The sequence below is a fragment of the Kribbella sp. NPDC048915 genome (assembly GCF_040649595.1).
Taxonomy (GTDB): Bacteria; Actinomycetota; Actinomycetes; order Propionibacteriales; family Kribbellaceae; genus Kribbella.
Genome location: NZ_JBEZFT010000010.1, coordinates 3,398 through 58,370 on the forward strand (window position 1 = coordinate 3,398; position 54,973 = coordinate 58,370).

Annotated in this window: 58 protein-coding genes, 1 tRNA gene, 1 pseudogene and 1 riboswitch (1 of these 61 only partly in view); of the genes and pseudogenes, 21 read left to right on the forward strand and 39 right to left on the reverse strand. The window is 68.8% G+C overall.

The window, feature by feature from the left end; translation table 11 throughout:
* Window positions 1-1,432: 1,432 nt before the first annotated feature.
* The 7 genes from AB0B82_RS07950 to AB0B82_RS07980 form a co-directional block, all read right to left on the reverse strand.
* Window positions 1,433-1,999, reverse strand: coding sequence for a hypothetical protein (locus AB0B82_RS07950; RefSeq protein ID WP_360163899.1), 567 nt, complete (start codon window positions 1,997-1,999; stop codon window positions 1,433-1,435).
* Window positions 1,996-2,520 carry a SigE family RNA polymerase sigma factor gene (locus AB0B82_RS07955; RefSeq protein WP_360163901.1) on the reverse strand — a complete coding sequence of 175 codons (525 nt, stop codon included), beginning with the start codon at window positions 2,518-2,520 and terminating at the stop codon, window positions 1,996-1,998. The genes AB0B82_RS07950 and AB0B82_RS07955 overlap by 4 nt, the downstream gene beginning before the upstream one ends.
* A 20-nt stretch (window positions 2,521-2,540) precedes the next feature.
* The gene (locus AB0B82_RS07960; RefSeq protein WP_360163903.1) at window positions 2,541-3,878 is read right to left on the reverse strand and encodes a GGDEF domain-containing protein; all 1,338 of its coding nucleotides are present in this window, start codon (window positions 3,876-3,878) and stop codon (window positions 2,541-2,543) included.
* Window positions 3,879-4,058: 180 nt separating this feature from the next.
* The gene (locus AB0B82_RS07965; protein WP_360163905.1) at window positions 4,059-5,597 is read right to left on the reverse strand and encodes a helicase HerA-like domain-containing protein; all 1,539 of its coding nucleotides are present in this window, start codon (window positions 5,595-5,597) and stop codon (window positions 4,059-4,061) included.
* 38 nt (window positions 5,598-5,635) lie between these two features.
* Window positions 5,636-7,153, reverse strand: a complete 1,518-nt coding sequence (locus AB0B82_RS07970) for a PH domain-containing protein (RefSeq protein WP_360163907.1) — start codon at window positions 7,151-7,153, stop codon at window positions 5,636-5,638.
* Window positions 7,150-7,632 carry a PH domain-containing protein gene (locus tag AB0B82_RS07975; RefSeq protein ID WP_360163909.1) on the reverse strand — a complete coding sequence of 161 codons (483 nt, stop codon included), beginning with the start codon at window positions 7,630-7,632 and terminating at the stop codon, window positions 7,150-7,152. The genes AB0B82_RS07970 and AB0B82_RS07975 overlap by 4 nt, the downstream gene beginning before the upstream one ends.
* 108 nt (window positions 7,633-7,740) lie before the next feature.
* Window positions 7,741-8,454, reverse strand: coding sequence for a L,D-transpeptidase family protein (locus AB0B82_RS07980; protein WP_360163911.1), 714 nt, complete (start codon window positions 8,452-8,454; stop codon window positions 7,741-7,743).
* A gap of 158 nt (window positions 8,455-8,612) precedes the next feature.
* Between AB0B82_RS07980 and AB0B82_RS07985 the strand changes: the two genes are divergently transcribed.
* Together AB0B82_RS07985 and AB0B82_RS07990 are read left to right on the forward strand one after the other, a co-directional pair.
* Window positions 8,613-8,906, forward strand: coding sequence for a type II toxin-antitoxin system VapB family antitoxin (locus AB0B82_RS07985; protein ID WP_133786633.1), 294 nt, complete (start codon window positions 8,613-8,615; stop codon window positions 8,904-8,906).
* Between the two features lie 31 nt (window positions 8,907-8,937).
* On the forward strand, window positions 8,938-9,501 hold the full coding sequence (locus AB0B82_RS07990; protein ID WP_360163913.1) for a LytR C-terminal domain-containing protein: 564 nt from the start codon (window positions 8,938-8,940) through the stop codon (window positions 9,499-9,501).
* A 28-nt stretch (window positions 9,502-9,529) separates the two neighbouring features.
* Here the strand turns inward: AB0B82_RS07990 and AB0B82_RS07995 are convergent, their stop codons facing one another.
* Complete coding sequence (locus tag AB0B82_RS07995) at window positions 9,530-9,829, reverse strand: hypothetical protein (RefSeq protein WP_360163914.1); 300 nt, start codon at window positions 9,827-9,829, stop codon at window positions 9,530-9,532.
* A 60-nt stretch (window positions 9,830-9,889) separates the two neighbouring features.
* Here AB0B82_RS07995 and AB0B82_RS08000 point away from each other — a divergent pair, with 60 nt between their 5' ends.
* Complete coding sequence (locus AB0B82_RS08000) at window positions 9,890-10,360, forward strand: MarR family transcriptional regulator (protein ID WP_360163916.1); 471 nt, start codon at window positions 9,890-9,892, stop codon at window positions 10,358-10,360.
* A 182-nt stretch (window positions 10,361-10,542) separates the two neighbouring features.
* Here AB0B82_RS08000 and AB0B82_RS08005 read toward each other — a convergent pair whose 3' ends face one another.
* The 5 genes from AB0B82_RS08005 to AB0B82_RS08025 form a co-directional block, all read right to left on the reverse strand.
* Complete coding sequence (locus AB0B82_RS08005; protein WP_360163918.1) at window positions 10,543-12,054, reverse strand: potassium/proton antiporter; 1,512 nt, start codon at window positions 12,052-12,054, stop codon at window positions 10,543-10,545.
* A gap of 210 nt (window positions 12,055-12,264) precedes the next feature.
* Window positions 12,265-12,355: transfer RNA gene (locus tag AB0B82_RS08010), tRNA-Ser, on the reverse strand.
* Between the two features lie 13 nt (window positions 12,356-12,368).
* Window positions 12,369-12,797, reverse strand: a complete 429-nt coding sequence (locus AB0B82_RS08015; protein ID WP_360164149.1) for a nucleoside deaminase — start codon at window positions 12,795-12,797, stop codon at window positions 12,369-12,371.
* 31 nt (window positions 12,798-12,828) lie between these two features.
* Window positions 12,829-13,302, reverse strand: a complete 474-nt coding sequence (locus tag AB0B82_RS08020) for a tRNA adenosine deaminase-associated protein (protein WP_360163920.1) — start codon at window positions 13,300-13,302, stop codon at window positions 12,829-12,831.
* 102 nt (window positions 13,303-13,404) lie between these two features.
* The gene (locus tag AB0B82_RS08025) at window positions 13,405-13,566 is read right to left on the reverse strand and encodes a hypothetical protein (RefSeq protein ID WP_360163922.1); all 162 of its coding nucleotides are present in this window, start codon (window positions 13,564-13,566) and stop codon (window positions 13,405-13,407) included.
* A gap of 118 nt (window positions 13,567-13,684) precedes the next feature.
* On the opposite strand from AB0B82_RS08025, the gene upp reads away from it, so the two are divergent.
* Window positions 13,685-14,326, forward strand: coding sequence for a uracil phosphoribosyltransferase (upp, locus tag AB0B82_RS08030; protein WP_360163924.1), 642 nt, complete (start codon window positions 13,685-13,687; stop codon window positions 14,324-14,326).
* 126 nt (window positions 14,327-14,452) lie between these two features.
* Here upp and AB0B82_RS08035 read toward each other — a convergent pair whose 3' ends face one another.
* The 3 genes from AB0B82_RS08035 to AB0B82_RS08045 all read right to left on the reverse strand — a co-directional run bounded on the left by AB0B82_RS08035 (window position 14,453) and on the right by AB0B82_RS08045 (window position 17,447).
* Entirely contained in the window at window positions 14,453-15,418 is a 966-nt protein-coding gene (locus tag AB0B82_RS08035; protein ID WP_360163926.1) for a hypothetical protein, read from the reverse strand.
* 79 nt (window positions 15,419-15,497) lie between these two features.
* Complete coding sequence (locus AB0B82_RS08040) at window positions 15,498-16,400, reverse strand: 1,4-dihydroxy-2-naphthoyl-CoA synthase (protein ID WP_360163928.1); 903 nt, start codon at window positions 16,398-16,400, stop codon at window positions 15,498-15,500.
* Window positions 16,401-16,427: 27 nt separating this feature from the next.
* Window positions 16,428-17,447, reverse strand: a complete 1,020-nt coding sequence (locus AB0B82_RS08045; RefSeq protein WP_360163930.1) for a LacI family DNA-binding transcriptional regulator — start codon at window positions 17,445-17,447, stop codon at window positions 16,428-16,430.
* 154 nt (window positions 17,448-17,601) lie between these two features.
* Here AB0B82_RS08045 and AB0B82_RS08050 point away from each other — a divergent pair, with 154 nt between their 5' ends.
* The 4 genes from AB0B82_RS08050 (at window position 17,602) to AB0B82_RS08065 (ending at window position 22,305) form a co-directional block, all read left to right on the forward strand.
* Complete coding sequence (locus AB0B82_RS08050) at window positions 17,602-19,533, forward strand: Xaa-Pro dipeptidyl-peptidase (RefSeq protein ID WP_360163932.1); 1,932 nt, start codon at window positions 17,602-17,604, stop codon at window positions 19,531-19,533.
* A 165-nt stretch (window positions 19,534-19,698) separates the two neighbouring features.
* A complete protein-coding gene (locus tag AB0B82_RS08055; RefSeq protein WP_360163934.1) occupies window positions 19,699-20,562 on the forward strand; it encodes a hypothetical protein in 864 nt (287 codons plus the stop codon).
* A 205-nt stretch (window positions 20,563-20,767) separates the two neighbouring features.
* Window positions 20,768-21,097: a PadR family transcriptional regulator gene (locus tag AB0B82_RS08060; RefSeq protein ID WP_360163936.1), complete on the forward strand. Its 330-nt coding sequence runs from the start codon at window positions 20,768-20,770 to the stop codon at window positions 21,095-21,097.
* Window positions 21,094-22,305: a hypothetical protein gene (locus AB0B82_RS08065; RefSeq protein WP_360163938.1), complete on the forward strand. Its 1,212-nt coding sequence runs from the start codon at window positions 21,094-21,096 to the stop codon at window positions 22,303-22,305. Before AB0B82_RS08060 ends, AB0B82_RS08065 begins: the two co-directional genes overlap by 4 nt.
* Window position 22,306: 1 nt before the next feature.
* On the opposite strand, the gene AB0B82_RS08070 is transcribed toward AB0B82_RS08065, so the two are convergent.
* The 9 genes and pseudogenes from AB0B82_RS08070 to AB0B82_RS08110 all read right to left on the reverse strand — a co-directional run bounded on the left by AB0B82_RS08070 (window position 22,307) and on the right by AB0B82_RS08110 (window position 30,559).
* A complete protein-coding gene (locus AB0B82_RS08070; RefSeq protein WP_360163940.1) occupies window positions 22,307-23,032 on the reverse strand; it encodes a GNAT family N-acetyltransferase in 726 nt (241 codons plus the stop codon).
* A 130-nt stretch (window positions 23,033-23,162) separates the two neighbouring features.
* Window positions 23,163-24,143, reverse strand: coding sequence for an adenylate/guanylate cyclase domain-containing protein (locus tag AB0B82_RS08075; protein WP_360163942.1), 981 nt, complete (start codon window positions 24,141-24,143; stop codon window positions 23,163-23,165).
* Window positions 24,133-24,531 (reverse strand): cyclic nucleotide-binding domain-containing protein, encoded by a 399-nt coding sequence (locus AB0B82_RS08080; RefSeq protein ID WP_360163944.1) that lies wholly within the window; start codon window positions 24,529-24,531, stop codon window positions 24,133-24,135. Before AB0B82_RS08080 ends, AB0B82_RS08075 begins: the two co-directional genes overlap by 11 nt.
* Window positions 24,532-24,555: 24 nt before the next feature.
* Complete coding sequence (locus AB0B82_RS08085; protein WP_360163946.1) at window positions 24,556-25,326, reverse strand: class I SAM-dependent methyltransferase; 771 nt, start codon at window positions 25,324-25,326, stop codon at window positions 24,556-24,558.
* Window positions 25,317-25,664, reverse strand: a complete 348-nt coding sequence (locus AB0B82_RS08090; protein ID WP_360163948.1) for a 3,4-dihydroxy-2-butanone-4-phosphate synthase — start codon at window positions 25,662-25,664, stop codon at window positions 25,317-25,319. The genes AB0B82_RS08085 and AB0B82_RS08090 overlap by 10 nt, the downstream gene beginning before the upstream one ends.
* A 91-nt stretch (window positions 25,665-25,755) precedes the next feature.
* Window positions 25,756-26,520: pseudogene (locus AB0B82_RS08095) on the reverse strand (3,4-dihydroxy-2-butanone 4-phosphate synthase); the annotation flags it as partial.
* A gap of 195 nt (window positions 26,521-26,715) precedes the next feature.
* A complete protein-coding gene (locus AB0B82_RS08100) occupies window positions 26,716-28,071 on the reverse strand; it encodes a threonine/serine exporter family protein (RefSeq protein WP_360163950.1) in 1,356 nt (451 codons plus the stop codon).
* The gene (locus AB0B82_RS08105) at window positions 28,061-29,038 is read right to left on the reverse strand and encodes a sugar-binding transcriptional regulator (RefSeq protein WP_360163952.1); all 978 of its coding nucleotides are present in this window, start codon (window positions 29,036-29,038) and stop codon (window positions 28,061-28,063) included. The genes AB0B82_RS08100 and AB0B82_RS08105 overlap by 11 nt, the downstream gene beginning before the upstream one ends.
* A gap of 42 nt (window positions 29,039-29,080) precedes the next feature.
* On the reverse strand, window positions 29,081-30,559 hold the full coding sequence (locus AB0B82_RS08110) for a DUF4038 domain-containing protein (protein ID WP_360163954.1): 1,479 nt from the start codon (window positions 30,557-30,559) through the stop codon (window positions 29,081-29,083).
* 47 nt (window positions 30,560-30,606) lie between these two features.
* Window positions 30,607-30,740: riboswitch (FMN riboswitch) on the forward strand.
* 93 nt (window positions 30,741-30,833) lie between these two features.
* On the opposite strand from AB0B82_RS08110, the gene ribB reads away from it, so the two are divergent.
* Window positions 30,834-31,460: a 3,4-dihydroxy-2-butanone-4-phosphate synthase gene (gene ribB, locus AB0B82_RS08115; protein ID WP_360163956.1), complete on the forward strand. Its 627-nt coding sequence runs from the start codon at window positions 30,834-30,836 to the stop codon at window positions 31,458-31,460.
* Here ribB and AB0B82_RS08120 read toward each other — a convergent pair.
* The 7 genes from AB0B82_RS08120 to AB0B82_RS08150 are packed head-to-tail and all read right to left on the reverse strand — an operon-like array spanning window position 31,444 to window position 38,382.
* The gene (locus AB0B82_RS08120; protein ID WP_360163958.1) at window positions 31,444-32,430 is read right to left on the reverse strand and encodes a transketolase C-terminal domain-containing protein; all 987 of its coding nucleotides are present in this window, start codon (window positions 32,428-32,430) and stop codon (window positions 31,444-31,446) included. The two genes, ribB and AB0B82_RS08120, sit on opposite strands and share 17 nt — an antisense overlap.
* Window positions 32,427-33,338, reverse strand: coding sequence for a transketolase (locus AB0B82_RS08125; protein WP_360163960.1), 912 nt, complete (start codon window positions 33,336-33,338; stop codon window positions 32,427-32,429). Before AB0B82_RS08125 ends, AB0B82_RS08120 begins: the two co-directional genes overlap by 4 nt.
* Window positions 33,335-34,330 carry a TIM barrel protein gene (locus AB0B82_RS08130; protein ID WP_360163962.1) on the reverse strand — a complete coding sequence of 332 codons (996 nt, stop codon included), beginning with the start codon at window positions 34,328-34,330 and terminating at the stop codon, window positions 33,335-33,337. Before AB0B82_RS08130 ends, AB0B82_RS08125 begins: the two co-directional genes overlap by 4 nt.
* Before the next feature lie 36 nt (window positions 34,331-34,366).
* On the reverse strand, window positions 34,367-35,263 hold the full coding sequence (locus tag AB0B82_RS08135) for a carbohydrate ABC transporter permease (RefSeq protein WP_360163964.1): 897 nt from the start codon (window positions 35,261-35,263) through the stop codon (window positions 34,367-34,369).
* Window positions 35,260-36,189: a sugar ABC transporter permease gene (locus AB0B82_RS08140; protein WP_360163965.1), complete on the reverse strand. Its 930-nt coding sequence runs from the start codon at window positions 36,187-36,189 to the stop codon at window positions 35,260-35,262. Before AB0B82_RS08140 ends, AB0B82_RS08135 begins: the two co-directional genes overlap by 4 nt.
* A gap of 4 nt (window positions 36,190-36,193) precedes the next feature.
* Window positions 36,194-37,492 (reverse strand): extracellular solute-binding protein, encoded by a 1,299-nt coding sequence (locus AB0B82_RS08145; protein ID WP_360163967.1) that lies wholly within the window; start codon window positions 37,490-37,492, stop codon window positions 36,194-36,196.
* On the reverse strand, window positions 37,489-38,382 hold the full coding sequence (locus tag AB0B82_RS08150; protein ID WP_360163969.1) for a nucleoside hydrolase: 894 nt from the start codon (window positions 38,380-38,382) through the stop codon (window positions 37,489-37,491). The genes AB0B82_RS08145 and AB0B82_RS08150 overlap by 4 nt, the downstream gene beginning before the upstream one ends.
* A gap of 125 nt (window positions 38,383-38,507) precedes the next feature.
* Between AB0B82_RS08150 and AB0B82_RS08155 the strand changes: the two genes are divergently transcribed.
* Window positions 38,508-39,902: an FGGY family carbohydrate kinase gene (locus tag AB0B82_RS08155; RefSeq protein WP_360163971.1), complete on the forward strand. Its 1,395-nt coding sequence runs from the start codon at window positions 38,508-38,510 to the stop codon at window positions 39,900-39,902.
* 515 nt (window positions 39,903-40,417) lie between these two features.
* On the opposite strand, the gene AB0B82_RS08160 is transcribed toward AB0B82_RS08155, so the two are convergent.
* A complete protein-coding gene (locus AB0B82_RS08160) occupies window positions 40,418-40,546 on the reverse strand; it encodes a hypothetical protein (RefSeq protein ID WP_360163973.1) in 129 nt (42 codons plus the stop codon).
* Between the two features lie 17 nt (window positions 40,547-40,563).
* On the opposite strand from AB0B82_RS08160, the gene AB0B82_RS08165 reads away from it, so the two are divergent.
* The 5 genes from AB0B82_RS08165 (at window position 40,564) to AB0B82_RS08185 (ending at window position 46,010) form a co-directional block, all read left to right on the forward strand.
* On the forward strand, window positions 40,564-41,724 hold the full coding sequence (locus AB0B82_RS08165) for a Gfo/Idh/MocA family oxidoreductase (RefSeq protein WP_360163975.1): 1,161 nt from the start codon (window positions 40,564-40,566) through the stop codon (window positions 41,722-41,724).
* Complete coding sequence (locus AB0B82_RS08170) at window positions 41,724-42,878, forward strand: dihydrodipicolinate synthase family protein (RefSeq protein WP_360163977.1); 1,155 nt, start codon at window positions 41,724-41,726, stop codon at window positions 42,876-42,878. Before AB0B82_RS08165 ends, AB0B82_RS08170 begins: the two co-directional genes overlap by 1 nt.
* Window positions 42,875-43,699: a sugar phosphate isomerase/epimerase gene (locus tag AB0B82_RS08175; RefSeq protein ID WP_360163979.1), complete on the forward strand. Its 825-nt coding sequence runs from the start codon at window positions 42,875-42,877 to the stop codon at window positions 43,697-43,699. Before AB0B82_RS08170 ends, AB0B82_RS08175 begins: the two co-directional genes overlap by 4 nt.
* Before the next feature lie 16 nt (window positions 43,700-43,715).
* A complete protein-coding gene (locus tag AB0B82_RS08180) occupies window positions 43,716-44,471 on the forward strand; it encodes a sugar phosphate isomerase/epimerase (RefSeq protein ID WP_360163981.1) in 756 nt (251 codons plus the stop codon).
* Window positions 44,472-44,570: 99 nt separating this feature from the next.
* The gene (locus AB0B82_RS08185; RefSeq protein ID WP_360163983.1) at window positions 44,571-46,010 is read left to right on the forward strand and encodes a diguanylate cyclase; all 1,440 of its coding nucleotides are present in this window, start codon (window positions 44,571-44,573) and stop codon (window positions 46,008-46,010) included.
* A gap of 3 nt (window positions 46,011-46,013) precedes the next feature.
* Here the strand turns inward: AB0B82_RS08185 and AB0B82_RS08190 are convergent, their stop codons facing one another.
* From AB0B82_RS08190 to AB0B82_RS08205, 4 genes are read right to left on the reverse strand one after another with little or no spacing between them, the layout of a single operon-like run.
* Window positions 46,014-46,496, reverse strand: a complete 483-nt coding sequence (locus AB0B82_RS08190) for a GNAT family N-acetyltransferase (RefSeq protein WP_360163985.1) — start codon at window positions 46,494-46,496, stop codon at window positions 46,014-46,016.
* Window positions 46,497-46,527: 31 nt separating this feature from the next.
* Entirely contained in the window at window positions 46,528-46,749 is a 222-nt protein-coding gene (locus tag AB0B82_RS08195; protein WP_360163987.1) for a hypothetical protein, read from the reverse strand.
* A gap of 47 nt (window positions 46,750-46,796) precedes the next feature.
* The gene (locus AB0B82_RS08200; RefSeq protein ID WP_360163989.1) at window positions 46,797-47,606 is read right to left on the reverse strand and encodes a polysaccharide lyase family protein; all 810 of its coding nucleotides are present in this window, start codon (window positions 47,604-47,606) and stop codon (window positions 46,797-46,799) included.
* Window positions 47,603-49,153 carry an alkaline phosphatase D family protein gene (locus AB0B82_RS08205; protein WP_360163990.1) on the reverse strand — a complete coding sequence of 517 codons (1,551 nt, stop codon included), beginning with the start codon at window positions 49,151-49,153 and terminating at the stop codon, window positions 47,603-47,605. Before AB0B82_RS08205 ends, AB0B82_RS08200 begins: the two co-directional genes overlap by 4 nt.
* 141 nt (window positions 49,154-49,294) lie before the next feature.
* Between AB0B82_RS08205 and AB0B82_RS08210 the strand changes: the two genes are divergently transcribed.
* Complete coding sequence (locus AB0B82_RS08210; RefSeq protein ID WP_360163992.1) at window positions 49,295-50,170, forward strand: aldo/keto reductase; 876 nt, start codon at window positions 49,295-49,297, stop codon at window positions 50,168-50,170.
* Window positions 50,171-50,222: 52 nt separating this feature from the next.
* Here AB0B82_RS08210 and AB0B82_RS08215 read toward each other — a convergent pair whose 3' ends face one another.
* On the reverse strand, window positions 50,223-50,708 hold the full coding sequence (locus tag AB0B82_RS08215) for a hypothetical protein (protein WP_360163994.1): 486 nt from the start codon (window positions 50,706-50,708) through the stop codon (window positions 50,223-50,225).
* 144 nt (window positions 50,709-50,852) lie between these two features.
* Between AB0B82_RS08215 and AB0B82_RS08220 the strand changes: the two genes are divergently transcribed.
* The 3 genes from AB0B82_RS08220 (at window position 50,853) to AB0B82_RS08230 (ending at window position 53,030) form a co-directional block, all read left to right on the forward strand.
* Window positions 50,853-51,212, forward strand: a complete 360-nt coding sequence (locus AB0B82_RS08220) for a tetratricopeptide repeat protein (RefSeq protein ID WP_360163996.1) — start codon at window positions 50,853-50,855, stop codon at window positions 51,210-51,212.
* 85 nt (window positions 51,213-51,297) lie between these two features.
* Window positions 51,298-52,431 (forward strand): LLM class flavin-dependent oxidoreductase, encoded by a 1,134-nt coding sequence (locus AB0B82_RS08225; protein ID WP_360163998.1) that lies wholly within the window; start codon window positions 51,298-51,300, stop codon window positions 52,429-52,431.
* Window positions 52,428-53,030 (forward strand): FMN reductase, encoded by a 603-nt coding sequence (locus tag AB0B82_RS08230; RefSeq protein ID WP_360164000.1) that lies wholly within the window; start codon window positions 52,428-52,430, stop codon window positions 53,028-53,030. The genes AB0B82_RS08225 and AB0B82_RS08230 overlap by 4 nt, the downstream gene beginning before the upstream one ends.
* Here the strand turns inward: AB0B82_RS08230 and AB0B82_RS08235 are convergent.
* Window positions 53,020-53,793, reverse strand: a complete 774-nt coding sequence (locus tag AB0B82_RS08235; RefSeq protein ID WP_360164002.1) for a TetR/AcrR family transcriptional regulator — start codon at window positions 53,791-53,793, stop codon at window positions 53,020-53,022. The genes AB0B82_RS08230 and AB0B82_RS08235 overlap by 11 nt on opposite strands.
* Before the next feature lie 97 nt (window positions 53,794-53,890).
* On the opposite strand from AB0B82_RS08235, the gene AB0B82_RS08240 reads away from it, so the two are divergent.
* Both AB0B82_RS08240 and AB0B82_RS08245 read left to right on the forward strand, forming a co-directional pair.
* Window positions 53,891-54,838 (forward strand): ATP-binding cassette domain-containing protein, encoded by a 948-nt coding sequence (locus AB0B82_RS08240; protein ID WP_360164004.1) that lies wholly within the window; start codon window positions 53,891-53,893, stop codon window positions 54,836-54,838.
* Window positions 54,835-54,973: the beginning of an ABC transporter permease gene (locus AB0B82_RS08245; protein WP_360164006.1), read on the forward strand. It continues 656 nt past the right edge of the window; the window shows 139 of its 795 coding nt (coding positions 1-139); it begins with the start codon at window positions 54,835-54,837; its stop codon lies off the right edge, out of view. Before AB0B82_RS08240 ends, AB0B82_RS08245 begins: the two co-directional genes overlap by 4 nt.

Below are 54,973 nucleotides of genomic sequence, written 5' to 3' on the forward strand. Positions count from 1 at the left end.
GGGTGCGGTGGTGCGGGGTGCGGTGGTGCGGGGTGCGGTGGTGCGGGGTGCGGTGGTGCGGGGTGCGGTGGTGCGGGGTGCGGTGGTGCGGGGTGCGGTGGTGCGGGGTGGCCGTAGGAGTTACTGGATTTCCGCCGCACGATGGGTTCACCCACGGTGTTGTGGGTTCCGCACCCTTCACATGGGTCAGGAACCCACAACACGGTGGGTCAACCCACCGTGCGGGGACGTGCGCGGTCCGCGACCACCCAGCCGGGAGCGTGCGCCCGCCCTCAGATCATGCACCCCGTCCTGGGACCGTGCACCTCCGCTCGGGACCTTGCACACCCAGCCGGGACCTTGCACACCCAGCCGGGACCTTGCACACCCAACCGGGACCATGCACACCCAACCGGGACCATGCACACCCAGCCGGGACCATGCACACCCAGCCGGGACCTTGCACACCCAGCCGGGACCTTGCACACCCAACCGGGACCTTGCACACCCAGCCGGGACCTTGCACACCCAGCCGGGACCTTGGACAAGCAATAACCTGTCCACACCTACTACAACCTGTGCAAGGCTCTGTCTGTTCAAGCCTCCGTCTTCAGCCCGCACGACGACCGGCGCAGCCAACCTCGTACGCGCGGACATCCGCTCGTGTTGGGGGTTCTCTGTCGGTGTACAGGCAGAGAACCCCGATTCGCGCGAATCACCCATCGTGTTGGCACGGGGTACGCCGGGACGAACCGGCGCACCCGGGGCGGCCGGCAGACCGGGGCGGGGTGGGCTGCGGCCGGAGTGGGGGTACGCCGGGGTGGGGGCGGCCCGGGTGGGACGGCAGCCCGGGTGGGAGGGCTGGCCGGGGTGGGTGAGGTCGGGTGGGTTACTGGCCGGCGGGGAACTCTGTGGGGACCTGAGTTGGTTCTGCGCTCGGGTATGCGGTCGCCGTGGGGGACACGGTCTGCCCCGGCTCCGACGGGATGGCGGTCGGCACGGCGGAGGGGGTCCGCGCCTCGGAGGGAGTCGCGGTCGGCGGCAGGGAGGGGGTTGCGGACGGCTTGGCCACGCGCCGTACGGTGCTCGGTACCGCACTCGGTACCGCACTCGGTACCGCGCTGGGAGTGGCGATCGGGCTGCGCCTGGTCGCCTGGGACACGGTGGCCTCGGGAGTTGGAGAGGCCGCCTCTCGCGCTACCTGCGACGGCGTGGCTGCCGTCGGACCACCCGTCACACCGGCGTCACCGCTGGAACCGTTGCTGCGCGCAACCGCCGTACCGGCGACCGCGACGCCGATCACGGCGACGGCTGCCAGCCCACCAACAAGCCAGCGGGTCAGCTGTCGTGTTCGGCGTACCTCGTTCATTGTTGCCCTCCGCACCTTTGTGGTTTTCGGTCGGGCTGAAGGACGCGGGGCGTCGCGAGAAGGTTCTGTCCGGACTTCGTTCCGTCACTGTTGGGTCGGAGTCGGCGGGGCCGACGGCGTCGGGGGCTGCGGTGTCAGGGGCTGCGGCGGAGTACTTTCCGGCACCGATCGGTCCACCGAGGACGGCACGCTGGGAATCGACGTACTCGGCAGGCTCAAACTCTGCGTGCTCTTGCTCACCGTCTTGCTCACCGTCTTGCTCACCGCCCCGGTCGGCAACACCGTCCGGTGCGCGGTCGGCACCGTGGTCGGAGCCACCCCGGTGGGAAGCAGCGTCGGCACCGCCGATGGAGTCGGCGCCACCGTCGGCGCCACCGTCGGCGGCGACACCGACGACCCGGTGGACCCAGTCGACCCGGGCCCGGCCGGCTGGGGGACCTCGGCCGGACCCCGTCCGTTCCCCAGGACCCCGGCCACCAGCGCCACCGCCGCCGCGACCCCGGCCGAAGCAGCAAAGGCCGCGCCGGCCCGGGCTCGGACTCGCCGGCGGCGGGCGCCGGCGATTACCGCGGCAGGGTCGACGGGGGCGATGGTGTGGTCCGGCGTCAGCGCCGAGCGCAGTTCGTCCTCGACCAGTCCGTTGTCGTTCATGCTCGCTCCCCCACACCGCTCAGCTCGGGCGCGGCCCGAAGCTTGTCCAGGGCGCGCGCATTCGCACTCTTCACCGTGCCGACGGCGACCCCCAGCACCGCCGCCGTCTCCCGTTCGGTGAGGTCCTCGACGTACCGCAGTACGACGACCGCTCGCTCGCGCCGGCTCAACGTGGCGAGCGCGGCCCCGATCGCGACTCGACGCTGGACCGCGCCGCTCTGGTCGGCTTCCGCCTCGAGCAGCAGGTCCAGTTCGACGGCGTCCCCGCTCGGCCGTTCACGCCAGGGACGACGCCGTACCCAGGACAGGTGCTGGTTGACGACCGCCTGCCGTACGTACGCGAACGGATCGGCCATCTCGATCCGGTCCCAGCGCAGGTACGCCTTCTCCAGCGCGGTCTGGACGAGGTCCTCCGCGAGACCGGCGTCACCGCACAACATCCGCGCGAAATGCACCAGCCGCGCGGACCTGGCCAGCACGAATGCGGTGAAGTCGTCGTCACGACTCCCCGTGGCCGCCATCTGCGCTCCGTCCTGCCGTCTCACCGCACAGGACGCTGAGCGGGCGTCAAAGGTTCTGTCCGGTCCGAGAATTGCGTCGAAGTGGTCAGCCGAGGCAGCGGCAGGGTGTCGGCGGCCAGCCGGACGCGGTTGCGGCCGGCGGCCTTCGCGGCGTACATCGCGCGGTCGGCGCGCTGCAGCAGGTCGTCGACGGTCGCGCCGTCCGCCGGGTATACCGCGACGCCGATGCTGACGGTCAGGCGGAAGGTGTCCGGATCGAGGTCGGGATCGTCGAGGACGCCGGCACACATCGCCGCCAGCGGGCTGTTCGCGACTGCGTTGCGCAGCCGGTCGGCGGTCACCGTCGCCTCGTCGAGGCCGGTGTCGGGCAGCGCGATCACGAACTCCTCGCCGCCGAACCGGCCGATCACGTCCTTGGCCCGGATCGCGCTGCGCAGGATCGTCGCGACCGCGCGCAGGGCCTCGTCGCCGACCAGGTGCCCGTGCCGGTCGTTGACCTGCTTGAAGTGGTCGATGTCGATCAGCAGCACCGCCATCGGCTCGTGCTGGTTCCGCGCGGTGCGCAGCATCTGCTCGGTCCGCCGCCGCCACCAGTCGACCCTGGTCAGGCTGGTCTTCGGATCGGTCTGCGCCTCGGTCTCGAGCTGGCCGAGCAGCAGTGCGCGCTGCGCGGTCAGCGTGATCGGGATCGCGACGAACGCGAACCACGGACTGATCAGACAGGCCGCCGCGAGCAGGCAGCCGAACGTCGCGGCGGTCGCGTCGGTGCACAGGTCGTCCAGTCCGCCGATCGTCTCGCGCCGGTCGCTTCCGGGGATGATGAGCGAGATCGCGAGCCCGCACAGCAGCGTGTCGGTGACCACGTACGCGATCGCGCCGGCGGCCATCGACACGACCAGGCCGAGCCCTCCGTCGGTCAGCTCGCGGGCCGACTCGTAGACGGCGTGCGCGGTGCCGACGGCGAGGACGTGGACCGCCGTGGAGAACGCCCAGCGGTACGGGATGCACTTGCCGGCCCGGATCCGCCACCAGATCCGCAGCAGCAGCGCGACCAGGATCGCCAGCGCCGGATGCAAGATCAGCGCTGCGGCGATCATCCACGCCGGTGACAGGTCCTTGTGCAGTGCGCCGCCGCGCCGCCGGCGCCGCTCCACCCGGCGAGCGCCCTCGACCGAGATCAGCGCCGATACCGTCAGCGCGAACACCACGTCGAGACCACGCCAGTCGGGGCGCTCGCTGAACGCGTGCACGCCGTACCCGATCGCGGCCAGATCGACGAGCACCACAACGGCGAACGCCGGAACCGTCAGGGTCCAGAGCGCCCAGGATCGAACCGCTCGCCTACTCTGTGCAACCATCACTTCACACGGTACGACGTAACGGGCGTCAGCTCCCAATCCGTCACGGCGCGGCTGTGGATGACGACTTGGAAACGATCGCGATCGCTGTTCAGTCAGTCGTTTGATCAACGATCAGCCGCTGACCCGACCAACGATCGCGCGTCGAATCCCTTACGGGTAAAGCGTTTCAGCGCCTCGTCAGCGCCGCCGGCGGGCCGCGCCGAACAGTCCGCGGACAATCTCCCGCCCGGCCGACCGCGCGAACTGCTTGAACGCCGACGACCCGATCACCTGCTCGACGACCGACTTGTCCTGCTTCTGCGCCCGCGGCCGCGGCTGCTCCGGCTCGGCCTTCGCCTGCTTCTCGGCCTCGGCCTGCGCGGCCCCGGCCTGGACCTTGGCCGCGAGCAGCTCGTACGCCGACTCGCGGTCGACCATTTGTGAGTACTTGGCGTTGTTCGGCGAGGCCTGCACTGCCGCGGTCAGCTGCTCCGCGGAGGCCGGCGCCATCAGCGACTGCGGCGCCCGCAACCGGGTCCACGCGACCGGCGTCGGCGCGCCCTTCTCGTTCATCACGGTCACGATCGCCTCGCCGATCCCGAGCTGGGTCAGCACCTCACTCAGGTCGTACGACGAGCTCGGGAACGTCGACACGGTCGCCTTGAGGGCCTTCGCGTCGTTCGGCGTGTGCGCCCGGAGTTGGTGCTGCACGCGCGAACCGAGCTGCGCGAGCACCTCGTCCGGCACGTCCTTCGGCGTCTGCGTCACGAAGAACACGCCGACACCCTTCGACCGGATCAGTCGCACGGTCTGCGCGATCGCGTCCAGGAACGCCTTCGACGCGTCGTCGAAGAGCAGGTGCGCCTCGTCGAAGAAGAACACCAGCTTGGGCTTGTCCACGTCGCCGACCTCGGGCAGGTCGTGGAACAGGTCGGCGAGCAGCCACATCAGGAAGGTGGAGAACAGCGCCGGCCGGTCCTGCAGGTTCGGCAGCTCGAGCAGCGAGATGACGCCCTTGCCGTCGCGCTGCTGCAGCAGGTCCGCGGTGTCGAACTCGGGCTCGCCGAAGAACGCGTCGGCGCCCTGGTCGGCGAATCCGATCAGCGCCCGCAGGATGACACCGGCGGTCGCGGCGGACAGACCGCCGAGCTGCTTCAGGTCCTCCTTGCCCTCGTCGGAGGTGAGGTGCTGGATGACCGCGCGCAGGTCCTTGAGGTCGAGCAGCGTCAGCCCGGCCTTGTCGGCGTAGTGGAAGATCAGCCCCAGCGAGGACTCCTGGACGTCGTTGAGTCCCAGCACCTTGGACAGCAGCACCGGGCCGAACGAGGTGATCGTGGCGCGGATCGGGATTCCGGTGCCCTCGCCGCCGAGCGAGTAGAACTCGGTCGGGAAGCCGGTCGGCGTCCACTCCTGACCGATCGTCTTGGTGCGAGCCAGCAGCTTCTCGCTCTGCTCACCCGGCTGCGAGATCCCGGACAGGTCGCCCTTGATGTCGGCGGCGAACACCGCGACGCCGGCCGCGGACAGCTGCTCGGCCATCAGCTGCAGCGTCTTGGTCTTCCCGGTACCGGTGGCGCCGGCAACCAGGCCGTGCCGGTTCATCATCCCCAGCGGGATCCGGACGGCTGCTTCCGGTTTCGGCTCGCCGTCGACGAGCAGCGCGCCGAGTTCGAGCGCGGCCCCCTCGAACGCGTACCCCTGCTTGACGGTCTCCACGACGTCGGCTTGCTCGGCCATCTGCGCGTGCCTTTCCCCGGTTGCCTGATCTGGCTGCACTACCCGCTGCGCATGTTAGTGCGCGCCGGGCGTCCACGGGGTGATCGGCGCTCGACGAATGCCTCCAGCAGTCCCGGCACCGCCTCCTGCGCGAACGTCAGTCCTTCGTCGGCGTCCGCGTCCCGTACGGCGTAAGCACCCGAGCCGGCCGCGGTGATCGCGCCGAACGTGGCGAGTCCGAGCCGCCGCTGGAACACGGTCTGCCGAACCCGCCAGCCGATCACCCCCTCGCGCTGCAACGCCACGGTCGACCGCCGGAACGCCCCCGAACGAGCCACCAGGTAGCGCCCCGTGATCCCGTGCCCGAGCGCCCGGTACGAGTCCCGCGCCAGCAGTACGGCGGCCGGCAGCGTCACCACCGCGAGGAGAGCAGCCAGTTGCAGCAATACGTCCGCCAGCCACCATCCGAGTCCCGCGAGTGCCAGCAGCGGTACGGCGGTCGCGCTCAGGGCGATGCGCAACCGCCGTACCCGCGCGGCCGGTGGATGCGCAACCAGCCGAGCGGACGCGGTCGGTGCGACCGGTTCCTGGAGTACCTCGGCCGCGATCCGGTCGGCGAGGTCCTTCGGCGCCGCGGGCAGCAGCGTCTTGTGGTCGGTCCTGTCGTCCTGCTTCTGCTGCACCAGCCCGGTTGCCACCGCATCGACGCGGGCCGCTCCGGCCAGGCGTATGCCGAGCGGTTCGACCACCTCGACACCACGCAGGCGGCGTTCCTCGATCGAGATCGAGCGGGTGGTCAGCAGACCACGCCGTACGCGCAGAGTGCCCGGCTCGCGATCCAGCCGGTAGTTCCACCACATCTCCACGAACAAGCCGAGCGACCCGACCACGCCGACCATCAAGAGCAGGGCTGCCAGAACGAGGATCATCGCCAGCAGCGGCACGCCGCTGAACAGGTCGCCGACCCAGCCGATCAGCTCGTCCTCCAGCGTGAACCACTGCGCCACCTGCATCACCACCCCGCCGGCACCGAGGCCGAGCAGCGGCGCCAGATACGAGATCGGCGCGTAGCGGACCCAGACCGGGTCGAGCCTGGCCAGCGTCCCGTCCGTCTCGCTCCGCACCCCCTGCAGCAACTCGGTCCGCAGCCGTTCACCCTCGGCCCGGGTTACCGGATTGATCGTCAGCGTCCCCTCGCCCGCGTCGGTGTGCTCCCCGGTGCCGATCTTCACCGCGACCAGCCCGAACACCCGGAGCAGCGGGTTGGCGGTGACGTCCACGCTGCGGATCCGCTCGCGCGCCAGCGACCGCCGCCGCAGTACGACGAGGCCCGTGTGCAGTTCTGCCCGCTCGCTCCCGATCCGGTACTGCGTACGCCGCCAGCGCACGTACTCCACAGCAGCCAGCGCGACCACGACCAGCACCGCCGCCGGCAGTACCCACGCCAGCGCGACCGGTACCGACGTACCCGCGGCAATTCCGGCGGCGGTCGGAACACCAGCGCTGATGGCGAGACCAGCACCGACGAGCGCCCCGACGCCGACGGTCCGGACGTCGAGCCGCTGCCAGGTGCTCATGTCGCGTCTCCCGGCGTCGCCTGCGTGATCCGCGTCAACTGCTCGGCGAGATCCGCCGCCACTTCGTGGTCGAGCCCCCGTACCTTCAGCGAGCCCTTCGCGGACGCGGTTGTGACGACCAGAGTGGACAACCCGAACAGCTGCTCCACCGGGCCGCGCAGTGTGTCGACGGTCTGGATCCGCGACATCGGCGCGATCCGCCATTCCTGCCAGAAGTATCCGGCCCGGACGTAGACCGCGTCGTCCGTGACCTCCCAGCGATGCACGCGGTACCACCACAACGGCATCACCGTCAGGAACGGCAGCGCGATCACCGCCACGAGCACTGCAGGCGCCAGCAGCCAGAAACGGGCCGGCGGTATCAGCAGTCCGAGCAGCACCAAGGTGAGGACCGGCGGCGCGAACACCAGCACGGCGTTCACCCGCCAGACAGCGATCACCCGACGGTCGAGAGCGGTGGTGGGCGGCCTCAGCCGCACGGAGCCCAGCATGATTCCCCAGAGATCGACGGCAGGTCGCGATCGAGCCTAGGCACTGACGCGGTCGCTGTGCGTCCGCCGGACGGAGGACAACGCCCGTCCCCCGATCTACCGCATCACGACCACCCGAGTCGCACTGGTGGTGAAGGACCAGATCGCCGACGACATCGAGGCGGAGACGCGGATGCAGCCGTGCGAGGCGCGGTAGTTCGTGCCGAGCAGGTAGTCGGCGTGGATCTGGCGCCCGTTCGACTTGTACGTCGGGATCTGGTGGAAACCGATGCCGCACGGCGCGAACCGCACGAAGCGGTTCAGGTACAGCCGTCCGCCGTCGGTGTTCCGCGCGATCCGGCCCGCCCGGCCGCACTTCGATCCGCTGGTGTACGTGCCGGCCTTCAGGTACTTCGGGTTGTCGATGATCCCGCCCTGCCGCACGACCTTGCCCCGGGCATCGATCAGCCACACCCAGTTCTGGCTCTGGCTGAGCACGATCCGGCGGCCCGTCCCTGAGCGCCGCGGCACCGGTCGGACGTCACAGCGCTTCGCGGTCGAGGCCCGCAGCCGCGCGTACGTCGTACTGTTGAGCGAACCGGTCTGACTCAGCGCATTGGCCGACTGGAACCGTACCGTCGCCGCCTGGGTCATCGCGCCGGCCTTGCCGTCGACCGGGCCGGAGCCGCACCCGAGGGCATTCAGCCTGCTCTGGGCCACTTTCACCTGCGAGACCGTGAGCGCCTCGGCGGGCAGGATCGCGCCCGGCCCGACCAGCCCGACCAGGGTCACCGCCGCGGTCCCGAGACCGAGTTTCGGAAGAATTCGCATACCGTTCATCCCCCTTGACCGGTGGCGCGGAGCCGCGCCTGCCGTTGCTGTCTTGGTAAGACGTCACGCGGCCGGAAAAGGTTGGGTCTGCGGACCGGTCTGCTCCGGTGAGATTGCCGATCTCCTCGACGACCTGAGATCCCGCTAGACTTCGGGGGGTGATCTTCAAGCGCGTCGGGGACGACAAGCCGTACCCGGACCACGGACTGCGGCCGAAGGACTGGTCTTCGCTGCCGCCGCGCCAGGTCCGGCTGGACGAGCTCGTCACCACCAAGGGCACCTTGGACCTGAACGCGCTGCTCGACGAGGATTCGACCTTCTACGGCGACCTGTTCGCGCATGTCGTCGAGTGGAAGGGCGACCTGTATCTCGAGGACGGCCTGCACCGCGCGCTGCGGGCCGCGCTGCAGCAGCGTCAAGTCCTGCACGCACGGGTACTGGTCGTGGACTGACCATGGCTGCCGCTCACCGGGGGAGGAGCAGATGACAGCAATCCATCCGCAACCGAGGCCGCACTCGCGGATTCGCTGGCGGACGCCGATCACGATGGTGATCCTGCTCGGCATCCTCGTCGGCGGCGGCTGGTGGGGCTGGAACTCCTTGATGAACAGCAGCGCCGGGCCGACCTGCACCGAGCAGAAACTGCCGAACAACCGCCTGGTCCCGAAGCACGTGGTGCTGAACGTCTACAACGGCGGCGCCCGCGCAGGCTCGGCCGGCCGGGTCGCGGACGTCCTCAAGCAGCGCGGCTTCAACATCGACAGGGTCGCCAACGAACCGAAGGGCGACAAGGTCGACGTGGCCGTATTGCGCGGCTCGGCTGTGGATGCGCCGGAGATGCTGCTGGTCGCCGGTCAGCTGAACCAGAAGGCCCAACTGATCGCCGACGGGCGCACCGACCACACGGTCGACCTGGTGATCGGCTCCGGCTTCGGCTCGGTGAAGCTCAAGGGCGCACCGTCGGTCGCGGTCGCCCCCGGCTCCATGGTTTGCCTGCCGGTCGTCCACACCCCGCAGCCGATCCCCTCGGGCCAGAACCCGAACTGACCGCACGCTCGCTGCGCCGGACCGCCGGTCAGAAGATGAAGAAGCCGGTGACCGCGGTCGGCAGGATGCCCGGGATCACCCACGGCGAGAGCGGGCCGCGCTTGTGGATGGCGAGGATGCCGACGGCCGTCAGCACGCCGATCACGCCGGACATCAGCCACAGGCCGACGCCCTTGCCGAAGTCGTCCTTCGCCACCCCGATGCTGTAGACGGCCAGCGTGACGGCAGGAACGCTGCCGACATGGAAGAGGATGGCGGACACCACCCAGCGCTGCACGGTCTCGATGTTCATCGGCCGCGGGGTCCGGCGTCGTATCACCTGCGTCATTGCTCCCTAGCTGACTCTCGCACTAATAGTTAGTGTACATAATGTTGCTACACTAACCACATGGCAGGGACGAAGATCACGCCGGACAACCCGCTCGCGCTCGAGCACCAGGTCTGCTTCGGGCTCGCCGTCGCCGCGCGGACCGTGATCGCCCTTTACCGCCCGGTCCTCGAGCCGCTGGGGCTCACCCACCCGCAGTACCTGGTGATGCTGGCGCTGTGGCAGGCCGAGCCCGTCTCGGTCAAGGATCTCTCCGGGATGCTACAGCTGGAGCCCGCGACCCTGTCGCCGTTGCTCAAGCGGCTCGAAGCGGCCGGCCTGGTCCGCCGCGACCGCTCCAAGGACGACGAGCGCGCGCTCGCCGTGGCGCTGACCGAGAAGGGTCGCGCGCTCCGCGAGCAGGCGCTGACCGTGCCGCCGACGATCGTCGAGCGGCTCGGCCTGGAGGTGGACGAACTCATGGACCTGCACGCCCGCCTGACCACCGTGATCGCCGCAGCGACCAAAGCCGGTCAGCAGACCGGTAAGTAATCGGAGTCCACCAGGGGCCCGATGGGATCTTCTGACTCCGGTGGGGGTCGTCGCCGAGGATCTCAGGAGGGTTTTCTGCCTATGGCGAGCAAGAACCCTCCACTGTCGTGCGGAGAACGCTCCCAGGAGAGTTTCGGGGGTCAGGCAGTGCATTGGCGCCTCGGCACGGGGTGAGGGGCCGCTCAGTGCTGCTCGCTGCCGCGCTCGCCGAACCAGCCCGCGAGCCGGCCGGCCCTGGACACGGCACGAAGCCGGCGCACGGTCTGCTCACGAACCGGGCTGGGCGCGACCACGAGCAGGTTGTCGGCAGCCCGCAGCACCGTACGGCGGTCCGGGACGAAGGCTCGCTCGCCGCGGATCACCAGTGAGACCGAGACTCCGGCCGGTAGCCGGAGCTCACCGATCTCGACGCCGGCCAACCGGGACTCGCTCGGGACGTGCACCTGAAGCATGTCCGCGCCGAGCGTCTCGAGCGGCGCCACGTCGATGTCGACCTCGTACGCCGCGTTCTCGTCCAGCACCTTCAGCCGCTTCGCCAGCCACGGCAGCGACGGGCCCTGCAGCAGCGTGAACAGCAGCACGAGCACGAACACCACGTCGAAGATCCGGTCGGCCTGCGGCACGCCTTCCGCGAGCGGGATGGTCGCGAGCACGATCGGTACGGCGCCGCGCAGTCCGGCCCAGCCGATGAACGTCTGCTCCCGCCAGGGCAGCCGGAACGGCAAGGCCGACAACCCCACCGCCGCGAACCGGCCGACAACTGTCACCGCGATCCCGATCACCAGCGCGACCAGCACGTCGTTCAGGTCGAAGTTGCCCGGTGACGCGAGCAGTCCGAGCATCACGAACAGCCCGATCTGGGCCAGCCAGGCGATCCCGTCGACGAACGAGCGTGTCGCCATCCGATGCGGCAACTCGGCACGCCCCAGGACCAGCGAGGTCACGTACACCGCGGCGAACCCGGACACGTGCAGCAGCACCGAGCCCCCGGCGTACGAGATGAACGCCACCGCGAGCACCGTGAGCGGGTAAAGACCCGCGGAGCCGAGGGCCATCCGCCGGATCAGGCCGACGCTCACCCAGCCGATCAGCAGGCCGAACACCGCGCCACCGATCAGCTCGTAGAGGATCAGGCCGGTGGTGTACAGCGGCCCGTGCTCGCCGATCTCGCCGGTGCTGACGAGGGTGACGAGCAACACGGTCGGGGCGTCGTTCAGACCGGACTCCGCCTCGAGCGCACCGCGCAACCTGGGGCGGATCGGTACCCGTCTCAGCACCGAGAACACGGCCGCTGCGTCGGTCGGTGACGTGATCGCGCCGAGCAGCACCGACAGCTGCCAGCTCAGCCCGAGGCCGTAGTGCGCCACCAGAGCGACGATGCCGACACTGACCGCGACGCCGAGCGACGCCAGCAGCAGGCCGAGCGGCATCACCGGGCGGACCTCGTTCCACCGAGTGGTCAGACCGCCCTCGGTCAGGATCACCACCAGCGCCGCGAACCCGAGGGCGTGCGCGAGCTGGGCGTCCTCGAAATGAATGTTCCCCGGACCGGACTCCCCCAGGAGCAGGCCCATCCCGAGGTAGAGGAGCAGTGACGGGAGGCCCAGCCGCCCGGACAGCCGCACAGCGACCACGGCAACCAGCAGCACCGCGGCACTCGCCAGCAGAATACTGTCGAGCTCCTCAACGTTCATAAGGGGCCCTCTCGTCGAGCGTCCCGAGTCAGGTCCAGAGAGGCGAAAACCCTGACGCATCACACAGCATCAGGGTCTCCGGTCTCACTGCCGCCCCGAGGGGCGGTTTTGGCGGTGGCGGAGGGAACCGTCGCAGGCTCCTCCCAAATCCCACAGCACTTGATATTTGCTGGGATGGTCCCACACTCCGTGCGTGACCATCCCGGCAAATGGCGGTGGCGGAGGGATTTGAACCCTCGGACGGGGGTTGCCCGTCACGCGCTTTCGAGGCGCGCTCCTTCGGCCGCTCGGACACGCCACCGCCGGAGACACTATCAAGATCTGTGGCCGATAAAGAAATCGCGGAGCCGAGCACCCGCCTCGTCGGCCATCACGCCGCCGACCACCTCGGGCCGATGGTTCAGCCGGCGGTCCCGGACGACGTCCCAGAGCGACCCCACTGCGCCGGCCTTCTCGTCGTACGCCGCGAAGATCAGCCGGTCCAGCCGGGACAGCACGATCGCCCCGGCGCACATCGTGCAGGGCTCCAGCGTGACCACCAGCGTGCAGCCGGTGAGCCGCCATTCGCCGACCTGCCGGGCCGCCGCCCGGATCGCGAGGATCTCGGCATGCGCGGTCGGGTCGCCGGTCGCCTCCCGCTCGTTGTGACCGCGGCCGATGATCTCGCCGTCGGCGTTCACCACCAGCGCCCCGATCGGTACGTCGGGCAACGCCCGCTCGGCCTCCTCGAGCGCCTGCACCATCAGCCGCGACCAGGCCTGTCGCAGCAACGGGCTAGCCAACGGCTTCCACCGCGTCGTGGAACTGGTTGCCGAACCCAAGAGTCTCGGCGATCTCCTCGAGCATTTCCTCCGGCAGCAGGTCGACGTCGTCGCAGAGCGCGCCGAGGTCCATCGCGGCCATGCCGAGGTCCGCGACGATCGTCAGGTCGCCGGCCGGGACCTGCTCGTCGTCGTCATCGGCGAGCGGAATGTCGAGCTCGTCGACGACCTGCTTGGCCAGCGGCCACTCGGTCGCGGCGGTGACGTCGGAGATCAGCAGCCGGGCGCGGCCGCGCTCGACCCGGACCAGCACGAAGAAGTCCTCGTCGACCGACACCATGCCGAGGACGCCGGTCTCGCCCGGATACCGGCGCAGCGCGGACACCAGCGCCGACAGGTCGGGTTCACCGCGCAGTACCAACGGCGTGACGGTCCAGTGCCCGTCCTCGGCGTACGCAGCCACCGCGAAATCCAGGTCCGCGCTCATCGGCCCTCCCGGGTCTGACACCGGGTCATCGTCGCAGACTCCGGCGCTCCAGGCGATCTCGTTGCCGCATCGATTCCGTCTGCCACCGCCCAGCTCGAGTGATCAGTGGTGGTACGTCGCCCGGCGCATCGCTTCGCGGAGTTGCCGCACGCGCGCTCGCCGGGGTGCGATCCGGTCCCAGAGCGCCCGTGCCTCCTCACGCTCCCGGAGGAACTCCGCGCGGCGCCGCAACCGGTCCTGCTGCTCGGGCGATTTCTCCGTCATCGGGCCACTCCCTGGGGGGCGACAGGGCAGACTCCCGTGCCCAGAGAACGGACACCTTTCCAGTGTCGCAGCGGGCGCGCTTCCCGGCGCCGAATCGCCGACGGTACCGTTCGGGCTTATGCAGATCCTCGTCGTGGACCACCCGCTCGTCGCCCACAAACTCACCGCCTTGCGTGACGAACGCACGGACTCACCCACGTTCCGGCGGCTGACCGAGGAACTCGTCACGCTGCTCGCCTACGAGGCGACCCGGGACGTGCGGACCGGCCCGATCACCGTGCAGACACCGGTCGCGGCGGCGCAGGGCGTGAAGCTCGCCGCGCCGAAGCCGCTGGTCGTCCCGATCCTGCGGGCCGGTCTCGGCATGCTCGAGGGGATGACCCGACTGCTGCCGACCGCCGAGGTCGGCTTCCTCGGCATGGTGCGCAACGAGGAGACGCTGACCGCGTCGACGTACGCCGAGCGGCTGCCCGAGGACCTGTCCGGGCGCCAGTGCTACGTGCTCGACCCGATGCTCGCCACCGGTGGGACCCTGGCGGCGGCGATCCAGTTCCTGGTCGACCGCGGCGCCGACCACATCACCGCGATCTGCCTGCTCGCCGCGCCCGAGGGCGTCGAGCGCGTCGAACGCGAACTGACCGACTTGGACGTTCCCTGCAACCTGGTCATCGCCGGCATGGACTCACATCTGAACGACAAGGGCTACATCGTCCCCGGCCTCGGCGACGCCGGCGACCGCCTGTACGGCGTCGCCCAGTAAGTCGTCCAGTAGGTCGTCCAGTAGGTCGCCCAGTAGGTCGCCCAGTAGGTCGCTCAGTAGGTCTTCCCCACAACCGAGGATGTGCTTGCCGCCGGCCACCATGACGGTGCCGGCGGCAACCAACGGCTACACCAATGCGCTGCGATAGAACAGGTTCGCGCGACGGGCGCCGGTTTCGCCGGAGGCGAAGCCGAAGCACAGGCGCGGGTGGCCGAACCGGTCGATGTGGACGCCGACGCCCTCGGCTTCGCGGTAGAGGAGGTCCGGGCCGTCGAGGATCTTCACGGACTCGACGACCTCGCCCTTGGTGATGTCGTACGCCCACAGCTTCGACGTCGCCGTGGCCGGGTCGAGCTCGCCGAGGTGCTTCTCGCCTTCCCACAGGTAGACGTACGAGCCGTACAGCGCCCAGCCCTGGAAGTCGATACCGGCCGTCATCGCGGGCTGCTTGAACGACGCGAGCGGCCGCGAGAAGTCACCGGCGCGCGCCGCGGTCAGTGCGTACACGTTGATGTGGAACCCGTCGGGCAGATTGTGCCGGATACCGATCCGGCCGTGCCGCTGATCCACCGACGGCGTGAACACCCTGCCGTCCGCGACCGGCTTCCAGCTCCGCAGACCGGGTGAGTCCTTGGTCAGCGTCGCGCCGTTCTGCCAGCGGAACCGGGCGATCTGCTGACCGCGCGCGTTCGTGGTGTCGACATCGGTCTCGGTCCACAGGTACGTCGTACGCCCGACGGACTCGGCACCGATCGAGACCGCGTGGCCGAACCCGTTCAGGTACATGTGGCCGACCACGTCGCCGGCGAGCGTCAGCTGGGTCAGCGTCAGGTCGCCACTGCTCGATGGCGCCCCGCCGCGCAGCTGCCCGGCGAACAGCCGCTGGTTGGCGTTGTCGAAGGCGATCGACTGCATCACGGTGACTTCCGCGAGCGGCTTCTCGCGGAACAACTCACCACCCGGCCCGGCGAGCGCGAACCGCCGAGTCGGGGTCAGGGTGGACGGATGGGCGGAGGCGGGCACACCCACGGCCCCGGCAGCGATCACAGCACCGGCACCAGCGAGCAACCCACGGCGGGAGAGATTGGTCATAACGCCCGACCGTAAGTGATCTACCGCGAACTGTCAGCAGTTCGCGCACCATTTTCTGCTAACTAATCACGCAGGAGTGTTAGAAAGCGTAGGGGTACGGCGACCAGTCCGGCGACCGCTTCTCCAGGAAGGCGTCGCGCCCCTCGGCGGCTTCGTCGGTGCCGTAGGCGAGCCGGGTGGCTTCGCCGGCGAACAACTGCTGCCCGACCAGCCCGTCGTCGATCAGGTTGAACGCGTACTTCAGCATCCGCTGCGCGGTCGGCGACTTCGCGCAGATCTTCTTGCCCCACTCCAGCGCCACCGCCTCGAGCTCGGCGTGCGGGACGACCTTGTTCACCATGCCCATCCGGTACGCGTCCTCGGCGGAGTACTCCTCGCCGAGGAAGAAGATCTCCCGCGCGAACTTCTGCCCGACCTGCCGCGCCAGGTACGCCGACCCGAAGCCGCCGTCGAACGACGCCACGTCCGCGTCGGTCTGCTTGAACCGCGCGTGCTCGGCGGACGCCAGCGTCAGGTCCGCGACCACATGCAGGCTGTGCCCGCCACCGGCGGCCCAGCCCGGCACCACGCAGATCACCACCTTCGACATGAAGCGGATCAACCGCTGCACCTCGAGGATGTGCAGCCGCCCGGCCCGCGCCGCGTCGATCGTGTCGGCGGTCGTCCCCTCGGCGTACTTGTAGCCGTCCCTGCCGCGGATCCGCTGGTCGCCGCCCGAGCAGAACGCCCAGCCGCCGTCCTTCGGCGACGGACCGTTGCCGGTCAGCAGCACGCAGCCGACGTCGGTCGACATCCGCGCGTGATCGAGCACCCGGTACAGCTCGTCGACGGTCTGCGGCCGGAACGCATTGCGCACCTCGGGGCGGTTGAACGCGACCCGGACCACGCCGGCGTCGACCGCGCGGTGGTAGGTGATGTCGGTCAGCTCGAAGCCGTCCACCGGCTTCCAGGCCGACGGGTCGAAGATCTCGGAAACGGTCACCTCGCGAGCATAAAGGCGACAGCGTGCTCAGCCGCGGGCGGTGCTCTCCCGCAGAACCACCTCGGCCTTGAAGGTCTCGGTCGTCGCCTCGCCGCCCTCGATCGCGAGCTCCAGCGCACGACGCCCCATCTGCTCCAGCGGCAGCCGTACGGTCGTCAGTCCCGGCCACACGTCCCGCAGCGTCGCGATGTCGTCGAACCCGGCGACACCGAGCCGGCCCGGTACGTCGACACCACGGGTACGGAACGCCGACATCGCGCCGACGGCCATCACGTCGTTCACCGCGAACACACAGTCGACGGTGGGTACGCCGCCGCGGTCGAGCAGCTCCTCCGCGGCGGCGTACCCACCGTCCCGCGTGAACGCGCCGGTCTCGATCGCCACCGGCTCCAACCCCGCCTCGGCCAGTCCGGCGACGAACCCGTCGCGCCGATCGCGTGCGGTCGCGAGCGTCTCCGGCCCGCCGAGTACGGCGAACTTGCGCCAGCCGAGCCCGGCCAGCTCACGCGCCAGGTCCGCGGCACCCGTCCGGTTGTCCGGCTCGACGGTGTGCGCGGGCATCCCGGACTGGCTGACCAGGGCGAGGCCGGCACCGGAGTCGAGGAAGCTTTGCACCTCGTGCGCCATTCGCTCGAGGCTCTCGCCGTCGGTGCGCCGGCTACCGATCATCACGGCGGCCCGGGCCCGTTGCGCGCGCAACGACGACAGGTAGGCGATCTCACGCTCGGAATCGCGGAACGTGCTGGCCATCATCACCAGCAGGTGGCGTTCGTCCGCGGCACGCATCACGCCGTTCGCGATCGCGGCGAAGTACGGGTCCTCGATGTCGTGCACCAGAATGCCGACCACGTTCGTCGACGACTTGGCCAGCGCCTGGGCCTGCGCGTTCGGCGTGTAACCGAGCTCGTCGGCCGCGGCCTTCACCCGTTCCTGCAACTCCGGGCGGGGAATCCGGTCCCCGCCGTTCAGCACGCGGGAGGCGGTCGCGACCGACACCCCCGCACGCTGCGCCACGTCCAGCAATGTGACCGGTGCTCGCAGATTCATGGCCTACCCTTTCGTGCGTCCCCCGGGGCGGTGGCGGTCACCCTACCGAACTGGCAGGATCGAGACACCGCCTGCACGCTCAGTATCGGGCAGGTCGCTACCAATATCGGCAGAACCTGGCGCTGCGGCGCGCGAGTGACTAGCCTTCCCAGCCATGAGGACCGTCCACGCCAGGGTGACGATCCTGGTCTCGTCCGCCGTGCTCAGCCTGACGACCCTCGTCGTACCCGCCGTGGCTGCGCCGGTCCCGGACGGACCCGGCGCGCCGGCCCAGGCCGCGCCGAGCGTGCCGCAGCACGTCGACACGCGCGCCAAGAGCACCGAGCCGGTGTACGACTACGCGGACGCGATCCGCGAGTCGGTGTACGTCGACACCACGATGGACACCGACTCCGACGGCGAGAACGACACGATCGCGGTCGACATCGTCCGTCCGAGTGAACCTGCCCTGGCCGGCACCAAGATCCCGGTCATCATGGACGCCTCGCCGTACTACTCCTGCTGCGGACGCGGCAACGAGAGCGAGAAGAAGACGTACGACGGCAACGGCGTGATCCGGAAGATGCCGTTGTACTACGACAACTACTTCGTTCCGCGCGGATACGCGATGGTCGGTGTGGACATCGTCGGCACCGGCCGCTCGACCGGCTGCGGCGACGTCGGCGGCCGCGACGAGATCCAGTCCGTCGTCGACGTGATCGACTGGCTGAACGGCCGCAACACCGCACACACCGCGGACGGCCAACCGGTGCAGGCGACCTGGAGCACCGGCGCGGTCGGCATGATCGGCAAGTCGTACGACGGCACGCTGGCGAACGGCGTCGCGGCGACCGGCGTCCGCGGCCTGAAGACGATCGTGCCGATCTCGGCGATCTCGTCGTGGTACGACTACACCCGCTCCGGCGGCGTCCCGTACTCCGACGACTACATGCCCTGGCTCGCCGGGTACGTCGGCCACGACAGCGCCGCCTGCGACGAGGTCCGCGGCGAGCTCGGCGACAACGACGACGACGAGACCGGCGACTACACGTCGTTCTGGGCCGAGCGCGACTACACCAAGGACGCGTCGAAGGTGAAGGCGTCGGTCTTCATCACCCACGGCCTCAGCGACTACAACGTGCAGACCAACCACTTCTCGCAGTGGTGGTCGGCACTGTCCCGCAACAACGTGCCACGCAAGCTGTGGCTCGGCCTCGAGGACCACGTCGACCCGTTCGAGTTCCGGCGTGACGAGTGGGTCGACGAGCTGCACAAGTGGTTCGACTACTGGCTGCAGGGCCTGCAGAACGGTGTGCTGAAGGAGCCGATGGTCTCGGTCGAGACCGCGCCCGACGTGTGGAAGAACTACCGCACCTGGCCGGCCGTGAACCGCCCGATCCCGGTTCCGCTGGCGGCCGGCAAACTAGGTGCCGCAGGCAAGGGTTCGGTGACGATCACCGACGACCCGGACCTCAGCGAAGACGAGATCGTCGCGGATCCGACCGACGTGATCGCGGGCCGGCAGATGTTCTTGTCCGCACCACTGACCGCGCCGCTGCGGATCAGCGGTACGCCGTCGGTCACGCTCCGGTTGAAGTCCGACTCGACGACCACACCGGTGACCGCGCGACTCATCGAGTACGGCGAGGCGGAGCGGTACACCGGCATCCGCCGTACCGACGAAAGCACCTGCGAAGGATCGAGCACCGACTACGACGACAGCTGCTACTACACCGTCGAGAAGCTCACCGCCCAGAGCGACCACGGCATCGTCAGCCGCGGGTGGATCGACGCCGCGCACAGCAAGTCGCTCTCCAAGCCGACCCCGCTGAAGCCCGGCCAATGGACCACCGTGACCGTTCCGCTGCGCGCCCAGGACCAGATCATCCCCAAGGGCCGCGTCATCGGCCTCGCCGTCACGCTGTCCGACACCGAGTGGACCAGCCCCAACGACACCGGCGCCACCATCGACATCGACCTGGCCGCCAGCAAACTCAACATCCCCGTCTCCGCCGGCCGCGTGACCGCCCCGACGAAACCTCAGTCCATCGAGGTCCGCATCACCACCCCCACCCAACGCCCCAACCTCCACGACCCGAAGAACTGACCCGAGCACCCGGTTCGGCTCGGCGGCTCGCCGAGTCGTGAGGATTGGCTGCTGACAACAGCCGAAATTCACGACTCGGCGAAAGGGTCGAGAGCCAATCGCCACGACTCGGCGGGCTGTGGACAACGCGCGCCGCGAGATCGGCGAACTCGGGACAATGAGTAGATGTTGTTCACGGTTGCGGAGGCACGTGCCGCGGGGCTATCGCGTGGCGTGCTCCGCGGACCGGCGTACCGCCGCGTGCTCGGCCCCGTGTACGTCGACGCAGCTGTGACCGTCACCCCGCAACTGCAGGCCACAGCTGCGTTGATGCTGACGCCCGGCGCCGTCGTAAGCCATCAGACCGCGTTGAGCCTGTGGACCGGCGACCATCGCGCCGGCGACGTCGTCCATGTCACCGTCCAACGCAATCCACGGTTGACCTTGCCACGCGTGCAAGGGCTCCGCGTGCACGAGGTCCAACATCTCGACCAGGAGTCGCCCGCCGAACTGCCGCTGACGTCTCCTGCGCGGACCTTCCTCGATCTCGCGCCGTACCACGATCTTCCGGACTTGGTCGCGGCGGGAGACGCACTCGTACGCCGAACCGCCGCCGAGCCGACGGATTTCGTCGAAGCGTCAGCGGCCGCGATCGGCGTCCGCGGCGTACGACTGGCGCGTGCGGCGGCCAGGTTGGTGCGGGCCGGCGTGGACTCCCCGATGGAATCGAGGCTGCGGATGGTCCTTGTCCTGGGTGGACTGCCCGAGCCGACGATCGGCCACGTCGTCAACGACTCCGGTGGCGGCTGGCTCGCCACCCTCGACCTCAGCTACCCCGACCGTCAGCTCGGCATCGACTACGACGGCCGGCATCACCTCGCGGACCCGCGCCAATGGCGCAACGACATCCGCCGTCGCGAGAACCTCGAGCGCGAAGGTTGGCTGCTCCGGCTCGTCACGGCGTACGACGTCCTCCAGGCCCCGCAGACAGTCGTGGCCCGCATCACCGAAGACCTCGCCACCTACCGCCGCCGCAGCTACGCCGCCTGACCTGCGACCCCGCGCCCGCCCGACAAAGCAAACCCGTCGCACCCGCCCTCCGTCCGCCGAGTCGTGGCGATTGGCTCCCACGACCTCCGCCGAGTCGTGGCGATTGGTGGTTGGCGGCCGCCGAAATCCACGACTCGGCGGATGGGGTTTGGTGTAGTACTCCGCAATGTGTAGTAGTGTTCGTGGCGGAACAGTGGAGGTGGGTGTGGATACGAGCCAGTTGCTCAAGGGGGTGCTGGATCTCGCGGTGCTGGCGGTGCTGCGGGACGGAGACGGTTATGGGTACGACGTGTTGCGCCGGTTGCGGGCGGCGGGGCTCGAGGATGTGGCGGACGCGTCGGTGTACGGGACGTTGCGGCGGCTGTTCCAGGCCGGGGCGCTGACGTCGTACGTGCAACCCAGCGAGGAAGGCCCGCACCGCAAGTACTACGGGCTGAACAAGCGCGGCCACGAACTGCTCGCCGAATCCGCCAAGACCTGGAACCACTTCGCCGACACGATGTCGGTACTGCTGTCGAAGAAGGAGGCCGCGTGAACAGCACCCTGACCGGAGCGGTCGCGAGCTACCTGACGCAGGTGCGTGCCGAGCTCAGCGATCTGCCGCCCGGCGAACTCGAGGACGTCCTCCAGGATGTCACCGACCATCTCAGCGAAGTGGCCGGCGAGCTCGGCGACAGTCCCTCCTTCGGCGACCTGCAGAACAGGCTCGGGACACCACGGCAGTACGCCGACGAACTGCGGACCGCGGCCGGCTACCCGGCCCGCACCGAGCCCGCCGGCGAGGATCAGCTCAAGGCGGCCGGACGGGCCCTGGTCTGGGGCCTGATCGCCGCGACCGTCGGCCCGTTCTTCGTCGCGGTCGCGATCTTCGCCTGGTCGCACGATCTGACCGCGTTCTTCGGCGTGGTCGGGTTCGGTGTGCTGTTCGCGGCGTCCACGCTCGGGCTGCGGGCTTTGCGCGACAACGACCCGCGGATCGTCCTGGACACTCCGCGGGGCGCTCGGGGCGCCGCGGCGATCCGGGGCTGGATCGACCAGATTCCCGACAACGTGCGGCACGAACTGGTGACGATCGGCCAGCCGGTCTGGTGGGTCGTGCGCGGCATGATCGGCGCCGGCGGATTCTTCGCGCTGTTCGGGGCGATGTCGGTGACCGTGGTCGGCGCGATCGCGGGCGCCGCGCTGTCGGTGTGGATCGGTCGCCGCACTCAGCAGGACCGGCGCTGGCTGTGGTACGTCGTACCGCTCAATGTGGTCGCGGCGGTCGTCGTCCCCGCGTTCCTGGCCGCGGCGTACGCCGGTGCGTCGTTCGGCTTCCTGAACAACTACGGCCGCGACGACAGGTCGAACTACTATCCGCCCGACGGCCTCACCCTGAACGGGAACCCGGTCACGAACATCTACCCGTTCGATGCCCAGGGCAACCAGCTCTCGGTCCGGCTGTACGACCAGGACGGGATGCCGATCAGCCTGCCGCTGCAGGACTGTGCGGCCAATTTCCGGAAGCGGCCGGTGGACACGTCGAGCAATGTGTTCCCGCAGGCCGTCGTCACGCCGGACGAGAACGGCGACTATCTGGCGGACGACCCGGACAAGTGCAAGGACACAACGACGGCGCCGTTCACGCCGCCACCCGCCCCTGTCGCCACGACGTCGGTCAGTCCGACGCCGACCCCGACACCCGCAGCGCCGACCGGGAAGTCGACGCCCGGGGTGACCCTCACCGTCAAGCCGACGAGGTGACTCAGGACACGTGCGCGAGCGACGCGGCCGCAACCCGCCGATAGGTGTAGCCCAGACGCCGGTACACCGCGATCGCGGCCGCGTTCTCGCCGTCCACCATCAACGCCGCCCGTCCGTGCCGCTTCACCAGCTCGGCGGTGACGAACCCGCACACCTGCCGCGACAGCCCCTTGCCCCGGGCAACAGGATGCGTGGCGACCCCGGCCAGGAACCCGACGCCGGGCGCACTCCACGCATCCGCCGCGACACTCAGCAGCTGCCCGCGCTCACCGGTCACCGCGGCCCATCGCCGTACACCGGGATGTCCGGGCCACGCGTACGACGTGGGCGAGGCCTCCGCGAGCAAGGCCTCGACGCCGTCGCCGCCGTCCAGCCAAGCAGCCGCTGTCGTCACCGACGGCGGCTCGTCCGCGTCCATCCAGCCGAAGGCCGCGGAGAACCGCAGACCCGGAACCCGCGCCGCCAACTCCCGCATCAGGCGCTCCTCGCCGAACGGCCGGTACGACGACCCGACCTCGGCGAGCACCTCGGTCGTCAGCCGCACCGCATCGTCCACCGGCCCGACCACAGCCAACCGGTCGTGCTTCGACACCTTCGGTGAAGCGACCGCCACCGCGGCACCCGACGCCCACACCCGGACTCCGGGACCGAACCCCTGAGCCGCCCACTCGACGATCGAATCCCCACTCGCCTGCCTCAGCTCAGCCGGCGTCCTGATCTCGCGCACGCACGCCACGGTATGTCACGCGTGTCAGCTCAACAGGACGTGTCCGCCGATCGGCTCGCCCTCGCAGCGCACCTCACCCTGTAAAAGACCAGGATCTGCAGACACGTCCTGTCGAAGTGACACACCGGCCCTAGTCCGCGCGCTGGATCGCATACGGGACCAGGTGCCGATAGCCGCGGACGGCGACCCGCCGCAATCGGTGGGTGCTGTAGTCCGGGTGACCGTCCAGGGCGGCCGCGAGTTCGCGGTCGCCGAGGACGCGGCCGGGTTTGCATTCGGTGGTGAGTCGGGCGGCCAGGTTCACCACCTCGCCGTAGACGTCCCCGAGCCGGATCAGGATCGTGCCGTACGCGAGCCCGATCCGCAGTTCCGGCAGACTCTCGTCGGCGTTCACCGCATCCTGCAGCGCGAGTGCGATCGCGGCGCCCTCGGCGGCGGTGTCGGCCACGAACAGCACCTCGTCGCCGATCGACTTGATCACCCGGCCGCCGTTCAGCGCGACCACGTCGGCGGCCGTGCCCTCGAACCGCTCGATCAGCTCACCCAGCTCGGTCTCGCTCAGCCGACGGGTCAGCCGGGTGAAGCTGACGATGTCCGCGAAGCCGACCGCCCGGATGCCGCGGGCGAGCTCGTCCGAACCGGCCATGGCCCGGCCGGCCGCGGCCGCCAGGTGCCGGCGCCAGGCGTAGGTCTGCAGCCGTTCCATGGCCGGCAGCAACAATCCGGCGACCTCGATCGCCTCGTCCGCGGACAGCTTCGACCCGGCGAGGAAGTCCAGGAACATCGCCGACTGCCAGGACGCCAGCCGGGACTGCGTCTGGCCGAGTTTGCGGGCGAGCGAGGACTCCACCGACGCCTCGATGAACCCGTCGTCCTCGAGCGCCACGACCAGCCGCAGCGCCTCGACGTCGTCATCGGTAAAGGCGATCTCGTCGTCGGGCACGGTCGCGAATCCGAGCGCGTGCCACATCCGCTCGGCCCGCTCGATCGAGATCCCGGCCCGTTCGGCCACCTGGATCCGGGTGAACTTCCGCTCGCCGCCCAGCAGGGTCCGCTCGAACTCGCGCTGCATACTCGCGAGATCGACCACCCGCTCCGGCTCAGGAACCACCGCGGCGCTCGGCGATGGTGGCGTCGATGGCGTCCCGGAACGCCGGCAGCCGGCGGGTGAGGTCGTCGAACTTCTCCCGGGTGAAGTGCAGCAGTTGCAGCCGCGACTTCGCGGTGACGGTTGCCGTCCGCAACGTGTTCTTCCGGACCGCGACCTCACCGGCGATGTCCCCCGGGCCGAGCTCAGCGATCTCCACGCCCTTCTCCCGGACCGCCGCGGTGCCACTGAGGATCAGGTACGCCGCGTCCGGCGGCGTCTGTTCGAGGATCAGCGACCAGCCGGCCGGTACCGACACCTCTTCACCCGCACGGAAAATCTCCCTGATCTCGCGTCCGGACAGATCCGCGAACAGCGGCAGGTCCCGTGGGGACGTCCTACCCAGTGCCACGTCGATCCTCCTCGTCGGCCCCGCTCAACCCAGGTCGGTGCGGTGCCCGCCGGGCTGCTCCGGCGGTCCGCCGATGTTTCCAGTCGGTAACTCTAACGCACGCGCGGCGACCAGGAGGATCGGCGGGCGGCGGCGGTGGATGGCGAGTTCGGGGTGGGCCGCAACATGTTCGGCGGTCGGCACGGGCTCGTCGAGGCGCTCGACCCACAGGCCGTGCCGGCGGAGCGTGGTCACGACGGTCCCGATCGTCCGGTGATACTTCACCACGCCCGCGACGAACCAGGTCCGCTCGCGCCGCCCCTCGTCCGCGTAGTCGTCGACCACGCAGTCCGCGGCCACGACCGGCGCCGTCACCATCGGATGCTCGATCGTGAACACGAACGCCCCGCCCGGCACGAGCCAGCGCGCGACCCGTGCCACCAGATCGTCGAAATCCTCCACATAGTGCAGCGCCAGACTGCTCACGACCAGTTCCACCGACTCATGCGGTACGTCGAAGTCGGCGAAGTCGGCGCGCCGGTACCGGACCCGCGGATGCGGATGTGCCGCCGCCAGCATCCGCTCCGACGCGTCGACCGCCAGCACGTCCACGGCCCCCGCCTCGGCGAGCCGAACCGCCAGGTCGCCTTCACCGCAGCCAAGATCCACCACGCGCGCCCCGGCGACCGGCGGAAGGGCCGCGGTCATCGCGGGAATCTCCAACGGCTCATTGAGGGCCCGGCCCGATCGACGCAGCCGCCGGTAGCCGTCCAGGAAGGCGGGATCGTCGTACAGCGCGTTGCCTTTCACAACCATCGGGCCAGGTCGTGGATGTCGATCATCGGCAGCTCCCAGCGGAGCGCGAACTGTTCGAGGTCCGCGGCACCGGCCATCACGCCATCCGGACGCATCACCTCACAGCAGACGCCGACGGGCGCGAGACCTGCGGCCTTGCACAGGGCAACGGTCGCCTCGGTGTGCCCGCGGCGCTCGGACAGCAACCCGGGGCGGGCCGCGAGCGGGAACACGTGCCCCGGCCGAAGGAAGTCCTCGGGCGCCGCATCCGGCGACGCCAACCGCCGTACGGTCGCGGCGCGCTCGGCGGCCGACACCCCTGTCCCCGGCGCCGACGCAAGGTCGACTGGCACATGCATCGCCGTACCCTGGCGGTCGCCTTCGCCCCGGAATGGGGTCGATCTTCAGCCGGCGCAGTACGTCGGCGTCGCACGGGATCGTGGTGTGACCGCAGGCCTGCGTCAGCAGGAACCGCATCGCCTCGGGACGGAACCGCTCGCCGGCGAACACCACATCGCCTTCGCCCTCCGCGGTGGGATCCCAGACGACCACTCCACCGCCGGCAGCGATCTGCGCGACCACCTTCTGGACACCGATCTCACCGCTGAGGTGTCCGGCCCACGGCAGCCGCGCGACCGCACGCATCAGCTCGGGACCGTGCTGATCGCGCGCCATTCGCACCAGCAGGTCGCTCTCGAGGTTGACCCGATCCCCCGCGACCAGCGCACCGAGCTTCGTCTTCGCGAGTGTGTTCGGCACGAGGACGACCGAGAACCGGTCCTTCAGCAATTCGGCCACGGTCACGCTGACACCGTCGATCGCGACCGAGGTTTTCGCCACCAGGCGGGCCAGCAGGCGTTCCGGCGGTTTGATCCAGACGCGCTGCCCGCCCGGCTCCACGTCCACCCGCAGGATCTTGCCGACGCCTTCGACGTGCCCTTGGACCAGGTGGCCGTCGATGCGCTCGCCGATCGCCACCGGCAACTGGACGTGCATCGTCGCACCGACAGCGATCCGGTCCAGCGTTGTCCGGCGTTTGGTCTCGTCGGTGACGACCACGTGGATCTCGCCGAGCGGCGCCGGCTCCGCGGTGAACCTGATGCCGTCGAGGCACACCGCACCGCCCGGATCGACGGGGACGTCCGACGTCACCCGCAGCAGGTCGCCCTGGATTCCGGCGACGGTCCCGACGTGCTCAATTCGTCCTGTGAACATGCTTCGCTCTCCACCAACTCACGATGGGCCAGGGACGCGAGGTCCGAGCTGAAGCGGGGTATCACCGCGTGGCCCCGGTCGCACCGGGTCACTCCGCCTCGCGGCGAAGCCGACGGGCCTGGATCAAAGTCCAACCGTCACACCGTGGAATCGCACCAAACGGCAGTAAACCACACCCACAGCGACAACCGGCGGCTACGCGGCTCGGCGGCGGCGCCTGGTGGTACGGGTGGTGCGTCCGGTCCGGCGCCGGATCGGACGGCGGGGGCCGACCAGCCGCGGACCGGCCAGGCGGTCCTCGAGGCGGCGCGCCTCGCGGCGGATCGGCTGGGCGACGTACTCACCGAGGATCAGCCCGGAGGCGAGCGCGACGCCGATCGCGACCGCGGTGGTCAGGCTCACGATGCCGACCACCTGGCCGGCGTTCATCAGCTCGTAGAGGCCCTTGTAGATCGTCAGTCCGGGCAGCAACGGGATCGACCCGGCGACGACCACGACCAGCGGCGGTACGCCGGTCCGGCGGCCACCGGAGTACCCGCCGAGGCCGACGACGAAGGCCGCAGCGGCCGTGGACCACGCCGGGCCGAAGGACGCGCGCGTCATCAGCGTGAACACCAGCGAGGCGAGTGCGCCCATCACGGCGACGGGCAGCAGCGCCCGCAGCGGTGCGTACGTCGCATACGCGAACGAGACCGCCATCACCGCGCCGGACAGCACCATGATCGGCAGGTTCGCCAGCTGGACGGTCTGCGGCTCGACGCCCACGCGCATCCCGAACTTCACCGCGAGCGAGAGGCCGAGTGAGACGCCGGCGATGATGCCGCCGGTCAGCAGCATCGCCTCGAGCAACCGGGCCGCGGCGGTCACGTAGTACCCGGTGATGGCGTCCTGGACCGCACCGGTGAGGGCGATTCCGGCCAGCAGCAGGATGATGCCTGCGGCAACGACGAGCGATGGTTTCACCGGCGCGTGGACGGCGTACAGACCGAGCGCGACGGCGGTTGCCACGAACGCGCCGATCACCTGTTGGTAGAACGCCGGCAGCCGCTGGCGGCTGAACCATCGGTTGCTCGACTCGATCACGACCGCGGTCAGCACCGCGATCAGGGTGATCAGCCAGCCGCCGCCGAGCAGCAGCGTGGCGCCGCCGGCCATGCCGCCCCAGCCGAGCAGCGAGCTCCACCGTGGGTACGGCGGGCCCGCCGACGTGATCCGGGCGAGTTCGCGGGACGCCTCCTCGCGGGTCAGGTCGCCGCGGGCCAGGCGCCGGACCAGCCGATCGACCTCGGTCAGCCGGGAGAAGTCCTGCGAGCGGTACCGGACCAGCCGGATGTGCGTCTCCGGTGCCACGTCCGGCGCGGCCTGGTACGAGACCGCCATCGACGTGAACGTGATGTCCACCTCGCACCCGCGCAGCCCGCCGGCCGCGGTCACCCCGAGGATTGTCGCGGTGGCATCCGCCGTCCCGGCGCCGCTGGACAGCAGCACCTCACCGACCCGCAACGCCAGGTCGATGGTGGCGTAGACCTCCCGCTGCTCGTCAGGCTCCATCGAGCAGACGATTGGCCATCGCCAGGTCGGTGATCAAGATGTTCACCCAGCCGCCGAGGAGGGCGGCGCGGATCGCGGAGTACTTCCGCTCGCCGCCGGCCACGCCGATCCGGCGTGGCACCGCCAGCAACTCCTTCGCGGTCACCCCGATGACCCGTTGGTCGAACGTCGAACGCACGAGCTTTCCCTCTTCGTCGAAGAACCGGAAACACACGTCCCCGACGGCTCCGAGCCGGCGCAGCTCGTCCTGGTCGGCCTCCGCGACCGCGTTGCCGCTGCGCTGCAGCAGCGGCGAGGGCTCGAGGCTGCCGATACCGACCAGGGCGTCGGTGAGCTGTCCCCAGGTGCCCAGAACGTCCCGAACGGACACATCGTTCATCATCGCCCGGCGCACCGCGGGCGTCCCGACCAGGCCGGGCGCGGGCAGGTAGACCGGCATCCCACCGGTCAGCTCGGCGAACCGCGCGGTCAGCCGGGTGGCCTGCATCTGTACTGCGGCGTCACCCAGACCGCCCACGATCTGGACCACCTTGTCGACCACCGGGACGCTCTTGCGCGGCATCCGGTCGACGGCGGCGATCAACGTCTCGCTCCAGGACGAGATCCCGACCACGTGGCCGCCGGTCAGCGTCATGTCCAGGTACGCCGCCGCGCCCGAGCCGAGCGCGGGCAGTACGTCGTCCCCGACGCCGAGCGTGTCGACGACGACCGTGTCCCGCAGCCCGTACTTGCCCTGCAGCTCGTCCTCGAGGTCGCTGTGGACGCCGCTCGGCATCGTTACCACCGTGTGTACGATGCCGACATCCACGGCCTGCTTCAGCATCCGCGACACGCGCGCCTGGGACAGGTTGAGCTCGGCTGCGATCTGCGGCTGCCGGATGCCCTTCTCGTGGTACATCCGGGCCACTTTCGCGAGCAGCCGCAGCTCGTCCAGCCCGGGCCGGCGCACTGCGCGGTTGCTGTTCACGGAACCCCCTTCACTCCGGTATCACTGCGGCGACGAGAAGGACTATAGGCAGATGTAGACCCGCGGCGCCCCGCCCGCGTCCGGCAGCGGACGGTCCGCGGCCTCGCGTTTCCCGGTCGCGACCACCGAACCGTCGCGCGGATCGACGATCGTGTAGCCCAGCGGAACGGTGTCGTCGAAGACCATCACCGGCCCGCCGTGCTCCCGGTACACGATCAGGCCACCGCCCGGCAGGGTCAACGCACGACCCGAGATCGCTCGGGTCCAGTCCGGCACCATGTCGGTTGTCGGCAGCCCGGCCAGGATCTTCCCGAGCAGGCCGACGTACGTCGATCCCTCGAAGCCGAGTGCCTCGCGCCAGCCCGCGCCCGGCGCGACGAAGTACTCCGGGTGGCCCGGCTCGTCCGGATGCAACCGCCACTGCCACAGGCTGCCGGCACCGTAGACGACGCCCATCGTGCCGCCCGCGCACAGGTTGCTCCACGCCTCGTGGCCCTGCCACCAGCCCTCGGCGACGCCGGTCCGCCCGGTGTGTTCGTACGTCGGTTCGCCGTTCGCGACCGCTTTCACGGGCTGGTTGCGCCACATGTCCGCGACCCGCTCCTGGACGTGTTCGCCGTTGTGACCGGTCTGGCACCACTGGAAGTCCAGCCAGTCGGCGTCCTGATGGGCGTTGGCGTGGATGTGCGGCCGGTAGTGGATGCCGGTCGGCTGCGCGTAGCAGTCGATCGCGTGGACCTCGGCGCCACCGGCCGCGGTCTGCGGCTCGGTCCCCGTACCGTCGCCGCCGACCAGGTAGATCGCCGGCCGCGCGCCGTACCGCGCGACGAGATACCGGCAGTACGCGGCGTACTCCGCCGGCGGTACGACGGTGCCCGCGACGTCGAGGCCCTTCCAGCCGAAGCCGTGGAACACGGGCTGCAGCACCGGGACGATGCCGTGGTCGACGAGGATCGCGAGCAGCTCGTCGAGGTACTGGAAGTACTCGACGTTCAGCTTGGTCAGACGGCCGTCGGGGAGGTCCTCGAAGCCGACGCCGAACCCTTCGTCCTGGGTGCGGTCGCGGGGCCCGACCGCCCGCATGTCGGGTTGCACGGTCATCAACAGGACCGCGTTGAAGCCTTTGGACTTGCGGTCCGCGGCGTACTCCCGGACCTGGTCGGGTGTGGCGCGCCAAGGCAGCGCCCAGGCGGTGTCCGCGACCAGGAGTGCCGGGGTGCCGTCGGCGTGGACCAGGCTGCGGCCGCCGGGTGACATTTTCCAGAAGCCGTGCGCGTAGAACGGATTGCTTTCGCCGTCGGGCGCGGGTGACACGTCGAACTCGCCGGACTCGGAGCCGCTCGCCCAGCGCCACCGCCCGGCCAGCGGCGCCGCGAAGCGGACCTTGCGGTGCGCGTCACCGTCGTCGAACGTTGGCCGCCGCAGCACGAGACCGCTGTCGTGCTCGAACTCGACCGCCTCACCGGTGGCGACGAGCTCGACTTCACGCCAGACGGATGAGCGGAGAGATGAGATGGACATGACACTCCTGGAAGGCTGGATGCGGTTAAGCTGAGGCTGGAAAGAACACACGTGCTCTGGGGTCGGTGAAATTCCGAGCCGGCGGTGACAGTCCGCGACCCGTGACTCCGCGAGGAGGAGCGGTTGACCCGGTGGAACTCCGGGACCGACGGTGAAAGTCCGGATGGGAAGACGCACGTGACAGCTGCACGTCCCGGTCGCGAGGTCGGACCAGGCGTGGAGCGTGTCGTTGCCCCGGAGTGCCGTTCAGTGCGCTGCCGAGAGGACACCGACCGTGAACACCGTCACCAAGATCGCACCTCAGCTGGACACCGTCGACCACGCCGTCGCGGAGCTGGCCGCGGGACGCCCGGTCGTGGTCGTCGACGACGAGAACCGCGAGAACGAGGGCGACCTCACGTTCGCCGCGAGCCTCGCGACCCCCGAGTTGATGGCCCTGCTCGTCCGGTACACCAGCGGCTACGTCTGCGCGCCGGCCGCGTCCGAAGTGCTCGATCGGCTCGAGCTGCCGTTGATGGTGCCCGACAACCAGGACAGCCTGCGGACGGCGTACACGGTGTCGGTGGACGCGGCCACCGGCGTCGGCACGGGTATCTCCGCGGCCGACCGGGCGCGGACCGTTCGCGTGCTCGCCGATCCCTCGGCGCAACCCGCGGACCTGATCCGGCCCGGCCACATCCTGCCGCTGCGGGCCGTCGACGGCGGTGTCCGGCAGCGGCCCGGCCACACCGAGGCGACTGTCGAGCTGGTCCGCCTGGCCGGCCTGCCGCCGGTCGGGGTGATCGGCGAGCTCATGAACGACGACGGCACCCTGATGACCGGTGCGGACCTGCGGACGTTCGCCGACGCTCATGGCTTCGCGATGATCTCGATCGCCGATCTGGTCAGCTACCTGGGCTGAGCAGCTTCGACGGGTTGAGCAGCTTGCGGGCGGCGTCGGCGATGCCGTCGGCCGAGAGGCCGTAGCGGTCCAGCAGGTAACCGGCCGACCCGGTCGGCGCGAACTCGTCGATCCCCAGCATCGTCACCCGCGCCGGGTGGTGCTGTACGACGGTTTCCGCCACCGCGCCGCCGAGTCCGCCGCCCGGCACCGCCTCCTCGGCGGTCACGATGCCGGCCGTCTCCCGCGCGGCCGCGACCACGGCGTCGACGTCCAGCGGTTTCACGGTCGGCATCGACAGCACCCGGGCCGAGATCCCTTCCGCCTCGAGCTGTTCGGCCGCGGCGAGCGCCCGCCACAACACGGTTCCGTTGCTGATCAGCGTGACGTCGTCGCCCGCGCGGACCGTGATCGCCTGGCCGATCCGGAACTCGTAGTCGTCGCCATAAACCTGCGGCACGCTCATCCGGCTGACCCGGATGAACACCGGCCCCTGGGAGGCGGCGGCCCAGCGCAGTGCGGCGGCGGTCTCGATCGGGTCGGCCGGCACGATCACGGTCATGTTCGCGATCGCGCGCAGCCAGGCGATGTCCTCGATCGAGTGGTGCGTCGGCCCGAGTTCGCCGTACGCGACGCCCGGGCTCATCCCGCACAGCTTCACGTTGGTGTTCGAGTACGCGACGTCGGCCTTGATCTGCTCGAGCGCGCGCCCGGTGAGGAAGCAGGACGCCGCCGACACGAACGGGATCCGGCCGCCGTTGGCCAGCCCGGAGGCCACCCCGACCATGTCCTGCTCGGCGATCCCGACGTTGATCAGCCGGTCCGGGAACGCCTTGCGGAAGCTGTTCAGCTTGCTCGACCCGACCGAGTCGTTGACGACGCCAACGATCCGGTGGTCCGCCTCGGCCAGCTCGGCGAGCGTCGCGACGTAGGCGTCCCGGCAGTCGTACCTGGGCCGATCGGCGATCGACGGGGTCTGTACAGCTGTCATGCCGGCTCCTTGGCATATCCGGGAACAACCGTTTCCAGCTCGGTCAGCGCCTGCTGGAACTCCGCCGCGTCCGGCACCCGGTGGTGCCAGGCGACGTTGTTGCTCATGAACGAAATCGGGTGGCCCTTGTGCGTGTGGGCGATCACGAACGTCGGCTTGCCGGGCCGAAACGGTACCGACGACAGCACGTCCAGCAGCTCGCCGTGGTCGTGCCCGTTCACCTCGACCACCGCGAACCCGAACGCGGCCGCCTTCTCCGGCAGCGGGTCGAGGTCGTTGGTCTCCTTGGTGGTCGCGCCCTGCTGCAGCCGGTTCCGGTCGACGATCACGGTCAGCCGATCGAGCTGGTACTGCGAGGCCGCCATCATCGCCTCCCAGTTCGAGCCCTCCTGCAGCTCGCCGTCACCGACCAGCACATAGGTACGGCGCAGCGAGACGTCGAGTTTTGCCGACAGCGCGTGCCCGACCGCGACCGGGAGGCCGTGCCCGAGCGGGCCGGTGTTGGCCTCGACGCCGGCCACCTTGTTCCGGTTCGGGTGCCCGTTCAGCGCGGACAACGGCTTGAGGAACGTCGCCAGCTCCTCGACCGGCAGGAACCCGAATGCCGCGAGCGTGGTGTACAGCGCCCCGGCGACATGGCCCTTGCTCAGGATGAACCGGTCCCGCTCCGGGTCGTGCACCGTGTCGGGCGTGATGTCGAGCACCGCGCCGTACAGCGTGGCCAGGATGTCGATCGCGGAGAAGTCACCGCCGATGTGCCCCGCGCCGGCGTGGTGAACCAGCTTGAGGTCCTGGATCCGGATCTGCTTGGCAGCCTCGGCGATGTGCACGATCTGCTCGGCCCTACTGCTGTGAATCGGCAGCCGGCCGAGCACGGGCATCGTCGTGTGCTCTTGGGTCAGCGTCATGCCAGATCCGCCATCGAACTCAGCAGGACCTTCTGCACCAGGCGTTGCGCGGCGAGGGCGTCGTGGGAGGCCTGCGCCGCCGCGAGCGCGTCCTCGTCCAGTACGTCGAGCGCGTGGTGGACCGCCTTGAGGAAGCGGATCGCCTGCTTGGCGGCCTCGACGCTGTCCTCGCGGAACGGGAACTGGTCGAGCTGCCAGACGCCGTCCCAGTTGTTCTTGCGCAGCGTGTGGAAGAACTCGAACGTCTCGACCAGGTGGACCGAGCCGACCACCATGTCGTCGTCCCAGCCGCGCAGGTTGTCGTTGACGTCGATCGCGAACAGCCGGCCGTAGTCGATCGCCAGCTGCGCCGCGTCGGCCGGCGTCTCCTGGCCGTACAACGAGTGGCCGAAGTCGAGCAGGATGCCGAGGTTGGGCAGGCCGATCTTCTCGATCCCGAGCAGCGTCCGGGCGACGTTCGGGAAGATGATCTTCACCCGCGGCTCGCGCGGCTTGTACTCGATCACGAAGTTGATGTCCGGGTGCGCGGACACCAGTTCCTTGAGGCCGTCCAGGGCAAGGTTCCAGATGTCGTGATAGTTCACCTGGAACGGGTAGTCCCAGCCGTCCTGGCCCGGCCACAGCTTCACGTACGAGCAGCCCAGGTCCTTGGCCAGCTCGGTGGCGTCGTTGAGCAGCTCGAGCGCCTGCTGCCGGACCTTCGGATCCGGGTTGGTGATCGACCCCTTGACGAAGTCACGGGTGTAGATCTCCGGCGTGATCGCGATCGCCTTGAGGTTGTTCCGCTGCAGCGCGGCCTTCACCTCGTCCAGCGTCCCGTCGTACCCGGCGAACGGCCAGTTCAGGTCGACCACCGACAGATCGCCGACGGCACCCGCCTTGTCGATCTGCTCGAGCAGCCCGACCGGTTCGCCGTACCCGTCGGTGGCGTAACGGTCCTTGTAGGTCGCGAAGTGCCAGATACCAGCGCCGAAAACCGGCATGTCAGTCATGAGTTTCTCCTAGAGGTGGGGCGGGGTGTACGGCGGTCAGCCCTTGAGCGAGCCGGCGGTGAGGCCGCCGACGATCCAGCGCTGCAGCAGCGTGTAGGCGATCAGGATCGGCACCACGGCGATCAGGATGCCCGCCGCCAGGCCGGTGTTGTTGTTGGCGAACTGGCCTTGGAAGTTCAGCAGGCCGACCGGGATGGTCTTGTTCGCGTCGGAGTTCAGCAGGATCAGCGCGAACAGGAACTCGTTCCAGGTCGCGACCGCGTCCAGGATCGCCACCGTGACCAGGGCCGGTACCGACAGCGGCAGGATCATCGTGAAGAACACCCGCCAGTCTCCGGCACCGTCCACCTTCGCGGCCTCGATGATCTCGTCCGGGATCTGCCGGAAGAACGACTGCAGCACCAGCACCTCGAACGGGATGCCGAAGGCCAGGTACGGCCCGATCAGCCCGAAGATGCTGTCGGTCGCACCGGCCTGCCGCATCATGATGAACACCGGCACGATCGCGATGTAGATCGGGATCGTCAGTCCGAGGAACACCGCGAACATCACGGTCTTGCGGAACTTCATCCGCAGCTTGGCCAGCGCGAACCCGAGCATCGCCGAGATCAGCACCCCGAGCGGCACCTTGATCAGCGCCAGGATCGCGCTGTTCTTGTACGTCGCGGCGAAGTTGCCGATGCCCCACGCGTCCTTGAAGTTCGACCAGGTGAACTGCTCGGGCCAGGAGAGCGGACCGTTGCCGATGAAGTCCGACAGCGGGCGGATCGCGGTGATCACCAGGAGCGCCAGCGGCGAGATCCAGAACAACGCGACTACGAGCAAGACAAAGGTCAGGACCAGCCCGCGGCGCCCCTTCGGCGCCGAGCTACCGGACTCACCGTCAGACTGCGGCGGGGTCGCGGTGACCTGTGCCGGAGCTAATGCCGTCATGAGGCCTCCCTCGTCTGGGAGCGGACGTACGGGATACCCACGGCGATGGCGACCAGGGTGATGACCACTGCGATCGCGGTGCCGTAGCCGGCTTGGTAGTACTGGAAGACGTTGAAGTACATCCACGTTCCCATCACCTGGGTCGACGTACCGGGACCGCCGTACGTCATCGCGTAGATCATGTCGAAGACCTTGAACGAGTCGATCAGCGACAGCGCCAGAACGATGTAGTGCGCCGGCCGCAGACCGGGCATCGTCACGTTCCAGAACTGCTGCCACCGGGTCGCACCGTCGACGGTCGCGGCCTCGTACAGCTCGTTCGGGATCCCCTGCAACGCGGCCAGGTAGAGCAGCATCGGGAACCCGGTGCGCAACCAGATCGCCGGCACCATCACGGCCCACAGCGCGGTCGAGTCCTGGCCGAGCCAGGCGGTCGCGAGTCCGTCCAGTCCGATCATGCGCAGGAACGAGTTGATCGCGCCGTACTGCGGGTTGTACAGCCAGCCCCAGATGCTCGCGATCGACACCAGCGGAAGCACCGCGGGCGTGTAGAAGATCAGCCGCAGGATCGGCTTGCCGTGCACCTTGCCGTTCAGCGCGATCGCCAGCAGCAGACCGATCACCGTCGGGACGGCGATCGTGACCACGGTCCAGATCAGGTTGTTCCGGACCGCGGTCACCACGACCGGGTCCTGCGGCAGCTTCAGGTAGTTGTCCAGCCCGACGAACTCGTACGTCGAGCTCAGACCGTCCCAGTTCGTCAGGCTGAAGAACAGTGAGGACAACGCCGGGTACACCAGGAACGCGACGTACACCACCAGGGCGGGCAAGGCGAACAGCCACGGCGACCAGCGGCCGCCGCGTGAGGGTTTGCCCGCGGCGGGTTTGCCCGCAGCAGGCTTGCCGACAGCAACAGTCGAAGCCATGCGCTCAGCTCTTCGCCCAGGCGGAGATGACTTCCTGCATCTTCTTCGCTGCGGCGTCCGGCGTCATCTTGCCCTGCAGCAGATCACTCTGGACGCTGAAGTACTGGTCGGCCTCCTTCTTCGGGAACGCCTGGTCCTGGATCGTGTAGAACGGGTGGTCGCCGGCCTTGTCGGCCCATTCCGCCGACAGCGGCAGCGCCTTCGGGTCCGGCTCGGCGCCCTTCACCGTGGACGCGGTGATCTGCAGCGCCTTCTGCGACTCCGGCTTGGCGAGGAAGTCGATCAGCTCGGCGGCCTTGTCCGGGTTCCCCGACTTGGCGTTGATCATGTAGCCCTCGACGAAGCCCGAGTGCCGCAGCGGCTCCTTGTCGGTCGGCAGCTCGAAGTTGCCGAAACCGGCCGGGTCCTTCTTGGCCGGCAGGATCGCGCCGGCCTCGGTCCAGGTCCCACAGATCGTGTACGCCGCCTTGCCCTGGACGTACCACGGCTCGGCGTCGGACGGGTCGAGACCGAGGGCGCCCTGCGGCAGCCACTTCTTGTCCTGCCACTTCTTGAACAGCGTGAACGCCTCGACCACCTCGGGCCGGTCCCAGCTCTCGTCACCGGTCAGCAGCTTGTCGTGCAACTCGGGTCCGGCGGTGTGCTCGAGCAGGTATTCGTACAGCCGCATGATGTGCCAGCCGTACTTGCCGCCGGTGCCGAGCGGCGTGACGCCGACCGCGACGAGCTTGTCGTTGACCTCTTCGAGCTCGGCGTACGTCTTCGGCGGTGCGCTCACCCCGGCCTTCGCGAACAGCGACTTGTTGTACCAGGCGCCGAGTCCGAGCGACGTGAACGGCAGACCGGACTTGACGCCCTCGAAGGTCATCCCGTCGATCGCCTGCTTGTTGACCGAGTCGTTCCAGCCGAACTTGTCGTAGTACTTGCTGAGATCCATGGCCTGCTTGGCCTTCGCGAACGGCGCGCCGATCTGACCACCCCAGATCCGCCAGATGTCCGGGCCCTTGCCGCCGAGCAGTTCGGTGCGCAGCTTGTCCGGGTACACCGCGGCCCCCGAACCGGGCAGGCTGTCGACGGTCGTCGTCGTACCGGCCTGCTGGTCGAACTTCTTCACCTGCGCCTTCAGCAGCCCGATCGTCTCGTCGCCCTCGTAGGTGAACAGACGCAGGTTGTTGGACGCGCCCTCGCTGGATCCGCCGCTGCTGGTTGACGTACCACCGCCCGTGCAGGCGGACAGACCGGCGCCGAGCGCGGCGGCGGACGTGAGACCGAGGAAACCCCGGCGGGTGTACGACGTGCTCATGACTCGCTCCTTTGACGGGCAAAACGGCGGATCTTGGCGAACATGTCCTCGAGCAGGAAGCGGACATCGACCTGCTCGCAGACGTGGATGGGGTTGTCGGTGCCGGGCAGGTACCAGCCGTCGACGCCGAAGCGCGGCGCCGGCTGGACCCGCATGTCCCCGCTGCGCGGGAAGAGCATCAGCGCGATCGCGGGCGAGTCGCCGAGGGAGCGGGACTCGATCGGCTCGCCGTGGTGCGTCGCGTTCCACTCGACCAGTTGCTCGATCAGGTACTTGCCGAGCGGGCCGGCGTCGCCGATCTTCTCCTCGAGCTCGGCGTAACTGACCGAGACCTTCGTGTAGACATCACTCGGGACCTGCCACACCGTCATCCCGGATCCGAACACCACGTTGGCCGCGTGGATGTCGTTGGACAGGTTGAACTCGATCCCGGGGTACGTCGTGTACCCCCGGTACCCGCGGCCGCCGATCCAGATCACCACCACGTCGCGGTGCACGATCTCGGGGTCGAGCAGGATCGCCGACGCCATGTCGGTGAGCGGACCGAGGAACGACACGAACAGCGGGTCGTCCTTCGACGCGAGCTTCGACTCCTCGATGATCAGCCGGGCGCCCGGCGAGTCGAGCGGGGTCTGCTCGTCCGGGATGCCGGTCGGCGCGCCGTTCGCGACCGGGACCTTGCCGGTCAGGTCCATCAGGTCCAGCAGCAGGTCGATCTCCGCGCGGGAGTCCTCCATGCTGCGGGCCGACCGGCGGGTACCGAAGTGCGCGGGAATCAGGCCGCGGATGTCGAACGTCGGCGACAACAGTCCGTGCACGATCGCGAACTGGTCGTCGGCCTCGTTCTTGGCGTCGGTGTTGATGATCACCCGGCGTCTGCTCGGCTTCACGCGCTCTCCTTCTGCTGCAGAATACTGGCTGTGAATAGATATTCAGTAGTGCATAGCCTGTCGGCATGAGTGTCACCATGCCGCTAGAGTCACGTCAAGAGCTCAGTTGAAACTTGGAGGGGCCGATGGTCCACGCCGTACTCGCGATCGACCAGGGCACGACCAACTCCAAAGCCGTTCTGGTGACCTCGTCGGGCTCCGTGCTGGCGAGCGGGGCGGCGCCGGTCGGTCTGTCCACGCCGCGACCGGGATGGGTCGAGCAGGACGCCGAGAATCTCTGGCAGAGCGTGCTGTCCGCGATTTCTTCGTGTCTTGCTGCGGTTGACAACGTGGACATCGTCGGCGTGGCACTGTCGACGCAGCGTGAATCGGTGGTGGGGTGGGACACCTCCGGCGCGGCCGTGGGGCCGGTGCTCGGCTGGCAGGACGTCCGGACAAGTGATTGGTGTGCACAACTGCCTGCTTCGGTCGATTCGTTGGCGCGGCAACGTACCGGGTTGCGGGTGGACCCGATGTTCTCCGCACCGAAGATGCGATGGCTGCTGGATCGCGCTCCCGGCGCCGTGGTCGGCACTGTGGATTCTTGGTTGGTCCATCGACTGACTGGTTGCCAGGAGCATCTTATTGAGGCCGGCAACGCGTCCCGGACCTTGCTGTACGACGTGGTTGCGCTGGACTGGTCACCCGAGTTGCTCGAGGCGTTCGGCGTACCGCGGTCCGCCTTGCCCGACGTACGGCCGTCCGATGGTGGCTTCGGCGTGACGAAAGGCGTGCCGGGGTTGGCGGACGGGATTCCGCTGGTTGCGGTACTCGCGGACTCGCATGCCGCTCTGTACGGGCAGGGATGTACGTCGTCGGGGATGGTGAAGGCGACCTACGGGACCGGGTCGTCGGTGATGACGCCGGTGGACGGTTTCGTACCGGAAGGGTGCACGCTGGCGTGGCTGACCTCGCAGCCGGTCTACGCACTGGAAGGCAACATCGTGTCGTCCGGCGCCGCGCTCGCCTGGACCGCGGATCTCCTCGGGCTGCCGGACGTCGGGGCGTTGATGTCGCTGGCCGAAACGGTCCCGTCGGCGGAAGGCGTCGTCCTGGTGCCGGCCTTCGCCGGACTCGGCGCCCCGCACTGGGACCGTGAAGCGCGCGCCGCACTCACCGGGATGAGCAGCTCCACCACCCGCGCCCACATCGCCCGCGCCGCCGTCGACGCCGTCGCCCACCAGATCTGCGACATCACCGACACCATTCCCACCCCCCTCACCACCCTTCGCGCCGACGGCGGCGCCACCGTCTCCGACCTCCTCATGCAAATCCAGGCCGACCTCCTGGGCCGCCCGGTCGAAGCCGCCGACATCCCCGAAATCTCCGCCCTGGGCGCCGCCGAACTCGCCTGGACCACCCTCGGCACCACCACCGCGTGGTCCCGATCCCGCGCGTACCGCACCTACCACCCCCGCCCCACCGCCCCCACCCACCGGCAAACCTGGCAAGAAGCCCTGGCCAAAACCCGCACCCACTGACCCCCAACCCAGACGCTCACGCCCGCCCCCAGCCATCCGCCCGGCCCAACGCGCCGAACAACGCGGCGCGCCGAAGTGGCGAGGTGGCGAGGTGGCCCGAGTTGGTCCGAGGTGGCAGTGAGGTGGCGAGGTGGCCTCGGCTGGCGGGACTTTCCACCGCTGGCCTCGTACAACCCACCAGCGATCAAACAACCCGCCAGTGGACCTCGGGTCCTGGGGCCGCGCCACCCGCAGGTGGGGACTGTTCGCCGGAGCGCTGGTGCGCGGACACGGGGTGTGATCGGGGGTGTGCGTTGGAGATCGCTTTCCATTGCAGGTTGACTCGGGGTGAGCGCCCACCTATGGTTGCGGTCACGGGGCTTGGAAAGCCCTTTCCAAGCCCGGAGGGGAGGCGACATGTGCAAGTTCGAGTCAGGACCTGGCATGGCGCTGCCGAGCGGGCCGGGCTCGCTGCCGGGTGGGTTGATGCCGCACGGGATCGGGATTTCCGCTGACCAGACCTTGAACACGAAGGGTTACGTCGAGACCCCACCGAGGCCGGTACGGCGCCGTGCCTGGAATCCGCCGTACTCCACCGACTTCCGAACCCCACCGAGTTCGGCCGGCACGGCATGTGCGGCCGCCTCGACGTTGATGACACTCAAGCGTGAGAGGTAAGACCGTGAACGAGCGACGCATCGGCATCGTGATGAACGGCGTCACCGGCCGGATGGGCCTGCGCCAGCACCTCGAGCGTTCCATCGTGGCAATCCGCGAGCAGGGCGGACTGCCCGCCGCGGACGGCACGATGATCATTCCGGAACCGATTCTGGTCGGCCGCAACGAACTCAAGCTGCGCCGGATCGCCGAGCAGTACGGACTGGAACGCTGGACCACCGACCTGGCCGAGGCGCTCGCCGAGCCGGATGTGGAGATCTACTTCGACTCCCAGCTCACCCAGCTGCGCGAGAAGGGCGTCCGCGCCGCGGTCGAGGCCGGCAAGGCGATCTACTGCGAGAAGCCGATCGCCGAGAGCCTGGACGCGGCCGTCGACCTGGCGAAGCTGGTGCTCGACTCCGGGCTGAAGAACGGCGTCGTGATGGACAAGCTGTCGCTGCCCGGTCTGCGCAAGCTGAAGCGGCTGGTCGACGGCGGGTTCTTCGGCCGGATCCTCTCGGTCCGCGGCGAATTCGGGTACTGGGTCTTCGAGGGTGACTGGCAGGAGGCGCAGCGGCCGTCCTGGAACTACAAGTCCGAAGAGGGCGGCGGCATCATCCTCGACATGTTCTGCCACTGGCGGTACGTGCTCGACCAGACGTTCGGCGAGGTCAAGTCCGTGTACTGCCAGGGCGCGACGCACATCCCGACCCGGGTCGACGAGAAGGGCGAGTCGTACGCGGCGACCGCCGACGACGCGGCGTACGGCGTGTTCGAGCTGGACGGCGGGATCATCGCCCAGCTGAACTCGTCGTGGGCCACCCGGGTGTTCCGGGACGAACTGGTCGAGTTCCATGTCGACGGGACCGAGGGGTCCGCGGTCGCCGGACTGCGCAACTGCCGCGTCCAGCACCGCTCCGTGACGCCGAAGCCGGTGTGGAATCCGGACATCCCGGTGACCGAGAAGTTCCGCGACCAGTGGGCGACCGTGCCGGACAACGAGCCGATGGACAACGGCTTCAAGGTGCAGTGGGAGATGTTCCTGCGGCACGTGGTCGACGACGCGCCGTTCACCTGGGACTTCGCCGAGGCCGCGAAGGGCGTCCAGCTCGCCGAGCTCGGCCTGAAGTCGTGGCACGAGGGCCGCAAGCTCGACGTGCCGGCGCTGGAGCTGAAGGCGAACTGATGGAGCTTTCCCTTCCTGCCTTTGGTTCCACGGGCCTGGAGCCGTACCGCCTCACCGGTGAGCCTGTTGCCCAGGGCACCTACTCGCCCGCGACGTCGCGGCTTGCCTTCGCCGCCGCGCATGTCGTCGCCGATCCACTGGCGGACAACTCGCCCGGTGCGCCGGCTGTCATCGACTGGGAGCACACGCTGGAGTTCCGGCGGCACCTGTGGTCACTCGGCCTGTCGGTCGCCGAGGCGATGGACACCGCGCAGCGCGGAATGGGTCTGGACTGGAAGGCCACCCAGGAGCTGATCCGCCGGTCCGCGGCCGAGGCGCCGGACGGCCGGATCGCCGTCGGTGTGGGCACGGACCAACTGCCGCCGAGCGACCCGCAACTCGATGCAGTGACCGCGGCCTACGAGGAGCAGCTCGCAGTCGCCGAGGAGGTGGGCGCGCAGCCGATCCTGATGGCCAGCCGGGCCTTGTGCGCCGCAGCCGAATCGCCGGACGACTACCGCAAGGTCTACGACCGGCTGCTGAACCAGTCGTCTCGCCCGGTGATCCTGCACTGGCTGGGATCGATGTTCGATCCGGCGCTGGAAGGCTACTGGGGCAGTACGTCGCTGGACGCCGCCGCCGACACCGTGGTGGAGTTGATCAACGACAACGTCGCGAAGGTCGACGGTATCAAGGTCTCGCTCCTCGACGCCGATCGTGAAGTTGCCCTGCGCAACCGGCTGCCCGAGGGCGTCCGGCTGTACACCGGTGACGACTTCAACTACCCCGAGCTGATTCGCGGCGACAACGCACGGCACAGCGACGCGCTGCTCGGGATCTTCGCAGCGATCGCCCCGGCCGCGGCCACCGCCCTGAAGGCCTTGGACGACGGTGACCTGGAGACCTACGAGAAGGTCTTCGCGCCGACCGTACCGCTGGCCCGGCACATCTTCTCCACGCCGACGTACTACTACAAGACAGGTATCGCGTTCCTGTCCTGGCTGAACGGTTTCCAGCCCGGTTTCACGATGGTCGGCGGGCTGCAGACCGGGCGGTCGCTGCCGCACCTCGCGGAGACTTTCCGGCTCGCGGACCAGGCCGGCGTACTGACGAACCCGACGCTCGCCGTGGACCGATTCCGGCAGCTGCTGCGGGTCAGCGGGATCGACGCATGAGCGACCTCAGCCGCTACAGCCTCAACCAGGCGACCACGAAGTACTGGCCGCTCGAGGATGTCGTCGCGGCGAGCGCGAACGCCGGTCTGCAGTGGATCGGTCTGTGGCGCGAACCGATCCAGGAGTACGGCGTCGAGAAGGCGGCGAAGCTGGTCGCCGACGCCGGGCTGAAGGTCTCTTCGCTGTGCCGCAGCGGGTTCTTCACTTCGACCGACGCCGCCGAACGGAAGGCGAAGATCGAGGACAACCGGCGCGCCGTCGACGAGGCCGCGACCGTCGGTACGTCGGTGCTCGTGCTGGTCAGCGGTGGGCTGCCGCCCGGATCACGTGATCTCGACGGGGCGCGCGCGATGGTCCGCGACGGGCTCGCCGAGCTGGCGCCGTACGCCGCTGAACGCGGTGTCACGCTCGCGGTCGAGGCGCTGCACCCGATGTTCTGCTCGGATCGCTGCGTGGTGTCGTCGCTCGGCGGTGCGCTCGATCTCGCGGAGCAGTTCCCGGCGTCGCAGGTCGGGGTGATCGTCGACGCGTACCACCTGTGGTGGGACGCGGACATTTATCGGCAGATCGAGCGAGCCGGCGAGCGGATCGTGTCGTACCAGGTCAGCGACTGGGTGGTTCCGTTGCCCGCCGACACGTTGCTCGGCCGGGGAATGATGGGCGACGGCTCGATCGAGTTGCGCCGGCTGCGCGCGGCCTGCGACGCAGCCGGGTACGACGGTCCGATCGAGGTCGAGATCTTCAACCAGGAGCTGTGGGACGCGCCGGGTCAAGAGGTCTTCGACCTGGCGCTGGCAAGGTACACCGAACACGTCAGCTGACGAAGGAGTTACCTGTATGACTGACCGGACCATTCCCGCCGACGGTATCGGGATGCACCTGTACACGATGCGCGACGTGCTCGCCGAGGACTACCCGGGCACGCTGAAGCGGCTCGCCGGCATCGGGTACTGCACGGTGGGGGTGAGCGGGCGGTTCGACCACAGTGCCGAGGAGATCCGCGGCTTCGCCGACGACGCGGGCCTGTCGATCGTGCTCGAGCACGTCGGGTACCCGCGGTTGAGCGACGACTGGGCCGGTGCGCTGGCCGACGTCCAGACGCTCGGCGCGCAGTGGGCGGTCGTACCGTCGATCCCGTCCGAACTGCACTCGGTCGAGGGCTTCAAGACCGCGGCGGCCGCGTTCACCGAGGCCGGGAAGGTCGCGCGGGACGCCGGGCTGAAGCTGCTCTTCCACAACCACGGCCGGGACTTCGACAAGGTCGACGGCACCGTGCTGTACGACATCCTGCTCGACGTGGATCCGGAACTGCTCGGTTTCGAACTCGACCTGTACTGGGCGGTCGACGGCGGGCACGACCCGGCGAAGCTGTTCCAGGAGCACCCCGGCCGGTTCCCGGCGCTGCACGTCAAGGACATGGCCGAGGACGGCTCGTGGGAGGACGTCGGCGCGGGCAGGCTGGACTTCGCGGCGATGTTCGCGCACGCCGAGGCCGGCGGGGTCGAGCAGTACCTGGTCGAGCACGACAAGCCGGTGGACGCGTGGCAGTCGGCCGAGCGCAGCTATCGCGGGCTGACCGAACTGCGGTACTGAGCAGTTCCGCGTTCCTGACCCGCATGACAGCGAAGGCTTAACCGGGTCAGCTGTGGATACGGCTGCTCACGCCCGGTGAAATCGGCATATTCTCAACGGGTGCAGAGCGAGCCAACGGTCAGGCTGTCTGCCGTCCGGCGCCTCTACGAGGTGAGTGCGCGGATGGGGGCGGGGCGCAGCCTGGCCGAGACCCTGCAGGCGGTCGTCGACGGGGTGGTCAACGGGCTCGGCTTCGGGATCGCCGTGCTGAACCTGCGGCACCCCGACGGGAAGTTCGAGGTGATCGCGGTCGCCGGTTCGCCCGAGGCGCGGCAGGCGCTGCTCGGGAAGGTAAGCGCGGCCGACCTTTTCGACGCCGAGTTCGCGATCGCGGACGAGTGGGGCAAGCTCCGCTTCGTCCCCCACGAGCGGCTGCCCGAAGGAGAGGTCAGCGGCTGGGTCCCCGACGTACCGGTGTCCGACGCGCCGGACGCCTGGCATCCGTTGGACGCGCTGTTCGCGCCGTTGTATTCGTCGGCGGGCGAGCTGGTCGGAATGCTGTCGGTCGATTTGCCGGAAGATCAGCGTCGTCCCGGTCCCATTCACCGTGAATTGCTGGAGATTTTTGCCACTCAGGCCGGGCTGGCGATCGACAAGGCTCGTTTGACCGACCAACTTCTTGCGGAGAAGACTCGGCTGGAGGCCAGTGAGGCGACGTTCCGGCTGGTCTTCGAAGGTGCTGGGAACGGGATGGCCACCGTCGCCTTCGACGGGCCTGACGGCGGCCGGTTCCGACGGGTCAACAATGCCTTTTGCCGGATCACCGGGTATGCGCCGGATCAGTTGGTGGGAATGCGGCTCGTCAGCTTTCTCCGCGACGAGGAGCCTGACTCCACCCGGTCCCAGCTGGAGGAAGTTGCTGCGCGCAACGGTACGTATCAGTTCGAGCGGGTGTTCACCCAGCCCAGTGGTCAGGCGATCTGGCTTGGGGGTACGGCCTCACTCGTCGAGCAGGGTGCTGGGCAACCGCGGATCCTGCTCGTGCAGATCGACGATGTGACGGCTCGAAAGGACGCTGAGCGGGAGCTTCGGCATCACGCCGCCCACGATCCGTTGACCGGGCTACCGAATCGGCGGTTGTTGCAGCATCGGTTCGCCAAGGTTCTGGAGCAGACGCGGGCGACCGGGCGGACCGGGGCTTTGCTTTTCTGCGACCTGAACCATTTCAAGCTCGTCAACGACAGTTACGGTCATGAGGCCGGGGATCGTGCGTTGCGGGAGATCGCGGAGCGGTTGACCTCGGCCGTGCGGCACGGCGACACCGTGGCGCGCCTCGGCGGCGACGAATTCGCCGTACTCGCCGAAGACATCGCCGGCGAAGACCTCGCCGCGCTTATTACCCGCTTGGAGACCGCGGTCAGCCGCCCGCTGCCCAACATCGCCGTCGAGGTCACCACCAGCGTCGGCACGGTCCCCATCACCCCCACCTCCACCGACCTCGACACCCTCCTCCACCAGGCCGACCAGGCGATGTACACCGCCAAGAACCGCCGCCTCTAGCGCTCAGGCGCCCAGGTTTGTGAGGGCTTCGTCGGTGAGGCGGTAGGTGGTCCATTCGTCTTGGGGGGTGGCACCGAGGGACTTGTAGAAGTCGATCGCGGGGGTGTTCCAGTTCAGGACGGACCACTCGAGGCGTTCGTAGTTGTTCTGTACGCACTCCTGAGCGAGAGCCGTCAGCAGCGCCTTGCCCAGACCGGTCCCGCGGGCGTCGGGCCGGACGAACAGGTCTTCGAGGTAGATCCCGTGCACGCCGCGCCAGGTGGAGAAGCTGAGGAACCACAGCGCACACCCGACCACTTCGCCCTCGTGCTCAGCCACATGGCAGAACACCGCCGGCGTCTCGCCGAACAACGCCGCCGTCAGCTGCGAGGCGGTCAGGTGGCACTCCTCCGGAGCACGCTCGTACGCCGCCAGCGCATGCACCAGCTCCACGATCACCGGAACGTCCTCGACGCGTGCCCGCCGGATCCTCTCGTCCTTCGTCATGGCCCAATCCTCCACCAGGCGAAGCTCGGGATCAGTCGCTGGTGACCTTCGACAGCGTGCGGCGGATGTATTCGGCGGTGTCGATGCGGCCGAGTTCACGGTCGACGAGGTTGGACACGTCCTCGCGGTCGGGCTCCCAGTTCTCCAGGCGGTTGTTCGCCAGCGCGTCGCTGACCCGTTGTTTCTGCTCGTCGTCGAGCTGTTCGAACAGTTCCGGCCACCGCTGTGCGTAGCGGCACGGTTCGTACGGCATGGTGTGACTCCCCGGTAGCGAGCAATTCGGGCCAGCCTAGCGAACCGTCACCGGCGGGCGAAGATCCCGAGCGCGTCGTAGGCGATCCAGGAGCCTGTGTCCTTGAACAGTTCGAGGACGTTGACTCCGGACCGGAACAGCGCCTTCGGCAACGGCATCTCGACGTACGACGGTTTCAGCGGCGACCCCGGATAGGTACTGTCGGCAATCGTCGAACCCTTGGTCGCACCATTGGCGAACGCAACTCGCCCGACCTCGACACCGTTCACCGACAGCACCGCCGACGCCGCGAGGCTGGCATGACTGTCGATCAGCCAGAGCGCGAGGTCAAGATCCTGCGACGGCGCGGCGGAGAGTTCGAAGCGGAACGTCGCCCGGTGGTTCTTCGAGCCGGCCCACTTGTCGGCCGGCCCCGGGAGCAGGTACGACCAGTCGGCGGACGGTGTCGACGTCCCGAACGTGTAGTCGACGTCCGACGGGAACCGGGTCGGATACTCGGCGTACCCCTTCGGCGACAGGGCGAGCTCGGAGCCCTTACCGTCGAACACACCGACAGTCGCGACCGGCGTACCGGAGATCGTCACCGATGTCAGGTTGGCCACACCAGCGGCGGCGGACGATCCCGATCGGTTGCCCGCGGCATCCACCGTGACGACGGAGTACGACCGCGTGACCCCGTCGAACCCGAGACCGCGATGGACAAAATGCGGATAGACGGTCTTGCCAACGAGTTCACCGTCGGCGTAGACGGCGTAGTGGTCGACGACGGTTGCCCACGACACCGGCTTCCAGTCGAGGGTGACGATGCGGATGCCGCCGGTGCCGTGCAGGCCGGTGATGGCGGGTGGGCGCGTCACAATTCCTCCAGGCGGGGGTCGGTGGCGGGCGTGCGGAAGCGGGCCAGGACGTTCGGCTGCGCGTTCGCGTCGGCCTGGATGTACGGGAAGTTCACGAACTCGGTGGTGAGCTCGGTGCGGGTCATCGTGCTGTACACGTAGCCCCGCCGCGCGTTGTAGAGCTTGATGTTCGGGTGCTGCAGCCAGTCCTTCGCGTAGGAGTCGGTGTCGACGCCGTCGCCGTTCGAACCGACCGAGGAGCACACCAGCTCGACGCCGACCGTGCGGGCGTCGAGTTGGAGCTCCGAGGCCACGTGCCGGTGAATGTCTCCGGTGAGCATCACCGACGTCCCGGCGGCGCGCATCGCCTCGAGGACGCGGCGCCGGTTCGCCGGGTACCCGTCCCACTGTTCGGTGCGATCGTCGGTCACCGGCGTCAGTACGACACCGCCCGCGAGGATGTTCCACGGCGTCCGCGACGTGCGCAGACCGTCGTACAGCCAGGTCTCCTGCTCGCTACCCATGATCGTTCGCTGCTCGGACACGCGGTCGGCCTCGTCGACCGGCAGCGGATCGCGGTACTGACGGGTGTCGAGGAGATGCACGCGGGCCAGCGAGCCGACGTCGTACCTCCGGTAGATGCGCCCGTCCGGACCTTGCGGGAGGCTGTCGAGGGCGAGCGGGGCGTTCTCGTAGTACGCGCGGTATGCGACGGCGCGGCGATGGACGAAGAGCTCGGGCGGTACGCCGTACAGCGAGTTGGCGGCGCCGTAGTTGTTCTGTACCTCGTGGTCGTCCCAGACCATGAACCACGGCGCGGCGGCATGCGCCGCCTGGAGATCGGGTTCGCTCTTGAACAGGCCGTAGCGCAGCCGGTACTGCTCGAGCGTCTCGATCTCGACACCGTGCTCCGGCCCGACCGTGACACCCTCGCGCCAGAGGTTGTCACCGGCAACGATCCCGTACTCGTAGATGTAGTCGCCGAGGAAGAAGACCGCGTCCGGAGCGCGCCGGGCGATGTCGCGATGCGCGGTGAAGTAGCCGTGGTACCACGCCTGACAGGACGCGGTCGCGAACGTGAAGCGATCGCCCACCGTCGGCAACGTCCTGGTGCGGCCGACCGGACTCACCTGGGTGCCGATGCGGAACCGGTAGAAGTACTCGCGCCCCGGCCGAAGGCCGCGCACTTCCGGATGGACGGCGTGCGCGAGCTCGGGCGAGGCGATCGCGAGCCCACGCCGTACGACGCGGCGGAACTGACTGTCCTCGGCGACCTCGTACTGCACCGGAACGTCATGTTTCGGCATTCCGCCGTGGCCGTCGGTAGCAAGGGGTTCCGGCGCGAGACGGGTCCACAGTACGAACCCGTCGGAGCGGGGATCGCCCGACGCGACCCCGAGGCCGAAAGCGTTGTCCGGGAGCGGATGGGCAGGGGTGGCATCGGCGGCCGGCGGCGCGGAGATACCGAGCGTGACCGAGGCGGCGCTGAGGCCGGTGAGCTGTAGGAAGGTACGACGGGACGGCACGGGCGGGCTCCGTTCCTGAGGCAGGATCATGAGATCCGCCATATTCTTACGTAAGGAGGCTGCGTTACGTAAGACCTTGACCGCGCCTTACCGGGCCCTCGACAGGCATTCAGCACTGGCATCGCTGAATCCCTGCGCAGATCTGTGTTGGATTTCGCAGTCCGCGCGCGGGATTTTGGATACATGGCAGCAGACACGAACACAACCCGCCGGATCGGTGACGTCGAGGTGTCCGCGATCGGTCTCGGCGGCATGCCGATGTCGATCGAGGGCCGCCCCGACGAGGACCGGTCCATCGCGACCATCCACGCCGCGCTGGACGCCGGCATCACCCTGATCGACACCGCGGACGCGTACCACCTGACCGCGACCGACGTCGGTCACAACGAGAGCCTGATCGCCAAGGCGCTGGCGTCGTACGGCGGCGACACCTCGAACGTGCTGGTCGCGACCAAGGGCGGCCACCTGCGCCCCGGCGACGGCAGCTGGACGCTCGACGGCTCTCCGAAGCACATCGCCGAGGCCTGCGAGGCCTCGCTGAAGCGGCTCGGCGTCGACGCGATCGGGCTGTACCAGTTCCACCGGCCGGACCCGAAGGTCCCGTACGCGGAGTCGATCGGCGCGATCCGCGACCTGCTCGACGCGGGCAAGATCCGGCTGGCCGGCATCTCCAACGCGAACCCGGAGCAGATCACGCAGGCCAACGAGATCCTCGGCGGCCGACTGGTCTCGGTGCAGAACCAGTTCTCCCCGGCGTTCCGCTCCAGCGAGCCCGAGCTCGAGCTGTGCGACGAGCTCGGTATCGCGTTCCTGCCCTGGTCCCCGCTCGGCGGCATCTCCCGCGCCGGTGACCTCGGCAGCCAGCACCCCGCGTTCCACGAGCTGGCCGCGGAGCTCGGCATCTCCCCTCAGCGCCTCACCCTGGCCTGGATGCTCGCCAAGTCGCCGTACGTCATCCCGATCCCCGGCTCCAGCCGCCCGGAAACGATCCGCGACTCCTACGCCGCGGTCGACCTGACCCTCACCCCCGACCAGGTCGCAACCCTCGATGCCGCCTGACCCAAACCTGCGCCGCCCCGGGCACCGTGGTGGGTGCCCGGGGCGCAGTGGGTCAGCAGAGGTCGAGGCGGTTGAACTCGTAGGTTGCGTAGTCGGGGATCGTGTGGATCGTGGTGTCCGCAGGGACCAAGACGCTGTACCTGGGACCCCAGAAGTGGACCTTGGCGTTGTTCGTCTGATGGTTGCGGACGGCCAGGGCGTTGATGAAGTTCGAGAGCGAGCGGGTGTCGCACTTGAACAGGTGGAAGACGCTGTGCCTGCCGTCGCCTTGACCGACCGACACACAGGCGATTCCTCGTGCCAGTGAGCAGGCGACCAGCTCCGCGTTCCGGTCGGCGCTCGCCACGTTCCGTCGGACCCATTCACCCGAGAACAACGGGTAGATCTGTGGCGTCCAGGCAGCCGGGCCGACTGTCGCGTCCGGTGCCGGCGGCGCTGCGTGTGCCTGTGTCTGTGCCGCCAGCGGAATCAGGACCGCCGTGGCGATCAGCGACAGGATCATCGCGGTCGTGCGTTGTCTGATGCGGTGCACATTCATGTGAACCCCCAAGTAGTTGCAGGCTGATATGTCACCGGCATCACATCAGCCGTCACTTTCAGTCCGCTTTCAACGTCGAGCCGGGCCTCACGAGCCGACCGGCATACTGCGGGATCCAGGGGCGTTGAGAGTCGTATGGAAGACATGCGGGCGCTCAGTTACGGGCTTGGGCAGCAGTACTTCGAGGAGCGGGACTACCGGGGTGCGATCCGGGCGTTGCGGCCGGTGGTGGAGGAGACGCCGGAGGATGTCGGGACGCGGTTGTTGCTGGCGCGGGCCTACTATCACGCGGCGTTGCTGAAGCCCGCCGAGGAGCATCTGCTCGAGGTGATCCGGCGTGAGCCGACCGAGTACTACGCGCACTTGATGCTGGCGCGGACGCTCGAGCGGCAGTCGCGCGCCGACGAGGCCGGCAAGCACCGGCGGATCGCCGCCGCCCTCACCGGCGACGAGTCGTTCCTCGACACCGCTACCGTCCGTACAACAACGGAAGCCCCTGAGTGACCACAGCCGGCGGAATGCTCGGCGAGCCGTCGCTGTTGGAGCAAGTAGAGTAGTTTAACAGTGAACTACTGATCGAGGAGGACGGATGCAGTTCGGCGTGTTCACTGTCGGGGACGTGACCGAGGACCCGACCACCGGGACCACGGTGTCCGAGCACGAGCGGATCAAGAACATGGTCCGGATCGCGCTGAAGGCCGAAGAAGTCGGGCTGGACGTGTTCGCCCAAGGGGAGCACCACAACCCGCCGTTCGTGCCGTCGTCGCCGACGACGCAACTGGCGTACGTCGCAGCGCAGACGTCGAAGATCATCCTGTCCACCTCGACGACGCTGATCACCACCAACGACCCGGTGAAGATCGCCGAGGACTACGCGATGCTGCAGCACCTGGCCGACGGCCGGGTGGACCTGATGATGGGTCGCGGCAACACCGGCCCGGTGTACCCCTGGTTCGGCCAGGACATCCGCAACGGCATCGCCCTCGCCATCGAGAACTACGCGCTGCTGCGCCGCCTCTGGCGTGAGGACGTCGTCGACTGGGAGGGCAAGTTCCGGACGCCACTGCAGGGCTTCACGGCGACGCCGCGGCCGCTGGACGGCGTGCCGCCGTTCGTGTGGCACGGGTCGATCCGGTCACCCGAGATCGCCGAGCAGGCGGCGTACTACGGTGACGGCTTCTTCCACAACAACATCTTCTGGCCGATGTCGCACACCAAGCGGATGGTCCAGCTGTACCGGCAGCGCTTCGAGCACTACGGCCACGGCGCCGCGGACCAGGCGATCGTCGGACTCGGCGGTCAGGTCTTCATGCGGAAGAACTCGCAGGACGCGATGCGGGAGTTCCGGCCGTACTTCGACAACGCGCCGGTGTACGGACACGGGCCGTCGCTGGAGGATTTCAGCCGCGAGACGCCGCTGACCGTGGGCAGTCCGCAGCAGGTCATCGAGCGGACGCTGACGTTCCGCGAGCACGTCGGCGACTACCAGCGGCAACTGTTCCTGATCGACCACGCCGGCCTGCCGCTCAAGACCGTACTGGAGCAGCTGGACATCCTCGGCGAGGAGGTCGTTCCGGTGCTGCGCAAGGAGTTTGCCGCCCTGAAGCCGGCCCATGTCCCGGACGCGCCGACCCACGCCGCACTGAAGGCCGCGGCCGAGCGGGCGCGCGCGCTGGAGACCGTCGACGAACCGATCGAGGCCGTGCAGAGGACGACCCGATGAGCGAGAAGGTCATCGCCGTCGTGACGGCCGGGCTGACGACGCCGTCGTCGTCCCGGCTGCTCGCCGACCAGCTGGCCGCGGCGGTTCGGGACGAGCTGTCCGCACGCGGGATCGAGTCTCGGATCGAGTTCATCGAAGTCCGCGACCACGCCCACGATCTGACGAACAACCTGCTCACCGGCTTCCCGTCGGCCGCGCTGCGCGAGGTCCTCGACACGGTGACGAGCGCGGACGCCCTGATCGTGGTGAGCCCGACGTTCAGCGCGTCGTACTCGGGTCTGTTCAAGATGTTCTTCGACGTACTCGACGACCAGGCACTGGCCGGCAAGCCGGTGCTGCTGGGCGCGACCGGTGGCACCGAGCGGCACTCGCTGGTGCTGGAGTTCGCCCTGCGGCCGCTGTTCGCCTACCTGAAGGCGCTGCCGGTCCCCACCGGGGTGTACGCCGCCTCGACCGACTGGGGTCCGAACGCGGCCGGCCTGCGCCCGCGGATCGCACAGGCGGCCGGCGAGCTCGTGGCGGCGCTGGAGCACGAAACGCCGACCCAGGCCGACCCGTTCACCAACCCGACCTCGTTCGAGGACCTGCTCAACGGGTAGCGCCACGCTCGGAGATCAGCAAGGCGATCCCGTCGAGGATCCGCTCCAGGCCGAACGTCAAGGCGTGCGCCGGGTCGATCACCGACTGGAAGTGTTCGCCGACCGACGTGCCGACCCGGGACGCGACCGGGAAATGCGTCCCGGCCATCACCGTGTTCAGGGTCGGCGCGATCTGCCGCCACCACTCCTCGTCCGACAGCCCGGAGTCGCGCTGGACGCGGAGCTGCTCCGCGCCGGCGCGCGCCGTGCCCTGGACGTGGGTGAGCACGAGCGTCAAGGCCGAATCCATCTCGACGTCGGTCAGCCCCAGCCCGTCCAGCGGCCGCAACTCGATGTCGTACTTGCGCGTGATGTTCGGCCCGAGCGCCGTCCGCATCGTCGGCACCTCGTGGATCCACGGGTGCGCGACGAACACGTCCCAGTTGCGCCGCGCGATGAACTCCAGCGCACCACGCCAGTCCCCGCCTTGCCGTAGCGGCTCGTCCGCGTCGGCGTACAGCTCGCCGTACACCTGGTCAAACATCAGGTCGGTCAGCTCACCCTTGCCGGGGACGTGCGTGTAGAGCGACATCGTGCCGACCTTCAGCCGGTCGGCGACCATCCGCATCGAGAGCGCGTCGAGCCCGGACGCGTCCGCGAGCTCGATCGCCGCGTCGACGATCGCGCGCACCGTCAGACCGGAGCGGCCGGCTTTGGTGTGACTGCCCCAGAGCAGCGCCAGACTGCGCGCCGGATCGGGCACCGCCGCCTTCCTACCCGCCACTCGAAACCTTCCTCCGCGCCTCGCCGTCGGCTGCATCCTACCCGAGCCGTACAATGTACGGTACATTCTACGGCTCAACCCGAGCGAGAGGTGGGAAGTGACTGCGGAACGAGTGATCGAGGCCGTCGACGTCCGGAAGAACTACCGGGGCGGTACGGAGGGTGCGGGGCTGAACGGCTTCGACCTGGAGGTCACGGCCGGCACGGTGACGGGTCTGCTCGGCCCGAACGGCGCCGGCAAAACGACGGCGGTGCGGATCCTGTCCACGCTGCTGCAGATGGATTCCGGTACGGCGACGATCGCGGGGTACGACGTCAGCCGGCAAGGAGCGGAGGTACGACGGCGGATCGGACTGGTCGGGCAGTACGCCGCGGTGGACGAGATCCTCACCGGGCGGCAGAACCTGGTGCTGTTCGGGCGGCTCAACCACCTGGGCCACGCGGCGGCGGTGCGGAAGGCGGACGAGCTGCTCGAGCGGTTCAGCCTGACCGAGGCGGCAGGCCAGGCGGTGAGCAAGTACTCCGGCGGCATGCGCCGGCGGCTCGACCTGGCCGCGAGCCTGATCGTCGCGCCGCGGGTGTTGTTCGTGGACGAGCCGACGACCGGGCTGGATCCGGCCGGTCGGCTCGAGGTGTGGTCCGCCGTACGGCAGTTGGTCGACGGCGGTACGACGGTGTTGCTGACGACGCAGTACCTGGAGGAGGCGGATCAACTGGCTAACCGGATCTCGATGCTCAAGGCGGGCAAGGTGGTCGCGGAAGGAACGCCCGACCAGCTGAAGACGGAACTCGGATCGGACTGGCTGGATCTCGTCCTCGCGGATCCGGCTGAGGTGCCGCGGGTGGTCCAACTGGCCGCGCGCCTGGCCGACGGAGAGGTCCGCGTGCAGGACGTCAAGGTCAGCGTGCCGGTGAAGGACCGGACCAAGGCGCTCGTGCAGATGGCAAACTCGTTGCACGAGGCAAACATCGAACCGGAGGACATCACGTTACGGCGACCGACCCTCGACGAAGTGTTCCTGCAACTGACCGGGGCGGCAGCATGAACGGGCTCGGCTGGGCGCTCGCGGACAGCTGGACGATCGCGCGGCGGACGTTGACGCACTGGCGGATGCAGCCGGGCCTCGTGCTGTTCCAGTGGTTCTTCCCGGTGCTGATGCTGTTGATGTTCGGCGGGTTGC

Excerpts from the sequence above, each read along its gene's own strand:
- AB0B82_RS07950 (WP_360163899.1), bottom strand. The coding sequence starts at position 1,999 with ATGAACGACAACGGACTGGTCGAGGACGAACTGCGCTCGGCGCTGACG.
- AB0B82_RS07955 (WP_360163901.1), bottom strand. The coding sequence starts at position 2,520 with ATGGCGGCCACGGGGAGTCGTGACGACGACTTCACCGCATTCGTGCTG.
- AB0B82_RS07960 (WP_360163903.1), bottom strand. The coding sequence starts at position 3,878 with ATGGTTGCACAGAGTAGGCGAGCGGTTCGATCCTGGGCGCTCTGGACC.
- AB0B82_RS07965 (WP_360163905.1), bottom strand. The coding sequence starts at position 5,597 with ATGGCCGAGCAAGCCGACGTCGTGGAGACCGTCAAGCAGGGGTACGCG.
- AB0B82_RS07970 (WP_360163907.1), bottom strand. The coding sequence starts at position 7,153 with ATGAGCACCTGGCAGCGGCTCGACGTCCGGACCGTCGGCGTCGGGGCG.
- AB0B82_RS07980 (WP_360163911.1), bottom strand. The coding sequence starts at position 8,454 with ATGCGAATTCTTCCGAAACTCGGTCTCGGGACCGCGGCGGTGACCCTG.
- AB0B82_RS07990 (WP_360163913.1), top strand. The coding sequence starts at position 8,938 with ATGACAGCAATCCATCCGCAACCGAGGCCGCACTCGCGGATTCGCTGG.
- AB0B82_RS07995 (WP_360163914.1), bottom strand. The coding sequence starts at position 9,829 with ATGACGCAGGTGATACGACGCCGGACCCCGCGGCCGATGAACATCGAG.
- AB0B82_RS08000 (WP_360163916.1), top strand. The coding sequence starts at position 9,890 with ATGGCAGGGACGAAGATCACGCCGGACAACCCGCTCGCGCTCGAGCAC.
- AB0B82_RS08005 (WP_360163918.1), bottom strand. The coding sequence starts at position 12,054 with ATGAACGTTGAGGAGCTCGACAGTATTCTGCTGGCGAGTGCCGCGGTG.
- AB0B82_RS08015 (WP_360164149.1), bottom strand. The coding sequence starts at position 12,797 with ATGGTGCAGGCGCTCGAGGAGGCCGAGCGGGCGTTGCCCGACGTACCG.
- AB0B82_RS08020 (WP_360163920.1), bottom strand. The coding sequence starts at position 13,302 with ATGAGCGCGGACCTGGATTTCGCGGTGGCTGCGTACGCCGAGGACGGG.
- AB0B82_RS08025 (WP_360163922.1), bottom strand. The coding sequence starts at position 13,566 with ATGACGGAGAAATCGCCCGAGCAGCAGGACCGGTTGCGGCGCCGCGCG.
- upp (WP_360163924.1), top strand. The coding sequence starts at position 13,685 with ATGCAGATCCTCGTCGTGGACCACCCGCTCGTCGCCCACAAACTCACC.
- AB0B82_RS08035 (WP_360163926.1), bottom strand. The coding sequence starts at position 15,418 with ATGACCAATCTCTCCCGCCGTGGGTTGCTCGCTGGTGCCGGTGCTGTG.
- AB0B82_RS08045 (WP_360163930.1), bottom strand. The coding sequence starts at position 17,447 with ATGAATCTGCGAGCACCGGTCACATTGCTGGACGTGGCGCAGCGTGCG.
- AB0B82_RS08050 (WP_360163932.1), top strand. The coding sequence starts at position 17,602 with ATGAGGACCGTCCACGCCAGGGTGACGATCCTGGTCTCGTCCGCCGTG.
- AB0B82_RS08055 (WP_360163934.1), top strand. The coding sequence starts at position 19,699 with ATGTTGTTCACGGTTGCGGAGGCACGTGCCGCGGGGCTATCGCGTGGC.
- AB0B82_RS08085 (WP_360163946.1), bottom strand. The coding sequence starts at position 25,326 with ATGGTTGTGAAAGGCAACGCGCTGTACGACGATCCCGCCTTCCTGGAC.
- AB0B82_RS08090 (WP_360163948.1), bottom strand. The coding sequence starts at position 25,664 with ATGCATGTGCCAGTCGACCTTGCGTCGGCGCCGGGGACAGGGGTGTCG.
- AB0B82_RS08100 (WP_360163950.1), bottom strand. The coding sequence starts at position 28,071 with ATGGAGCCTGACGAGCAGCGGGAGGTCTACGCCACCATCGACCTGGCG.
- AB0B82_RS08110 (WP_360163954.1), bottom strand. The coding sequence starts at position 30,559 with ATGTCCATCTCATCTCTCCGCTCATCCGTCTGGCGTGAAGTCGAGCTC.
- AB0B82_RS08120 (WP_360163958.1), bottom strand. The coding sequence starts at position 32,430 with ATGACAGCTGTACAGACCCCGTCGATCGCCGATCGGCCCAGGTACGAC.
- AB0B82_RS08125 (WP_360163960.1), bottom strand. The coding sequence starts at position 33,338 with ATGACGCTGACCCAAGAGCACACGACGATGCCCGTGCTCGGCCGGCTG.
- AB0B82_RS08130 (WP_360163962.1), bottom strand. The coding sequence starts at position 34,330 with ATGACTGACATGCCGGTTTTCGGCGCTGGTATCTGGCACTTCGCGACC.
- AB0B82_RS08135 (WP_360163964.1), bottom strand. The coding sequence starts at position 35,263 with ATGACGGCATTAGCTCCGGCACAGGTCACCGCGACCCCGCCGCAGTCT.
- AB0B82_RS08140 (WP_360163965.1), bottom strand. The coding sequence starts at position 36,189 with ATGGCTTCGACTGTTGCTGTCGGCAAGCCTGCTGCGGGCAAACCCGCC.
- AB0B82_RS08145 (WP_360163967.1), bottom strand. The coding sequence starts at position 37,492 with ATGAGCACGTCGTACACCCGCCGGGGTTTCCTCGGTCTCACGTCCGCC.
- AB0B82_RS08155 (WP_360163971.1), top strand. The coding sequence starts at position 38,508 with ATGGTCCACGCCGTACTCGCGATCGACCAGGGCACGACCAACTCCAAA.
- AB0B82_RS08170 (WP_360163977.1), top strand. The coding sequence starts at position 41,724 with ATGGAGCTTTCCCTTCCTGCCTTTGGTTCCACGGGCCTGGAGCCGTAC.
- AB0B82_RS08175 (WP_360163979.1), top strand. The coding sequence starts at position 42,875 with ATGAGCGACCTCAGCCGCTACAGCCTCAACCAGGCGACCACGAAGTAC.
- AB0B82_RS08180 (WP_360163981.1), top strand. The coding sequence starts at position 43,716 with ATGACTGACCGGACCATTCCCGCCGACGGTATCGGGATGCACCTGTAC.
- AB0B82_RS08190 (WP_360163985.1), bottom strand. The coding sequence starts at position 46,496 with ATGACGAAGGACGAGAGGATCCGGCGGGCACGCGTCGAGGACGTTCCG.
- AB0B82_RS08195 (WP_360163987.1), bottom strand. The coding sequence starts at position 46,749 with ATGCCGTACGAACCGTGCCGCTACGCACAGCGGTGGCCGGAACTGTTC.
- AB0B82_RS08205 (WP_360163990.1), bottom strand. The coding sequence starts at position 49,153 with ATGGCGGATCTCATGATCCTGCCTCAGGAACGGAGCCCGCCCGTGCCG.
- AB0B82_RS08210 (WP_360163992.1), top strand. The coding sequence starts at position 49,295 with ATGGCAGCAGACACGAACACAACCCGCCGGATCGGTGACGTCGAGGTG.
- AB0B82_RS08215 (WP_360163994.1), bottom strand. The coding sequence starts at position 50,708 with ATGAATGTGCACCGCATCAGACAACGCACGACCGCGATGATCCTGTCG.
- AB0B82_RS08220 (WP_360163996.1), top strand. The coding sequence starts at position 50,853 with ATGCGGGCGCTCAGTTACGGGCTTGGGCAGCAGTACTTCGAGGAGCGG.
- AB0B82_RS08225 (WP_360163998.1), top strand. The coding sequence starts at position 51,298 with ATGCAGTTCGGCGTGTTCACTGTCGGGGACGTGACCGAGGACCCGACC.
- AB0B82_RS08230 (WP_360164000.1), top strand. The coding sequence starts at position 52,428 with ATGAGCGAGAAGGTCATCGCCGTCGTGACGGCCGGGCTGACGACGCCG.